Below are 56,956 nucleotides of genomic sequence, written 5' to 3'. Positions count from 1 at the left end.
TATCGTCGGCCCGGCCTATTCGGGCCCCGCCCTCGACGGCGACGCCGGACCCGATGTACTCGCCGCGGCACGTTCGGCGGCGGCCGAGTCCGCGATCAGCGGCGGCAGCCGGGTTCTCTCGACGCGTGAATGGCGCAGCGCCGCAGGCATTGTCGGCAATCTCCTGGCCCCGCTGGCGGTCGGCGCCGGTCTGGTGTGGGTGGCTCATCCGTCGGGTGTTCAAGCAGAGCGCGCGGTCACCGAACGCGCCGGGATCGTCCTGTCCTGACCCGCGTGCCGCCGCGATGAGGCACAGTGGTGCCATGCAACTCCCCGCCGTCCTCGCTCGCATGAACAAGGTCGTCAGCAATCCCATCCAGCGTCGGTGGGCCCCGCATCTGGCCCCCTGGGCGATGGTGGAGCACACCGGCCGATCCTCTGGGCGCCGCTACTCGACGCCGGTCCTGGCGTGGGTCGAGGACGACACCCTGGCCATCGTCCTCACCTACGGCCGCGACACCGATTGGGTACGCAACGTCGCGGCCGCAGGCCAGTGCCGGATCACGCGCCGTAACAAGCACTTCCGACTCGTCCGTCCCCGCATCGTCCCGGCCGACTCACCTGATGTGGCCCGGGGGGCCCGGCCGTTCGCGAAGCCGTTCGACTGGGTGCTCATCGGCACCCTGGAGCCGTCATGAGCAGCCGAGACGGCGCCACCGACGACACCCTGTCGGACTTCACCGTCCGCGACGAGACGTACCTCGGGGCCACCCGCCGCGTGTATCGCAAGGGCAGCGGTCCCGCGGTGATCATCATCGCCGAGATGCCCGGGATCTCCCCGGCGGTGGCCGATTTCGCCCGCCGCATCGTCGACATCGGCGCCACCGCGGTGATGCCGTCGCCCTACGGCGTCGACGGCCGTGACCCCTCGCCTGCCGCACGCGGAACCCTGCGCTCCACAGCCGAAATGCTCGGCACCATCGCCCGCGCATGCGTCAGCCGCGAGTTCACGATCCTGGCGACCGGCAAGACCTCGCCCGTGGTCAACTGGCTGCGCGCCCTGGCCGCCGACGAACACCGACGGTGCGGCGGCGTGGGGGTCGGCGCGATCGGCATGTGCTTCACCGGCGGATTCGCCCTCGGCATGGCCACCGACGAGCGGTTGCTCGCCCCGATACTGGCCCAGCCGTCGCTGCCGGCCGCCATCTCCCCCGGCCGGGCCCGGGCCATCGATGTCTCGCCCGCCGACCTGTCGACGGTGGCAGCGCGCTGCGCGGCCGGGCTCGAGGTCATGGGCGTGCGCTTCGAGGGCGATCGGATGTCCCCACCGGCACGCTTCGAGAACCTGCGGCGCCTTCTGGGCGATGCCTTCACCGCGATCGAACTACCGGACTCGGCGGCCAACCCCGATTCGCCGATGCCGACCCCACCGCACGCGGCTCTGACGGTCGATCTCATCGACGAGCCAGGGCAACCCACCCGGGACGCACTCGATCAGGTGCTGGGTTTCCTGACGCGCCGATTACAACTCGACCCGCCCGGCCCACACCGTCACGAGAACTGACCCGACCTCGAAGAACTCAATCGCCCAACAGCTTCTGACGCAGCGCGGCATCCTTGTCGAGCACCATCTGCTCGAGGCCGGCCTGGAAATCCGCCATCCGCGAACGCAGCGACGGGTCGGCTGCGCCGAGGATGCGCACCGCGAGCAGGCCCGCGTTGCGAGCGCCGCCGATCGAGACGGTCGCCACCGGGACACCCGCAGGCATCTGCACGATGGAGAGCAGCGAGTCGAGTCCGTCGAGGTGACGGAGCGCAACCGGCACACCGACCACCGGCAGCGGTGTCGACGCGGCGACCATTCCGGGCAGGTGCGCGGCTCCGCCGGCACCGGCGATGATGACCTCGATCCCGGCCTCGGCGGCACCGGTGGCGTAGTCGAGCATGCGCTGCGGGGTGCGGTGCGCCGAGACCACCCCGACCTCGAACGGCACGTCGAATTCGGCCAGCGCCTCGGCCGCGAGTTGCATTGTGGGCCAATCGGAATCGCTGCCCATGATCAATCCGACCCGAGCGTGGCGAGCCGTCTGGGCCCCGGCCACCTCGGTTCCGTTGTCGGTCGACTCGCTCATCAGTGCCCTTCCCATCCGTCGGTCCACACCGCGTGTGACATCCAGTGCGCCGCACGTTCGGCGCGCTCACGCACCGCGGCGAGCTGTTCGCCGTGTGCCCCGACGATATTCACATGCCCGATCTTGCGGTCGACGCGCTCCCCCTTGCCGTAGAGGTGCACCTTCGCGGCCGGTATCCGTCCCATCAGGTGGTGCAGGCGCTCGTCCATCGACATCTGCGGCGCCGACGGCGCGCCGAGGATGTTGGCCATCACCGTCAGCGGTGCGCTCGGCGCGGTGTCACCGAGCGGATAGTCGAGCACCGCGCGCAGGTGCTGCTCGAACTGTGAGGTGACCGCGCCATCCATCGTCCAATGGCCGCTGTTGTGCGGACGCATGGCCAGTTCGTTGACGAGGAGCTCACCGTCGGTGGTCTCGAACAATTCCATCGCCATCACCCCGACGACGCCGAGCTCGTCGGCCAGCCGCAACGCCATCTCCTGCGCCCGCACGGCGAGCTCGGCACCGAGGTCGGGTGCCGGTGCGAGCACCACGGCACACTGCCCGTTGCGCTGGATGGTCTCCACCACCGGCCACGCGCCGCCCTGCCCGAACGGTGACCGGGCGATCATCGCCGACAGCTCCCGTCGCATGGGCACCTTCTGTTCGGCGAGCAGTTCGATGCCTGCGTCGAACTGCGCGTCGAAGACGGCCAGCGCGGCGGCGCGGTCGTCGAGGATCCACACCCCGCGGCCGTCATAGCCGCCGCGGACGGCCTTGAGGACGATCGCCCAGCCATGCCGGTCACCGAATTCGATGAGCCGGCCACGCGCGAGTCCCAGATCGCCCGCCAACTCGACGAAGTCGGGTACCGGCAGTCCCGACTGCTTCAGTCGCACCCGCATCGCCTGCTTGTCCTGAGCGAAGCGCAGGGCCGCCGACGGCGGCAACACCGAAATCCCTTCGGCCTCCAGCATCTGCAGATGGTGCAGGGGCACGCCCTCGTGGTCGAAAGTCAGTGCCACCGCACCCTGCGCGGCGCGACGCAGATCGGCGATGTCGTCGTGCGAACCGATGATCACGTCCGGACTCACCTGCGCGGCGGGTTCATCCGGTCCGGCGGCGAGCACCCGAAGGCATTGGCCGAGGGCGATCGACGCCTGATGGGTCATCCGGGCCAGCTGGCCACCGCCGATCATCGTGACCGTCGGCATACGCCCCGCACCGGCAGCCGATCGTGGCTCCGAGGGCGCGGGCGGGGTCGTCTGCGCGCCCGGAAATGCGGGCGCGTCACCGTCAGAAGAGCTCACGCGGTACATCGTGGCATGCCGGGCATGTCGGACGCATGACCGACCGGGGTGATGTCAGCGTGCCCGGCGGGTCCTAGACTCGTGTCTTGTGCCATTCATCGATGAGATGGTCGCCCGTCTGCCGGAGTCGGTTCGCCGGCTCCTGATGCGGCACCACGAACTCATCAAATTCGCCATCGTCGGCGGCACGACGTTCCTTTTCGACATGGCGATCTTCTATCCGCTGGCACTCACCGTGCTCGAATCCAAGCCCGTGGTGGCCAAGATCATCTCGGGTGTCCTGGCCACGATCCTGAGTTACATCCTGAATCGCGAGTGGGCGTTCAAGAATCGCGGCGGCCGGGAACGCACCCATGAGGCCCTGCTCTTCTTCGCCATCAGTGGTATCGGCGTTCTCGTACAGGCCGCCCCGCTGTTCGTCGCCAACAATCTGTTTTCTCTGCGCAGCAACCTCGACGTCACCGACCAGGTGATCGTCGACTTCGTCCTCAACTATCTGATCGGCAACTTTCTGCAGATGGCGTTTCGCTTCTGGGCACTGCGGAAATTCGCATTCCCGGAGGAGAAGCTGCGTGGCGGCGACGCCGGATCGACAGATCTGCATCCCAGTGCCGAGGAACTCAACGATGAGGAACTCGGTCACGCCTGAGGCCCGGATCCGGTCCGGGCCGGCCGGGTTCGGACCGGCGCGACGGAGCTTCCGAGCGCCCGGCGGACCCGCTTTCTTCTGACGCCGCCGAGCCGTCGGGCTCCGGCGCCACCGAGGGCACCACGATCGAGAACACGGCCGGGCGCCGGTTCGCCAGTTCGAGACGTCCACCGTCGGCCTCGACCAAGGCGCGCGCGAGCGAGAGGCCGACCCCGTTACCCGCCGGGCCGGCGCCGCTGCCCGCGGAGAATCCGCGGCGGAAGATCGATTGCGCGATGTCGTCGGCGACACCGGGCCCCTCGTCGGCGATCGTGATACGCACCATGTCGCCGGTGAGCTCGCCGACGTCGATCCGGCAGCGTCCGGCGCCGTGCTGCAGTGCGTTGTCGACCAGCACGCTGACCGCCTCGCGCAGCCGACCCGGCTGCGCACTCAGCGCGCTCACCTCGCCGGCGAAGGACACCGTCACCTCGCGGCCCTGCGCGTCGAAGGCATTCTCGAAGTCACCGACGAGCCGCGTCAGCAGTTCGGTGACGTCGACTGCCTGCAGCGGGGCCGGATCGTCCCGCGAGGCCGCCACCATCTCATCGAGTTCGTCGGACAGCCGCTCGACCTGATCGAGGGCGGCCTCGGCCTCGGTCACCACGGCCGGGTCGTCGTGCAATGCCAGTTCGTCCAGGCGCAACTGGATCGCGGTGAGCCGGCTGCGGAGCTGATGGGAGACGTCACCGACGATCTCGCCCTCACGTTCGAGGCGCAACGCGATCTCGGTGTTCGCGTTGCCGAGCGCCCGGGACACCCGGTCGAGTTCGAAGATCCCGTAGGTCTTCCATGCCGAACGGAAGTCGCCGCGCGCCATCGCCGACGCGCGGTCGGCGAGGTCGATCACCGGGTCGGCGATGCGTCCGGCGGTGACCGCCGCGACCACCGTCCCGGCCACCAGGGACGAAGCGACGACGATCGTCACGATGCCCACCGCGGCCAACTGGTCGTTGCGTACGTCGCTGCGCGGGATCTCGAGCACCAGCGACCCGGCGTCGCCGAGGCCGATCGAGTCCGACATCGTCGCGCCGTCGATCTGCGCGCCGACCGCACGCGTCGCCGACCGACCGTCGGATGCCGCGTATGTGAGGACCAGTCGGCCCTCGTCCGGTATCAGCGCCGCCAGCGGCGGCGAATCGAGCAGCGCCGGGTCGAGCGTCGCGTCTCGCCCGTCCTCGGTCCGGATGAGTTGATCGGAGATCGACTTGAGCCGGCTGTCGAGCGTTTGGTGTGCGTTGTCGGCAACCCACCACCAGGCGATCACCGAAAGCGGGATACCCAGCGCTGCTCCGACCGCCAGCAACATGGCGATCATGGTGTACAGAATGCGTCGGCGCATCGGGGCCAGCTCGCCTTACGGGTCGAAACGGAAGCCGACGCCGCGGACGGTGACGATGTGGCGGGAGCGGTCGTGCCGATCGTCACCGATCTTGCGCCGCAGCCACGAGACGTGCATGTCGAGGGTCTTCGACGACCGCAGGTCCGCCGATCCCCACACCTCGGTCAGGATCTCGTCGCGCCCGATGACCTCACCGGCACGCTCCATCAGGAACCGCAGCAGATCGAACTCGCGGTTGGCCAGCACCAGCTCGGTACCGCCGAGCGTGACCCGCCGCGCCCGGGCATCCAGGCGCAGGTCCCCACCCTCGAGCACGACGTCGTCGGGGCTCTGCCGGCGACGCAGCAGCGCCCGCACCCGGGCCAGCAGCTCGGCCAGCCGGAACGGTTTGCCGACGTAGTCGTCGGCACCGGCGTCGAGGCCGACCACGAAATCCACCTCGTCGGTACGCGCGGTGAGCATCAGCACGGCCAGTTCGGGCTGATGGACCCGCACCCGCCGGCAGACCTCGAGACCGTCGATCTCGGGCAGACCGAGGTCGAGGATGAGCAGTTCGAACCCGCCGTCGGCGACGCGCGCGAGGGCCTGTGTCCCGGTGCCCACGACCTCACACCCGTAACCCTCGCGGGTCAGGGCCCGGGCGAGTGGTTCGGCGATGGCGGTGTCGTCCTCGGCCAGCAACACGACGGTCATCGGTGTCTCCCCCACCTTCCGGGGCCGGCCTCCGCTCGGGAAACGTCGCGGTCCGGGTCGTTCTCGTGGCGATCCTCGAAGTCGCCACGCTCGACGCTCTCGGTCACGTCGAGCACCTCGTGGTAGAGCAGCGCATGCACCCGTTCCACCTGCGGGACGTCATCGAAGGCCAGCGGCTCGTCGGACGCCGACTCGATGAGCAGCGTGCCCGTCCGCAGCAACCGATCGATGGGTCCATGCCGGAACTCGACGGTGTTGATGCGGCGAATCGGGATATCGATGCCCGATCGGGTGAGGATGCCGTTGCGGAAGATCACCCGGCGGTCGGTCAGCACGAAGTGCGTGGTCTGCCACGAGATGAGAGGCCGCGCGAAGAACCAGACCGCCGCGGCCGCCCACAGCACGGCGACGACGACGTAGCCGGCCAACGCGCCTGCTCCGGTCAGCGACGACCCGTCGACCAGGCCCGCGAGCAGTCCGGCGACCGCGGTGGCGAGGACGAACAGGATGAACGGGGCGAGCAGACACTTCCAATGCGGATGCCGGTGCAGTACGACCCGCTCACCCGGTGCGAGGTTCTCCCGCGGGTAGGCCATGCGTGCCAGCATAGGCCGCGCGGCCGCCCGGACCCCGGCAGACGCCGACTGCGTGAATCTCCGTGGCCCGGCTCGGCCACCGGTCGATCTCGGTAGGATGACCCCGACCACACAAGACCGACCGACCGCACAAGACCGACCGACCGCACAAGACCCGACCACACGGTGCCCCACGGCGCCGCAGGTTCAGGAGCCTCCCATGAGCTATCGCGATCCCCGGGATCCCCGCGATCCCCGCACGGCCAAGTACGAGCCCGGATACGACGCGCCCGAGTCACGCGCCTACAGCCAACAGGAGCCGGCCTACCGCGGTGCGCCGGACCCGACCGCGTACCCCCAACCGCAGTACTCGCAAGCCGGCGGACACCCGCAGCCCGCCCCGGCGCCTCGCAAGCGCATCGGGCCCGACATCCATGTCGGGATGTACGTCGGCGGCATCGTGATGACCGGTGTGGTCACCGGGCTCGCCGCCTGGCTGGTCGCGTGGATCATCCGGGCGATCGTCGACCGCGTGAACGCGGCGGGCAAGTTCGGTGTGTGGAATCCGGTCGCCCAGGACGAATACTGGTTCGCCGTGGTCGGATTCCTCGCCGCCCTGGCCGCCGGCGCCCTCTGGTACGTGCTGCAGATCATCACGCCGTCGCCCGATCAGTTCTTCCGCTGGATCGTCGGCCTGCTGATCGCCGCGGCGGTCATCATCCCGCTGGTGCTCTCGGCACAGTTCTCGGTCGGCCTCGGCACTGCGGTGATGCACCTGGTGATCGGGCTGCCGATCTTTTCACTGGTACCGGCGATGGGCCACAAGTGCCGCACCGGCACCCGCTGAACCTCCATCCGCTCAACCTCAGGCCGCTCAACCTCGATCCGCGAGCGGCCGAAGATGCACGACGTCTCCGGCTGCGGCCGGAAAGCGTTGTCCCCCATCCTGTTCGATGACGATGCGGCCATCGTCGTCGATGTCGACGGCCTGCCCGATGATCTCGGTGTCGCCCGGCAGGATCAGGCGAACGCGCCGGCCCAGGGTGTCGCAGTGCTCCCGGTAGGCGGCGGCGATCGTGTCGAGGTGATCGGGCCAGCCCTGCTCGGACAACGCGCGCAGGTATTCGATCGCCAGGGCGGCCAGATCCGGCGCGGCCAGTGGTTCACCGCCCTCGATGCGCAGGCTCGTCGCCGTGGGCACCGGTAACTCGTCGGTCCTCAGGTTGGTGTTGATGCCGGTCCCCACGATGACGATGCCCCCGCCGGGCGCGGACACGTACTCGGCGAGGATGCCGGCGATCTTGCGTTCGGCGATCAGGACGTCGTTGGGCCATTTGAGCGCCGGGCGCACCCCGGTGTGCCGGTACACCGCGGTCGCGGTCGCCAGCCCGGTCGCCAGCGACAACCAGCCGAGCTTCGCGGCGCTCTCGCCCACCGGCAGCACCGCCGAGAGGGCCAGCTGGGCACCCGGGGGCGCCGACCAGATCCGCGAACGGCGCCCGCGACCCGCGGTCTGATCGGTGGTGATGCGCACCGTGCCCACGATGTCGGGGTCCTCGGCACGTGCGGCGAGGTCGGCATTGGTCGATCCGGTGGAGTCCACCACCTCCACATGCCGCCAGATGGTGCCGGCCAGTTCGGCCCCGCGGGCCTCGATCGCCTCCCGCAGACCAGAAATCGGATTCGTCGGGACCGGGTGTGTCGCATCGGGGGTCATGACCAGTGAGCCTACGACTGCGGCCGCGATCACCGCGGACAGATCACCGCGGGTCGCCGACCGATCACTCGGAAACATGAGGTCTTCTCACTTTGGGCCGGTTGACGTGGCTCACATCGGTCTCGCTAGCATCGAGGTTCATGACCACTGCTTCGTCCGAGTCCGGCGCCGCGCCAGACATCCACACCACGGCCGGAAAACTCGCCGATCTGCGTCAACGCCTCGATGAAACCCAGCACCCGGTGGGCGAGGCCGCAGTGGAGAAGATCCACTCGAAGGGCAAACTGACCGCCCGCGAACGCATCACCCATCTGCTCGACGAGGGCTCGTTCGTCGAACTCGACGCACTGGCCCGCCACCGCAGCACCAATTTCGGGTTGGCCGAGCGCCGCCCGCTCGGCGACGGCGTCGTCACCGGTTACGGCACCATCGACGGTCGCGAGATCTGCGTCTTCTCCCAGGACGCCACCGTGTTCGGTGGCAGCCTCGGCGAGGTGTACGGCGAGAAGATCGTCAAGGTGATGGACCTGGCGATCAAGACCGGGCGACCGCTGGTCGGCATCAACGAGGGGGCCGGCGCACGCATCCAGGAGGGTGTGGTCTCCCTCGGTCTCTACGGCGAGATCTTTCACCGCAACGTCCGCGCCTCGGGTGTCATCCCGCAGATCTCTCTGATCATGGGCGCCGCGGCCGGCGGCCACGTCTACTCCCCCGCCCTCACCGACTTTGTCGTGATGGTCGACGGAACCAGCCAGATGTTCGTCACCGGACCCGATGTCATCAAGACCGTCACCGGCGAGGACGTCACCATGGAGGATCTCGGCGGTGCCACCACGCACATGACCAAATCCGGTGTGGCCCACTACGTTGCCTCCGACGAGGAGGACGCCCTCGACTACGTCAAGGACTTGCTGGGCTACCTGCCCAGCAACAACCGCGCCGAGGCGCCGCGCCTGCCCGTGGCAGCGCCGGTCACCGGTTCCATCGCCGACAGCCTCACCGACGAGGACCTCGAACTCGACACGCTGATCCCGGATTCGCCGAATCAGCCCTACGACATGCACGAGGTCATCCGCCGGATTCTCGACGACGACGAGTTCCTCGAGGTCCAGGCGGAACGGGCGACCAACATCATCGTCGGGTTCGGCCGGGTCGACGGACGCAGCGTCGGAATCGTCGCCAATCAGCCGACACAGTTCGCCGGCTGCCTCGACATCAACGCCTCGGAGAAGGCCGCGCGCTTCGTGCGCACCTGCGACGCCTTCAACATCCCGATCGTCACCCTCGTCGACGTACCGGGCTTTCTGCCGGGCACCGATCAGGAGTTCAACGGCATCATCCGCCGCGGCGCGAAGCTGCTCTACGCCTACGGCGAGGCCACCGTCGGCAAGATCACGATCATCACCCGCAAGGCCTACGGCGGCGCCTACGACGTCATGGGGTCCAAGCACATGGGCGCCGACGTCAACCTCGCATGGCCGACCGCGCAGATCGCGGTGATGGGCGCGTCAGGTGCGGTCGGATTCGTCTACCGCAGCCGCTTGAAGGACGCCGAGGCAAGCGGCGAGGACGTCGCCGCGCTGCGCCTGGAGCTGCAGCAGGAATACGAGGACACGTTGGTGAACCCGTATGTGGCGGCCGAGCGCGGCTACGTCGACGCCGTCATCCCGCCTAGTCACACCCGCGGCCAGATCGCCACCGCACTGCGGCTGCTCGAGCGCAAGATGGTCACGATGCCGCCCAAGAAGCACGGGAACATCCCGCTGTGAGCGGCGCGGAGAACCCGGTGAAGCCCTTCCTCACCGTGGTCAGCGGCAACCCGACCGACGAGGAGGTCGCCGCGCTGGTCGCCGTCCTTGCGACGGCATCATCGGCGAGCGCCGGCGACGGCGATCCGGCACTGCGCGACCACTGGGGCAGCCCGGTCGATCGGCTGCGTCCGCAATGGGGCGGGCCGGGCTCCTTCACCAATTTGCGATACTGACGCAGGTGAGCCCCTCCACCGCACGCCACTGCGAGGTCGTCCTCGGGTCGGCTTCGGCGGCCCGGCTATCGGTGCTGCGGCACGGTGGGCTGAACCCGCGTGTGCTTGTCTCCGACGTCGACGAGGACGCTCTCCTCGACGATCTGACCGGGGCTCCCCCGGCCGACGTCGTCGCGCGCCTCGCGATGGCCAAGGCCGATGCGGTGGTCGCCACCCTGCTGTCCGAGCGCGTCGAGGCACAGGCGGAGTCGCCACCGGACACGGTGATCTTGGCGTGCGATTCGATGCTGCTCTTCCGTGGTTCGCTCAGCGGCAAGCCGCACACCCCCGAGGTCGCGGTCGCGCAGTGGCGCGAGGTCCGCGGCCACTCGGCGCAATTGCTCACCGGCCATCGCCTGGTGCTCGTCAAAGGCCTCGAGGTCGTCGGCTCCGCCAGTGAGACATCCTCGGCGACAATCGATTTCGCCGACCTCGACGACGCCGAGATCGAGTCGTACGTCGCCACCGGCGAACCGTTGGAAGTGGCGGGCGGCTTCACCCTCGACGGGCTCGGCGGCTGGTTCGTCGACGCCGTCGACGGCGATCCCTCCTCGGTGATCGGCATCGGATTGCCCACCGTCCGCCGGTTGCTGCGCCAGGTCGGGATCGGGGTCGCCGACCTGTGGGCCGGCACCGGCGCCGCGCACTAGCGAGCGCCGACGCGATCACCGAGGGCCGGCGCGATCACCCCACGGTCCACGGGCCTAGGAGCCGAAGACCTCCGGCCAGTACTTGCTCAGGCACCCGATCGGCTGTCCCTGGCCCTGGCCCTGGGTCAGCGAGTGACCGAAGAAGCCGAGTGTGATCGCCGAGATCCGCTGGGTCGAGGTGCCGTGCCCCTGTCCGGGTTCGGGGTCGCCGATCTTCTGGATCAGCGCCACCGCCTGCACGATGTCCTTGACGGACAGCTCATCGCGCCGCAACACCGTCGCCGCCCAGTTCCCCGCGAGGCAGTCGGCGATGAGTTCGGCGTTCTCCCCGGTCGGCTCACTCGTGGCCGGCAGGTGACCCGCCTGCAGGATGCGGTCGACGACGGCATGTCCGTACTCGTGTGCAACGACGGTAGCCGCGGTGAACTCACCCTGGAACCCGCTGATCGAATCCAGCGGCCCGGCGACCAGGAACGTACCGGTCCAGATCCCGACGAAGGCATCGACCGGCAGGATCACCGAGCCCTCGACCCGCTGACCGGCTCCGTCGCGGCCCTTGTCCAGGCCACAGAAGAACGCGTTGGGGGTGTCGGAGGCGACCACGATCGGACCGTCGGAGTCCTTGCACGCGGAGTGGAATGATCGACCGTCTTCGACGAGCACGCGTCCCGGTTCGGGATTGCCCCATCCCAGCTTCTCGAACCACGGCCCCCAGGTGCCGTCCAGATCGTCGAGCACCGAGCTGAGATAGCCGGACACCTTCTGGGGTGCGTTCGCCTTGGTGATGTGGCCTGCCATCAGTTGCGACGTCGGCACCGGCAGGCTCGGGCAGGAGTTCTCGGTACACCGGCCGGGCACCGCCCCGGTCGCCGTCGGCGACGAACTCGGCACGGTCGACGAGGGGGTGCGCCCGGAGGGCTGCGTACCGGAGGTCGCAATACCCGGTGTCGGCGAGGACGAGGTGTCGGTGCCCGACGAACACGCGGCGAGGAACAACATCGCGGACGCGACGACGAGCACTGTCACCGCACGCATTCCATGGCGGGTGGGCCGCACCCCGGGTCCGATCATGCGAGGAACTTAGCAACATCGGAGCCCGATACGCCCCAACAGGTCATCACCTGAATGACCCGCCTTGTGCACGCGCGGCGCACGCTGACTGGGTAGGCTTTCACCGGGAGCCTCGCGGGTTCTCGCCGATGTGTCTGCACGGACGCACCCACCGGATCGTCACCCTGAGAGGGGTTCTTCAGTTGAGCGTCGAGACCGACCCGAACCCAAAGTTCGCCGGCTATGCCCATCCCGAACGGCTCGTCAGCACGCAATGGCTGTCGGCGCATCTCGGTGCCAACGGACTCAAGATCGTCGAGAGTGACGAGGACGTCCTCCTCTACGACATCGGGCACATCCCGACCGCGCAGAAAATCGACTGGCATCTGCATCTCAACGATCCGGTGACCCGCGACTACATCAACGGTGAGCAGTTCGCAGAACTGATGCGCAGCAAGGGAATCGAGCGCGACGACACCGTCGTCATCTATGGGGACAAGAGCAACTGGTGGGCTGCGTACGCCATGTGGGTGTTCACCCTGTTCGGGCATGCGGACGTCCGGCTGCTCGACGGCGGCCGCGATGCATGGATGTCGGAGGATCGCGACACCTCCTTCGACGTGCCCGAGTACCCACGGTCGGACTATCCGGTCGTCGAGCGCGACGACTCCCGCATTCGCGCATTCGCCGCCGAGATCCGCGGCGCGCTGGGCACCGAGCCGCTCATCGACGTCCGGTCGCCGCAGGAGTACACCGGCGAACGCACCCACATGCCCGACTACCCACAGGAGGGGGCGCTGCGCGGCGGACACATCCCCACCGCCCGCTCCATTCCGTGGGCCAAGGCCGCGGCATCGGACGGCCGCTTCCGCAGCCGCGCCGAACTCGACGAGATCTACGGCGACCTCGACCCGCACACCGCGACGATCGCGTACTGCCGCATCGGCGAGCGTTCGAGCCACACCTGGTTCGTCCTGACGTATCTGCTGGGGTTCGATCGGGTCCGCAACTACGACGGCTCCTGGACCGAGTGGGGTAACGCGGTACGGGCCCCGATCTCGGTCGGCGACGAGCCGGGCGATCCCCCTCCCGGCTCATGAGTCTGCCCCGCGCACTCGCCGAGATCGTCGACGACTTTGCGGCGCTTGGTGATTCGGACAAGATCACGCTGCTTCTCGAGTTCGCCGGGGAGCTGCCGGAGTTGCCCGCCGAGCTGGTCACCGAGGCCATGGAACCGGTGCCGGAGTGTCAGTCCCCGGTGTTCCTGTCGGTCGATGCCGTCGATCCCGCCGCGGTGCAGCTCTATTTCAGCGCGCCGCGGGAGGCGCCGACCACCCGCGGATTCGCGTCGATCCTGCACCAGGGTCTCGACGGGGCGCCGGCGCAGACGATCCTCGATGTGCCCGGCGACTTCTACCACGATCTCGGCCTCGACAAGGCCGTGAGCCCACTACGGCTACGCGGTATGGCCGGCATGCTCGGACGCATCAAGGCGCAGGTTCGTCGTCAGACGGGTACGGCCGGCTCGCCCGGATGAAGTTCATCCAGATCCTCGAAGAGCCGGTCGAACCGGGCGGCCTCGTCGAGTGGACGCCGTATGTGCCGGGCGGACTGGGGAGTTGGGACCGCGACTCGCGGTTGACCTCCCACAATCACGAACAACACCTACGTTCGGCGTTCGACTATCGCATCCGTACCCGCCGCGAAGGCGGCCGCGAATCGTGGCTGGGCCTGGAGATCCAGTTCGACGAGCCGCTCTCGATCCCGGCGCTACGCGCCACGTTGCGGCTCTGGATCGACCGTCATGAGGTGCTGCGCAGCCATGTCGTCATCAAGCACGACGGGCTCGCCCGCCTCACCACCGCACCGGGCACCGTGAAGCTGCGGATGGGCCGGATCGGTTGGTACAACGAGTCCGGGCCGCTCGTCGAGCAGATCGCCGGCTACTTCGATCGGGCGACCGCCCCACTGCACTGGCCGGCGTACGTGTTCGCCACCGTCGGCCGGGAGTCATCGTTCACGCTGCTCTTCGCGGCCGATCATTCGCTCGTCGACGGCTACTCGCTGATCATGGCGCAGCACGAACTCACGGCGATCTACCGCGCCGCACGTGACCACACCGAGCTCGCGCTGCCCGAGGTCGGCAGTTACGTCGATTTCAGTGCCGCCGAGCGCCGGCAGGCCGACCAGACCGGTGCCGATCATCCAGCGGTCGGCACCTGGCGAGATTTCCTGCAGGCCGGACCCGGCGACATGCCGACGGCATTGGCCACTCCGGCCGCGGCCGACACCACGCCGGCGGCCACCGCTGGTGATGTCGGCGAGGTACCGGCCCCCCAGCAGTCGGTGTCGGGGCTGATCGCCGACGACGCCACCGCCAACCGCTTCACCGCGGTGTGCTCGGAGGCGGGCGGTTCGCTGACGGCGGGCGTGCTCGCGGCGTTCGCGATCGTGCACCACCGCATCACCGGCGATCCCGAGTTCCGGTGTGTCCTGCCGAGACACACCCGCAACGAGGCACGGTGGCTGACAGCGCTGGGCTGGTTCGTCGCGCTCGCGCCGTTCCGGCTCGACATGACCGCGTCGCCGACCTTCGATCAGACCGTTGCCCGCGCGACCGCCGAACTCAAACGCTCCCGGCAGGGCGCATCGCTGGCATTCCTGCGGGTCGCCGAGTTGATCGGTTACCGCGGGGAGCCGCGATTCGTGATCTCCTTCATCGATACCCGCTACGCGCCCGGGGCCGCCGAGGCCGATGCCGGCCACGCCACCGTGTTGCGCAGTCACTCCTACTCGCCCGACGAGGTCCTCATCTGGATCAACCGCACTCCGTCGGGCCTGCGGTACTCCGCGCGGTTCCCACCGACGCCGCAGGTCACCGCGGTGACCGAACCACAGCCGAGCAGTATCGGGTCCGATCCGCTCGATGCGGCCGGCCCGGTCCCCCGATTGCTGCACGCGCTCGCCGAGCTGGTACACGAGCTGGCGAACGACAGCACATTCAACTCGCAGATGTGACGGGCGCCTCCACCGAGCGATTGATCGGTGGGTTAGGGTGAAGCCCGGAACCACGCCTGCCGGGCGGTCTCCGGTCCCCTCACAGCAGCTGTGGATGAGGACGGACCTAGACTCCACAAACGTACGCGTCGTCGCCCGCGAGACCATTGAGGCGGTCGGCAGGTTAGACCCTCGGTGGCCCACACGGTCGCCGACGAACACCGTGTGTGCTGCGTCCCGCGTCGCGGCGCACCTCGATGTATGGCCCAGGAGAACAACAGTGCCCAGTATCAGCAAGGTCCTCATCGCCAACCGCGGCGAGATCGCGGTACGCGTCATCCGTGCCGCCCGCGACGCCGGACTTCCCAGCGTCGCCGTGTACGCCGAGCCCGACGCCGACGCACTGTTCGTGAAACTCGCCGATGAGGCCTTCGCGCTCGGTGGTCAGACCTCTGCCGAGTCGTACCTGGTATTCGACAAGATCCTCGACGCCGCCGCCCGCTCCGGCGCCGACGCCATCCACCCCGGCTATGGCTTCCTCTCGGAGAACGCCGACTTCGCCCAGGCCGTCCTCGATGCCGGGCTGATCTGGATCGGTCCGTCCCCGCAGTCGATCCGCGACCTCGGCGACAAGGTCACCGCCCGCCACATCGCGCTCAAGGCCGACGCCCCGATGGCCCCCGGCACCAAGGACCCGGCCAAGAACGCCGACGAGGTCGTCGCCTTCGCCCAGGAGTACGGCGTGCCGGTCGCGATCAAGGCCGCCTTCGGCGGTGGCGGACGCGGCATGAAGGTCGCCTACACCATCGAGGAGATCCCCCACCTGTTCGAGTCGGCCACCCGTGAGGCCGTCGCTGCCTTCGGCCGCGGCGAGTGCTTCGTCGAGCGCTATCTCGACAAGGCCCGCCACGTCGAGGCCCAGGTGATCGCCGACCAGCACGGCAACGTCGTGGTCGCAGGCACCCGCGACTGCTCGCTGCAGCGCCGCTTCCAGAAACTCGTCGAGGAGGCTCCCGCACCGTTTTTGACCGACGAGCAGCGTGAACGCATCCACAGCTCGGCCAAGGCCATCTGCCGTGAGGCCGGCTACTACGGCGCGGGCACCGTGGAGTTCCTCGTCGGCCACGACGGCCTGGTCTCGTTCCTCGAGGTCAACACCCGACTGCAGGTGGAGCACCCGGTCACCGAGGAGACCGCGGGCATCGACCTCGTACGTGCACAGTTCCGCATCGCCAACGGCGAGAAGCTGGAGTTCTCCGAAGATCCCGTGCCGCGTGGGCACGCCTTCGAGTTCCGCATCAACGGCGAGGATCCGGGCCGCAACTTCCTGCCCGCGCCCGGCCCGATCACCAAGTACCACGAGCCCTCCGGACCGGGTGTGCGCGTGGATTCCGGCGTGGTCGAGGGCGATGTGATCGGTGGACAGTTCGATTCCATGCTGGCCAAGCTCATCGTCGTCGGCGAGAACCGTGAGCAGGCGTTGGAGCGCGCCCGCCGGGCCCTGGCCGAATACGAGGTCGAGGGTCTCGCGACGGTCCTGCCGTTCCACCGCCACGTCGTGTCCAACCCGGCGTTCATCGGCCACCAGGGCGAGGACGGCGTCGAGACCTTCGACATCTACACCAAGTGGATCGAGACCGATTGGGACAACCCGATCGAGCCGTATACCGGTGGCCGGCCGATCGAGGACGATGACGCCGTACCGCGCCAGAAGGTGGTCGTGGAGGTCGGTGGACGCCGCGTCGAGGTGGCGCTGCCCGGCGACCTCGCACTCGGCGGTGGCGGCTCGTCCAACGGCGTGATCCGCCGCAAGCCCAAGGCCCGCTCCCGCAAGAAGGGCGGTGGCGCTGCCGCCTCCGGCGATGCGGTCGCCGCCCCGATGCAGGGCACCGTGGTCAAGGTCGCCGTGGAGGAGGGCCAGGCTGTCACCGCCGGTGAGCTCGTGGTCGTACTCGAGGCGATGAAGATGGAGAATCCCGTCACCGCCCACAAGGACGGCGTGGTCACCGGCCTGAGCATCGAAGCCGGCGCGGCCGTCACCCAGGGCACCGTGCTGCTCGAACTCAAGTAGCCCGGCCGACCGCAGCAGGATGCAACCTGTCGAGATCAACGCCGGGACGTGGTACCTGCGCGGCCTGCGCGCCGACGACCGGATCACCGACGTCCCGGCGTTGTCCGAACTCGGGGTCGCCGACCCCGCCGGTTATGTCGCCGCCACCGACCGGGCCTGGCTGGCGGAGTCGGCGTTCACCTGGGCGGTGTGTGAACCGACGACCGGCGAACTGCTGGCCGTCATCGGGCTCGTACCCGAGGACGGTGCCGCCACACCCGTCGGCCGCCACCGGCCCGGCCATCACGACGCGATCGCGGCGGCCGTTGGCCCGGTGACCCGGTTCGCTTGTGGCGCTCTGGATCTCGATGTGGCCGCAGAGCTGGTGGATGCGCTGCCGACCATTGAGGTCGACTGAGCCGTCCGCCTCGCCGTGCTACGGCTCGTCCCGGTCGAGGCCCGAGGCGAGGTCGCCGCATTCGACGGACTCGACGATGCCCGCATGTGCCCGCAGGTACGGCGCCGCACCGACATCGCCGTCGAGCCGGGCCCGCACGCCCGCGAAGTGATCGCGGCCGAGGTAGACCGGATGACCCGGCCGGCCACCGTAGACCGCACGCACGATTCGGCCCGGATCGCGCGCGGCAGTAGCCACGATTCGCGCAATCACCGCTTCGCCGACATCCGGCATGTCAACAACATGTAAAACCACACCGGCCGGGTCGTGGCCGACCGGCGGACTGTCGAGCACCGCACGCACGCTTGCCGAAAGGCCCACGGCCCAGTCGGCGACGACGATCGCCGTCGCCCCGGCCGGCGGCTCGACGATCGCCGCGCCCATCGCGACCAGCACCTCGTCACAGCCACCCACGCGCAGCGCGTCGACCGCCCGGTGTAGCCAGAGCCCTTGTTCGGCAAGGATTTTCGGCATCCCGAATCGGGTGCCCGCACCAGCGGCCAACACCGCACCCACCACCATCACGCCCGCCTTTCACCCCGCACCGGCACGTGCCGCCGGGTGGTCGCCGCACCATGCACCGAGGACGACCGATCCGCGCCCGAAATCGGCTTTACATCTCCGAAATATACGATCACTCGCCTCGCCTCTTTGCTCATGTGGGTCCACTATTTACCTGCTGCGAGCGGGCGGCGGAAAACCACCGCCGAATCGCAGCCTCACGAACACCATCGCAGGAGGATGACGATGTCCACGGATTCGGTTCCGGCCACCGCCGGGCCACGCAGACGCAAGCGCACACACCCGGTCGATCAGGTTCCGCCGTTCGGCCGGCTCGTCACCCTCGGCTTCCAGCACGTCGTCGCCTTCTACGCCGGCGCGGTGCTCGTTCCCCTGCTGATCGCCAATGCCATCGGGCTCGATGACAAGGCGCTCACGATGCTCATCACCGCCGACCTGTTCACCTGCGGCATCGCCTCGTTGTTGCAGTCGGTGGGTATCTGGAAGATCGGTGTCCGGCTGCCCCTGCTGCAGGGCATCACCTTCGCCACCCTCGCCCCGGTCATCAAGGTCGCCAACGACCACGGTGGCGGGCGCGTGGGTCTGCTCACGGTCTACGGCGCGGTCATCTCCGCGGGCGTGTTCACCTTCCTGATCGCCCCGTTCTTCGCGAAGCTGATCCGGTTCTTCCCGCCGGTGGTCACCGGCACCGTCATCACGATCATCGGCATCAGCCTCATCCCGGTCGGCGCCGGCGACGCCGTGACCGATCCGAACAGCGCGACCAGCGCACACGACGCCGGAAACGGCCGGTGGGTCGTCTACTGCATCTGCACCATCGCCCTGATCGTGTTGATGCAGCGGTTCTTCCGGGGTTTCTGGGCGACCATCTCGATCCTGCTCGGACTCGGCGTCATGACCTTCATCGCATGGTGTTTCGGTGACGCACACTTCGACCGGGTCGCCGAGGCGAGCTGGGTGGGCTTCACCCCGCCGTTCGCCTTCGGTTGGCCGCGTTTCGATCTGATCGCCATCGTCTCGCTCATCGTGGTGCTCCTGGTGACCGCGGTGGAGTCGACGGGTTCGGTCTTCGCCACCGGCGAGATCGTCGGCAAGCGAATCCGCAAGGAGGACATCGCCGCAACCATCCGCGCCGACGGCATCGCGACCGTCATCGGCGGTGGGTTCAACTCGTTCCCGTACACCGCCTTCTCCGAGAACGTCGGTCTGGTCCGCATGACCGGCGTCAAGAGCCGCTTCGTCGTGGCCTGTGCCGGCGTGATCATGATCATCCTGGGTGTGCTGCCCAAGACCGCCAACATCGTCGGGTCGATCCCCTCGCCCGTCCTCGGCGGCGCCGCGCTCATCATGTTCGCCACGGTGGCGATCGTCGGCATCCAGACCCTGACCACCGTCGACTTCACCGACCACCGCAATCTGTCCATCGCGGCGACCTCGATCGCCGTGGCGCTCTATGTCCAGTTCTCGCAATCGTCGGCACCGACCACCATCCTGGACAAGGGCGCCGAGGTGAAGGTTCCCCAGTTGCCCGGCGTCGACATGGCGGTCCCCGGCATTCTGCAGATCCCGTTCTCCACGGGTATCACCATGGGGGCGATCACCGCGATCCTGATGAACATCCTGTTCTTCCACATCGGCAGCAAGGGACCGGCGGTCGCCGGCGGCGGTTCGATCACACTCGACGAGGTCAACACGATGGGCAAGGAGGAATTCCGAGCCACCTTCGGCGAGGTCGTGCAGGGCGTGGACTGGATACTCGACCGGGCGTGGGAACAACGGCCGTTCGCCGATGTCCACGACCTCCGTAGCGCTTTCCAGGAAGCCATGCTGACCGGCAGCGACACCGAGCAGCTCGACCTCATTCAGGCATTCCCCGATCTCGGCGCCGAGGACGAGGAGACCGGCGAGCTGCGGGCCATCGACCACAAGGGGCTGTCGCATCTGGAGGAGACCGAGCACGAGAACGTGGTGAATCTGGCTGCCGCCTACCGCGAGCACTTCGGCTTCCCGTTGGTGATCTGTGCACGCGAGACCGAACGCTACGATCGCGTGCTGCGCAGCGGGTGGGCGCGCATGGACAATTCGGAGTCGTCCGAGAAGTCGTTCGCGCTCATCGAGATCGCCAAGATCGTCAACTACCGTTTCGACGATCTCGTCGCCGATGCCAACCCACTGACGTCGGTTCGATTCGGCCGTCAGCCGGAACTCTCCTAGGCTGTCAGGGGTGCGACGAGTCGACTGGCGCGGATTGCCCAGCTTCAACGAACTGACCGAACGGCAGGCCATCAGCACCCTCTACGAGTGCTGCAGCTCATCCATCTGGGCGCTGCGCGTGTCAGGCGCACGGCCCTTCTCCGATGATGAGGCCCTGCTCTCCTACGCCGACCTCATCCTGGCCGAACTCACCGAGGACGACCTCGACGAGGCCCTGTCGGGCCATCCCCGCATCGGCGACCGGGCCGACAATGCCTCCTCACAACGCGAGCAGTCCGGGGTGGCCGGCGCCGATCCCGGGGTCCTGGCAGAACTGCGCGAACTCAACAGGGCCTACGACGAGCGGTTCGGGCACGTCTATCTCGTATTCGCCAACGGACGGCCCGCCGACGAGTTGCTGGCGATCCTCAAAGAACGCATCCGCAACGATCCCGAGACCGAGCGCCGCGTCATGCGGATGGAGCTGGGCAAGATCAACCGAAGCCGGCTGGAGCGGATGCTCACCCCGGCCGTCGAGTATGTTGACGACTGACCCCGCCGCCTCGGCAAGAAGGAGCCAGATTCCGATGACCGGCTTGTCCACCCATGTGCTCGATGCAGTGTCGGGCGCGCCCGCGGTGGGGGTGAATGTCTCGCTACAGGATGCCGCCGGTGGCGAATTGGCCACCGGCACCACCGATTCCGACGGGCGCATCGGACAGGTGAACACCGAGGCACTGGTCCCTGGCATCTACCACCTGGTGTTCGACACCGGGAACTGGTTCGACGACAACGATATCGGGGCGTTCTATCCAGAGGTCGACATCTGCTTCACGGTCGACGATCCGCAGCGCCACTTCCATGTGCCCCTGCTGCTGAGTCCCTACTCCTACTCCACCTATCGGGGCAGCTGACCGGGCTCGCGCGACCACTCACCGGCCGCTGCACGCGCATACCGGCCCGCGCTCAGATGAGTCCGCGCAGGTCCATCGCCCCGCCCCGAAGAAACGTCACGAGCTCATGATTGGCGGGCGAGACGCGTCCGGCGAGGCCCTGGACGACGAGACCGCCGACGACGTGGGTTCCCTTGCCGCGGATGGGAACCGCCAGCGCGGCGCGGCCGATCCGGGATTCCTCGTCCTCGAAGGACAATTCGCTGACCACAATCCCGTGCAGCTCCTCACGCAGTGCGTGCCGATCGCACAGCGTACGTCCGGTGAGTGAGCGCAACGGAGCATCGTCGGCGAGCGCGGGCGCGTAGGCGAGCTGCAGTTTGCCGATCGCATGGGCGTGCCGATTGCGGGCGATCGTGGATACCGGCACCATCTCGTGGTCGGGATCGGGATCGACGATCCGCAGCGCGGCATCGCGGAAACTCGCCAGATACAGGCCGTGCCGAGTGCGTCCGCGCATCTCCTCGAGGACGTCGCCGGCCGAGGTCTGCGGACTCTGTACCGCGGCACCGGCGAGTTCGGCAGTCCGCCGACCCAGCGCAAATCCGGACAGATCCGGTGTTCGCACCAGATATCCGTCGGCGACCAGAAGATTCAGTATCCGGTACGTGGTCGCGGCCGGGATCCGCACGTGACGCGAGATCGTGCGGGCAGCGACACCGGGCCCGAGCGATGCCACGGCCTCCAGGATGGCGAACGCGTTCTGGACCGACTTCGGCTGCCGTCCGCCGAAGCCGGAATCGACGGTCACGGGTCGCTGCGACATCGCCTCACCACAACCGGGAGCCGGTGGCCACGAGTACCGGGCGGCCCTGCTCGTCGGTGCGCAAGATGGCCGACCCGGGCAACAGGTCGGCGGTCTCGACGCTGTCGAACACGCCGATGGACGCCAGGCGGTCGGGCCGGAACCGTCGCAGTACCAGGTACCAGATGCATCCCGAGATGCCCAGCAGGAGCGACCATGCCAGGAACATGACGTTGCCGTGCCGAAGTCCGTCGATGACGGTGAAGACCGCGAACGCGGTTCCGGCGCCGATGCTCAGGACGCAGGTCGCCAGAGTTCGCGCGGTGTGTTCGCCGATACGCCGCAGGAACACCAGGGCCGCAACTGCCACCAACACGTATCCCAGGACCCAGGCAACGTCGAGCAGCACCTCGAAGTTGCTGCCCGGCTCCCCGGGGCGAAACCACACCGCCCCGATCGCGGCGGCGGCGGCAAAGGCGACAACTGCCGGGGCCGGGGTGCGGAAGCGCTGATTGACGGGCCCGAGGAAGCGTGGGACGACACCTTCGACGCTCATCGAGAACAGCAACCGCGAACCGGCCTGGATGAAGCCGAGCGTCGATGCGGCCCACGAACACCACACACCGAGATGCACCGCGACGACGATGGGCACGCCCACCCCTGACGTGGTCCCGTAGAAGTAGGCGTTGATGAGCGTGGTCGCCTGCCCGGTCATCCCGGCCCAGCCGGCGAGGATGAACAGCGCCCCGGTCAGGATGGGTGTGACCACGACGGCGCGGCTGACGGTGTGCAGTTGGCGTTCGGCCTCGGGGCCGAAGAATGCAGCCGATTCGAATCCGGCCAAACTCAACACGACCTGACAGACCATGAAGACCCCGAAACTCACCGGGGTGTCGAGATGCGGTCCGGCTGTGGGATGACCGGGCGTCAGCAGGAGCAGCACCGCGATCGTGGAGACCGTGCACAACTCGATGGCAAGAATGATGCGTGTGGCCGACCGTACGCCGCCGATCGCGACCGCCGCGCAGACGATCACCACCACCGCGCACGCGACGAACCACATCCCGGCGGGCAGATCCAGGCCCGACATCGCGGCCATGTTCACGATGTCGTGGCCTGCGTTGTTGGACACCGAGATCGTCATCACCACATACCCGGTGAGCAACGCGGCACCCGCGGTCAGTGCGATCGGTTTCGGCATGCCGTGTGCGATGAAGCTGTAGAGCGATCCCGAGGCCGCCAACCGCATGGTGAACTGCCGGACGCACAACGCGACGAGCGTCATCACCGCGGTTGCGGCGAGAATCGCCACCAGCCCTGTCGGTCCCGCGTTCGCGCCCGACATCGCCTGCGCGATGAACACCATGCCGGTGGCCGGCGCCATCGTCGACATCGATTGTCCGATGAGATCGGACTGCGTGAGTTGCCGACGGCCCAGCGCAGACAGTGGAGAACGCACTGTCTGCGCGGGCGCCCCGGCGAAACGGGCGCGCACCAACGCGGACTGCAGCGCATTCACGTGCATGTCAGAACCTCCGATCTCGGAACTCTCGGTGATGTCGACGAGTTGAACGTCGGGAACGATAGGACAGCACTGTTGCGGCGGTATTACGCGTGTGAACACCCGGCGAATACCAAATGAGAATGCGACCCCAAAACGCGAATTGCCGTGGGGCGCAATCGTGGTCGCGGTCACACCCCCAGCACCTGAAAGCTCGTTGACCTGGCCGTACTTGTTCTCCGACCCCACCGATCACAGCGCGCTCACGCGTAACCGGCGCGACCCGTCGGTGACTTGATCACGCGTCAGGCTTCTTCTCGGCGGCCGCGAAAGGTCACCGAATCCACGGTTACGCAATCCGGGATTACGAATCCGGGATTGTGAAATTCGATAGTCGCGGAAATTCGAGAGGAGAACAAGTGATGGTCTTGGCAGTTGTCGCGGGGGTGGTCGGAATGATCCTGCTCGTCGCCGGCGTCCCGAAGCTCACCGACACCGATCGCGTGATCCGGGCGGTACGCGGGTACCAGATCCTTCCCGATGCCGAGGCGCGGCTCGTCGGGCGCACCCTTCCGTGGGTCGAGCTCGTACTCGGTGCAGCCCTGATCGTCGGCGTCGTGCCGGAGATCGCCGGGGCCGCCGCGGCGGCACTGTTCGCGGTCTTCACTGTCGGGCTGGTGATCAATCTGGCGCGGGGGCGCCGCGATCTCGACTGTGGATGCTTCGCCTTTTCCCATGGTGCAGAGGAGGTTCCGCACATCGGATGGGGTCATGCGTTACGCGCTGGCACGTTCGCCGCGCTGTCGGTGGTGAGCATGTGGGCGCCCGCCGCGCCGGCCGCCGACCGGTTCGCCGGCGCAGCGATCGGTGTGCTGGTGGTCGCGCTCGTCACCGTCGTGCTGTATGCGCGGACGGTCATGACCTTCGGCCGCCGTGGCGTCGACACCTATCTGACCAACGCGGCGATCGCCTCGCGGGCCGCAGCCCGCGCAAGCCGTTACTGAGTCCCGCGCCAGTCGCCACCGAGTACTGAATCGACAATCGAAAGGAGCCACACGATGACGACATTCCTGGTCACCATGGTGGTCATACTGTTTCTCGCCGCGATCGCCACAATGCTCGTGATCCTCGGCCTGGCAAGAGAAGTGGGGCGTATCCAGGTCCGTCTCGGCCCGCTGGGAGCGCGAATGATGGACACCGGCCCCAAGATCGATCAGGCGGGACCATCGTTTCGTGGTCTGACCGATCACCTCGGGCGGTTGGTCAGCGTCGGCGGGCATCGGTCGCGCCCGCAGCTCTTGCTGTTCACCGCCCCCACGTGCACCACGTGCAAGTCACTCCTTCCCGGAGTGAAGGCGATGGCCAAGGGCGAGGGTGAGGGCCTCGACATCGTCATCATCTCCGACGGCACACCCGAAGAGCATGCCGCGTTCCTCTCCGGCACCCGCATCGGTGAGGAGCTGAGTTATGTCGACGGCCGCGACGTGGGTATCGCCTACCAGGTCGGCACCACGCCGTTCGGTGTGATCCTCGACGAGCACGGCAAGATCCGCGCCAAGGGACTGTGCAATCACATGGCGCAGGTCGAGAGCCTCCTCAACGCACTCGAGACCAACACGCCGACGCTGCAACATCTACACCGTCAGGCCGCGGCCCACGCCCCCCAGGACGGAACGCCGGGCAACGCGTTGTCGGCCTGACCGCGCCCCCCCATTCCCAGTACATCGACAAGGAGAAGAGAGCCCATGACCGACCACGACGACGGCCACGAAACGAGCGAACAGCGGTTCCCCGTGGACGAGGAAACCGTTGCCGCCCAGGCACAGTGGATGTCCGGTGACGGCGGCAGCCTCACGAGCCGCGCGGGACGCAAACTGTCCGAGCGGGTTTCACGCCGATCGATGATCTCCAAGATCGGTCGTTGGACGCTCGGTGCGTCGGGTGTTGCGGTGATCGGATCGCTGCCGGTCTCGCGCGCGGCCGCCGACCCGCAGCCCGCGAGCGGCCCGGAGCCGCTGGTTCCCGAGTACAACGGGTCCAATCCCGCCGAATGCGAGTACTGGCGGTGGTGCAACATGGATGGCACCCCCTGTGCGGCCTGTGAGGGCGGTGGCGTCTCCACCTGCGCCCCCGGGTCCAAGCCCGGCGCCGAATTCTGGGTGGGTTGCTGCACCAATCCGAAGGACAAGAAGACCTACCTCATCGCGTATTACGACTGCTGTGGGGCGCCGGGGTGCGCGAACGCGTTCTGTGGTGAGCCCGACATGCAGGCGATCATGTACAACCCGGTGGCCGGCAGCTACGACCAGGAGATCATCTGGTGCGTCTCCGAGGAATCGCAGTCATATACGTGCACGATGGCGCCGGTCGTCGGCGTCGACTGCCAGACGCGTCCGGCAGTCCGCCCGAAGGTGGGTGCCGGGTCGTGAATGATCGACATATGGCACTGCGTCGAGTGTCGTTCGCCGTGATCCCCGCGGTCGCCACCCTGCTCACCCTGTCGGCGTGCTCGTCGGACAACTCCGATTCGGGCTCCGGTGAGCCCAGTCTGCCCTCGCAGTCGTATTCGGCTCCCGACTCGAACACGGCGCGCGGAACGCAGGACGAACCGATTCCCAGCCAGATTCCCGAGGGCCTGCACGTCGGCGAGATCGCGCCGATCGGCGCCGAGGAGATGGTGATGCAGTCGGGTTCGTTCGGCCAATTGGAGGTGCCGGTCGAGGTGTACGACCCGGCGACCGGCAAGAAGACCGCGCACATCGTGGTGGGACAGGGCATCTGGGATCCGGTCATCCACGCCTTCGTCGGGAAGACCCCGCATGATCCTGCGGTCCTCGCCGCCGAGGTGTGGCGGCCGCGCGGCTCTCGGGGCGCGGCCCAGTTCACGGTGAGCACCTATTCCGGGAATCTGCTCACGCCCAAAGAGGTTGCGCTGCCCAGCGTTGCGCGTGCCCATTCCCGGACCGGCTCGCATGCGGTCACCTCTGACGGCCGGTACTTCGTCACGTGGGATGACGCCCTGTTCGGCATCCGGGTGGTCGACCTGCACAGCGGCAAGCAGAGCGGCACCCTGAAGCTGCCGGCGTGCGGTCCGTTCACGTGGCTGGTCGGACATGATCTCTACAGCGTGTGCGAGCAGGACCGCAAGCTGCTGCAGGTGCACATCGGCGACGACGGTGTGCCGAAAGAGGTCGGGCGACAAAAGGTTCTGCCTGCCGACTTCGTCAGTGCCCGGGAGTCGACCTTCGCCGCCGACGCCAAGAAGGCACTGCTGGTCGGCGCCAATGGTGACGTCTACGTCTTCGACTTCTCCCACGGCCTGCCCACCACCGAGGTCCGGCCGATCGGCAACGCCGGCGATCCGTCGGGACGTTTCGACACCAGCGCGATCAGCCGTGACGGCAGCCGGATCGCCATCAGTTACACCGATACCCCGATTCATCCGCAGTCGGTCCGGGGTGGCGACGTCACCAAGGTCGTCCTGTTCGATGCGGCGAATTTGCACCCGATCAAGACGATCACGCTCGATCAGGCCGGCCTGAAGTCGTTCGGCGGATTCGCCTTCAACGAGAACGGCAAGAAGATCTATCTGCTCGGGGGCGAACCGGAGACCGATGGTGAGACGCCACAGAAGCTCGTCGGCTTCTCTTCCACTGATGGGGCGCAGACCAGTTCGGTGACGCTGGACGGCAAACCCGACAAACTGAAAGGGCTGTTCGCCCCGGAGATCATCGGATGACGAGTTCGACCGCACTTTCCATGGGCCGTCGCCGATTCCTGAAGCTCGCCGCTTCGGGGATCGGCGCGGCCGGGGTCGCAACCTTCGCGTCGACGGCGTGTTCGTCCTCGGACGCGTCGTCGGGCGAGCAGGCACCCCAGAACTTCATCATGCCGACCGACCCGGAGATCGCCGCCACCGACGCACGACGACACACGACGGGGCGCACCACCGCGGTGTCGCTCACCGCGGCAGCGGCGGCATTCGATCTCGGTGGCCGGATCGCACAGTCCTGGGGTTACGGACCCACGCCGGTGGCCCCGGAGATCCGGGCCGGGGCCGGCGATCAGATCGCGGCACACGTGCACAGCACCATCGCCGAACCCACGAGCATCCACTGGCACGGCATCCGCATCCGCAACGACATGGACGGGGTGCCGCCGGTGACGCAGCAGGCGATTGCCCCCGGCGGCACCTTCGATTACCGGTTCATCGCGCCCGATCCCGGAACCTACTGGTACCACTCCCATTCGGGTCTGCAGGCCGACCGCGGACTGTTCGGACCGCTGATCATCGAGGACCCGCGCGACACCAGCGGGGTCGACACCGACGTCGCGCTCGTGCTCGACGACTGGCTCGACGGACTGGGTACCACACCGGACGCCGTCATGTCGGCCCTCAACCCGAACCTGCACGGCGGCATGGGCGGAATGGACATGGGTGGGGGTTCGGGCACGATGAGCATGGCGCCCATGACCTCTGCGCCCATGACCTCTGCGCCGATGACCTCTGCGCCGATGCAACCTGGCGCCGAAGGTACTGCGCAGCAGCTGATCTCACAAGGACACGGATCGTCGGCCGTCCTCGGCGGGATGACCCAGCACATCGCCTATCCCCTGCATCTGATCAATGGCCGACCGCCGAACGATCCAGCCGTGGTCGAAGCCCGCGCCGGATCGCGAATCCGCTTGCGGGTGATCAACGCCGCCGCCGAGACACCCTACCGGTTCGCCGTCGCCGGGCACCGGATGACGATCGTGGCCGTCGACGGCTACGACGTGGTCCCCGCCGAGACCGACGCGATCCTGATCGGGATGGCGCAGCGATACGACGTGATCCTCACCCTGCGTTCCGGTTCCTGGCCGGTGATGGCCGCCGTCGAGGGCCGGTCCGGGTACGGCGCCATGGTGCTCAAGAGCAACGACGCGTTGCCGGTCCCGCCGCCTGCGGGAAACGGGCGGATCGCGGAACTCGACCGGCAACTGGTGACCGAGGATCTCCTCCGGCCCGCCGACAAGGTCCGATTGCCGCAGCGTCATCCCGACCGCGACTACCACGTCGATCTCCTCCAGGCCGGCGATCGCTACGTGTGGGCGATGGCCGGGCCCGACATCGGCAAGCTCGTCATGAAACCCGGTGAACGGGTGCGTATCACGATGAACAACAAGTCGACGATGTGGCATCCCATGCACACCCACGGCCACACCTTCGCGATCGGGGCCTACGGCGGACTGCGCCGAGACACCGTGATCGTCAAGCCCGGAAAGTCACTCTCAGTGGAGTTTGACGCCGACAACCCCGGCAAGTGGATGTTCCACTGCCACAATGCCTACCACTTCGAGGCTGGTATGACCGCCAACCTCATGTATGTCAGATGAGAGGGACATCAATGAAGAAAGCCATCCTCGCCTGCGGCGCAATGCTGCTGATCCCCTTCGGACTTGCCGCCTGTGGCAGCGACGACTCATCCGGTTCGTCGCCCGCGGCGGTCGTCGATGTCAAGAACATGGCCTTCACCGAGAAGTCGGTGACGATCAAGCCCGGCCAGACGGTCGAGTGGAAGTTCGACGACGGCGGCATGCCACACAACGTGGCATCGGACACCGGGCTGTTCAAGAGCGACCTGCTGACCTCCGGTACCTACGACCACACCTTCGACAAGCCCGGAAAGTACCCGTATCACTGCGATCCGCACCCGGACATGACCGGGGTGGTGATCGTTGCGGGGTGACGATTCCGCCACCGGGGCGCATCGGGTGGGGGCGTTCCGGGCGGCGGCCTTCGGTGTGGTCGCGCTCGGGGCGATCCTGAGCCTCGGCGCGTGCTCCCACCCGCCGCCGAAACCCGACGCCTTCGTCACCGTCGACAACCTTCGCTTCGCGCCGATGGAAGTGCACATCCCCGTCGGCGGAACCGTCGAATGGGACTTCACCGACGGCGTATTGCTTCACCAGGTCTACGCCGACGGCATCTTCGACAGTGGAGTCCACGGCTCGGGGTCCTACCGGCACACCTTCACCAGCAGAGGAGACATCGACTATCACTGCCAGATCCACCCCGACATGACCGGCATCATCCACGTGGGCTGAGCGACGGTCATATCAACACGAAAGTTCAATCATCACAAGGAGAAGACATGGTAACGATGATCGATCATGCTCCGCTGGAGCATGACGAACCACGGCTCCGGCCGGAGTTGGCCACCTCGATGGGCCTGCCCGGGCGTATGGCCCTCGGCCTGGGTGCGGTGACCGTTGGCGCGACGGTGGGATTGGCGGCCGCGCCCTCCGCGTCGTCGGCGCTGACGGGTGCGGTGATCGCGTCGGGTGTACTGACGGCGCTGGCGGCCAACTGGTCCACATGCGGGATGTCGGTGGCCGGTGTCGTCGTCGCGCCGAAGCAGCCCGGCCGCAAGGGGTCGTCGACGCCGCTGCGCCGACTCGGTTGGCACGCACTGGGGTCGGTGGCCACCGGATCGGTGACCGGAGCCGCAATCGGGGCACTGGGCGGACTCGCGCTGGGCTGGCTCAGCGCACCGGTGGCGCTGGGGATCTGGGCGGTCCTGGCCCTGGCGTACGGTCTGCACGAGCAGGGCGTGCTGCCGATGCCCACACCGATGCGCCGCCGGCAGCTGCCCCGCCACCTGCGTCGTCGGATGGAACCCTGGAAGGTGTCGTTGGTGTTCGGCGCGATCATCGGGCCGGGATTCCTGATCTTCATCCGGTCGAGTGCGTATTACCTTCTCGCCCTTGGTGTTGCGGCAGTCGGGTCACCGGCACTCGGCGCCGCGCTGTTCGTGACGGTGTCGTTGGGTCGGTGCATGCCCAGCGCGCTGGCGATCCTGCACGTCCGTCGCGGCGGCACCATCCCGGGATTCCTGACTACGATGTGCCTGGTCGATCGTCGGGTGCAGGCGATCACCGGCGCCGTGTTGCTCGGGCTCGGTGTCTTCGGGTGTGCTGCCCTCATCTGAAACCTCTCGACGCACCGGGATGACCCGGACGCATGGCGCGGGCGCCGTATCGGAGCCCGCGCCATGCGTCGCTTCCGCCGACAGCGCTCGCCACATCGGTCAGCGCGGGTGGGTGACGATGGTCTGCCCGGTATCCCGATGCCGCCAGGTGACAGTGCGGTCGGTGTGCAGCGTCGGCCGCCAGATACCCAAATGTTTGCGTTGGTGATCCGGCCGGAACAACGGGATCAGATCAGCGGGCAGCGTCCAACCCCCGGCCAGCGGATCGGCATGATCGAACGCCACCACATGGTCGAGGTCACACGACTCCGCGGGCATGCCGCAGTACGGGAACCGAACCGCGGCACCACCGCCTCGACGGATCGGTCAGACATCGATCGCGATTCCCGGGAGTAATGTCTACCGATTGCGGGCACTGGCCTCAGCGCATTCACCATTCGCGCCGGAATACCCGGGCACGGTGCGGGGTGTCCTCGCCGGTGGGCATCCTCTATGCTCGGCGGTGCAGCTGGTTCGCCGCCCGGGATGTCATGGAGCCCCTACACCCGGCCCGGCGTCGTAAGAGGGAATCCGGTGTGAGTCCGGAACTGTCCCGCAGCGGTATGTCGGAACGACCGCCGTCATCGAGCACTGGATGTTCACATCCGGGAAGCGACGGCCACTAGGAACTGCGGCCATGGTGCCGCCCCGCCGACGAGTCCGAAGACCTGCCCGCTGTACCGGCCGCGCCGCGGTCGGTGGCTCGTCGCCTCGCGGAATGGGTGCAGGTCGAAGCGGTGTCTTGACGGGGCGCACACCACGCGCGCCCGTATCCGGGACGCTGATTCGACGCACCCGGCAAACGGCGACGGACCACTCGGAACTCGTTGCAGGAGTGCATCACTCATGTCCGTCAGCACCACCCGGTCCAGCACATCCCCGTTCACCGCCACCGTTCTCGGCACCGCACGGATCGGCCCGAACCGGGAGCTCAAACGTACCGTCGAGGCCTATTGGGGCGGGCGCATCGACGCCACCGAGCTCGAACATGTCGCCGCCGGACTACGGCGTGCCACATGGGATCAGCTCGCCGCGACCGGCGTCGACTCGGTTCCGGTGAACACCTTCTCCCTCTACGACCAGATGCTCGACACAGCGATCCTGCTGGGCGCGCTGCCGCATCGCTTCGATGCCGTCACCGACCCCCTCGATCGGTACTTCGCCGCCGCGCGCGGCACCGAGCAGATCGCTCCGCTGGAGATGACCAAGTGGTTCGACACCAACTATCACTACCTGGTGCCGGAGATCGGTCCCGAGACCAGGTTCTCGCTACATTCGGAGAAGATCCTGGCCGAGGTGGCGCAGGCCCGCGAGGCCGGTATCGAGCCCCGCCCGGTCGTGATCGGCCCGATCACCTTTCTGGCCCTGTCGAAGTCGGTGGCGGACACCGATTCTCCGTCGGTTCCCCTCGACCACCTCGACGAACTGCTGCCGTGCTACCTGGAACTGCTCGCGACGCTCGCCGATGCGGGAGTCCGATGGGTACAGATCGACGAGCCGGCACTGGTCACCGACCTCGCACCAGATCTCGCAGAGTTGGCAGGTTCGGTGTATTCGACTCTCGCCCAGGCGTCTTCGCGGCCGGCAATTCTGGTCGCCACCTACTTCGGCGATGCCGGCGGCGCGCTACGCGAGTTGGCGACCACCGGGATCGAGGGTGTCGCGGTCGATCTTGTCGCGGGCGGCATCGAGTCCGTCGTAGGAGTTCCGGAGCTGGCCCGCATGCACGTCGTCGCGGGCGTGGTCGACGGCCGCAACATCTGGCGCACCGACCTCGACAAGGCCCTGGCCACGCTCGGCACGCTACTGGGATCTGTTGGCTCGCTGGCAGTGTCGACGTCATGCTCGACGCTGCACATCCCGTACTCACTGGACGGCGAGACCGGTCTCGACGCCACCCTGCGCGGGTGGCTGGCGTTTGCCGATGACAAGTTTCGAGAAGTGGTGGTGCTCGCAAAGGCGCTGCACACCGGTCGCGAGGCGCAGAAGGACGCCTTCGACGCGTGTGCGGCGGCACTGGCCACCCGGGCCGACGACCCGCGACTGTCCAACCCGTCGGTCCGCAGCCGGCTGGCCGCGATCACCGACGCCGATGCCACCCGCGGTGACGCCGCCATCCGACGCGACGCGCAGGCGCAACGACTCGGCCTACCGGCGCTGCCGACTACGACGATCGGCTCGTACCCGCAGACCTCGGCCATCCGGTTGGCGCGCGCGGCACTGCGGGCCGGCGACATCGACCAGGACACCTACGTGCAGCGGATGCACGAGGAGATCCGGGACGTGGTGGCCCTGCAGGAGCAGATCGGACTGGACGTGCTGGTACACGGCGAACCCGAACGCAACGACATGGTGCAGTACTTCGCCGAGCAACTCGACGGGTTCGCGGCGACGGCGAACGGCTGGGTGCAGTCCTACGGCACCCGCTGTGTGCGCCCGCCGATCCTGTTCGGCGACGTGTCGCGGCCGGCACCGATGACCGTCGACTGGATCGCCTACGCGCAGTCGCTCACCGAGAAGCCGGTCAAGGGCATGCTCACCGGACCGGTCACCATCCTCGCGTGGTCCTTCGTCCGCGACGATCAGCCGCTGCCGGACTCGGCCGATCAGATCGCGCTCGCGATCCGCGACGAGACGATCGATCTGGAACGCAGCGGGATCGGCATCATCCAGGTCGACGAGCCGGCGCTGCGTGAATTGCTCCCGTTGCGCGACGCCGACAAACCCGCCTACCTCGACTGGGCGGTGCGCGCCTTCCGGCTGGCGACCTCCGGGGTCGCCGACCACACGCAGGTCCACACCCATCTGTGCTATTCGGAGTTCGGTGAGGTGATCGGAGCGATCGCCGACCTCGAGGCCGACGTCACCTCGATCGAGGCGGCCCGCTCACATATGGAAATCCTCGGCGACCTCGACGCGGCCGGCTTCACGAACGCCGTCGGCCCGGGTGTCTACGACATCCACTCGCCGCGTGTGCCCGAGACCACCGAGATCGAGCACGCACTTGCCGAGGCAGTCAGTACTGTTGCCTCGCAACGGCTCTGGGTCAATCCGGACTGCGGCTTGAAGACGCGCACCACCGTGGAGGTACAGCAGGCGTTGACCAATATGGTCGCCGCGACCCGCGCCATTCGGGCCCAGATCGGTTAGGGGCCAGATCGGCTAGGAGCCGGGGAATCCGGGCGGCGCGCCCGGATCCTCCCGGCGAGCTGCGAGGTGAACTCGCGCGCGTAGTCCAGTTGGCGGGCGAGCTCACCACAGGCCTTTTCGGCCCGCAGGTGGAAGCCGGTGATCGTGTCGAGGGCAGATGCCCGGTCCGCGTCGGTACCACCGGCGTCGGCGAGTATGTCCTGGGCGGCGAGCAATGCCCGCATGTCGTCGAGAGTGAAGCCGAGTGGCTTCATCCGGCGGATCACCAGCAGCCGCTCGACGTCGGCCTCGGTGTAGAGCCGGAACCCGCCGGCCGAACGGGCCGACGGGATGACGAGCCCCACCTCGTCGTAGTGGCGGATCGTCTTGATGGAGAGTTCGGTGGCCGCGGCCACCTCGCCGATCTGCAGATGACGGTCACCGTCCTGCGCCGCGGCACCGTCATCGGTCACGTCGTCCCCCACGATGTCATCGCCTTGTTCACTCCTTGCCGGTGAGGTGCCCACTGAGCTGTTCGAGCCTACGGGCACTGCTGTCGTTCAGTCCGACGATGGTGGCGCTCTTGCCCTTCTCTCGGTATTTGGTGGTGATCGCGTCGAGCGCGGCCACGCTGGAGGCGTCCCAGATGTGGGAGTCACTCATGTCGATGATCACCTGAGGCGGGTCGTCCACGTAGTCGAATTGATAGACCAGATCATTGCTGGAAGCGAAGAACAATTCCCCCTTGACCGCGTACACCCGCGTGTCGGGGTCGGGGTGGGCGACCTCGACGACCTCGGTGAGGTGCGCGACCCGGCGGGCGAAGAGCATCATCGCGATGACCACCCCGACGATGACGCCGTACGCGAGATTGTGGGTGGCGACCGTCACCGCGACGGTGGCGAGCATCACCGCCGTTTCGCTTTTCGGCATGCGCCGCAACGTCTTCGGATTGATGCTGTGCCAGTCCATGGTGCCGACAGACACCATGATCATCACCGCGGCCAGAGCTCCCATCGGGATCAGGGCGACGATGTCCCTGAGTCCGACGACGAGGATCAGCAGGAACACACCGGCAAGGAACGTGGAGATCCGGGTGCGCGCCCCGGACGCCTTGACGTTGATCATGGTCTGCCCGATCATCGCGCAGCCACCCATGCCACCGAAGAAGCCGGTGACGACGTTCGCGATGCCCTGCCCCATCGCCTCGCGTGACTTGTTGGAATGGGTGTCGGTCAGATCGTCGACGAATTTCGCCGTCATCATCGATTCGAGAAGACCGACCAGCGCCATCGTGAACGCATAGGGGGCGATCACCGACAGGGTGTGCCAGGTCCACGGTATGTCGGGCAGACCCAGCGACGGCAGACTGTCGGGCAGCTTGCCCTCGTCCCCGACGTCGGGAACCGACCAGCCGACGGCCAGGGTCACCGCGGTGAGCAACACGATCGCCACCAGCGGGGCCGGGATCACGGTGGTCAGCCGCGGCAGCCCGACGATGATGACGATGCCGGCCACCACCATCGGATAGACCAGCCAGGGCACCCCGATGAGGTTGGGCAACTGGGCGGTGAAGATGAGGATGGCCAACGCGTTGACGAATCCCACCATGACGCTGCGCGGCACGAACCGCATCAGTTTCGCGATCCCGAGTCCGCCGAGTATCACCTGGAAGACGCCGGCCAGGACGACCGTGGCGATCAGGTAGTCGAGACCGTGACTCTTCACCAGCGGCGCCACCACCAGGGCCACCGCACCGGTCGCCGCGGAGATCATCGCCGGACGCCCGCCGACGATCGAGATCGTCACGGCCATGGTGAACGAGGCGAACAGTCCCACTCGCGGGTCCACCCCGGCGATGACCGAGAACGAGATCGCCTCGGGGATCAGGGCGAGCGCGACCACCAGCCCACCCAGCACTTCGATACGCAGCCGACGCGGCGAGCGAAGCGCCGCCCACACCGACTGTTCCCGGGCGGGTGAGACCGTCGGGGGTGCTGTCATCTTCAGGGCTCCGTTTCCGGCGCACCGCAGTTCTCGACGATGGGAGAGCCGACCTGGGCGCGCACAACCCGCAAGACTCTACCCTCCCGTAAGGGTAGAGTCCTAAGCGGCCGGAGCGGGCGCCGTCATCCGATCTCGATGAGCAGATCGCCGGGCGCGACGGTCGTGACCGGGCCGACGGCGACGCGGGTGACCTTGCCGCCGACCGGAGCGGTGATGGTGGCCTCCATCTTCATCGCCTCGATGGTGCCGATCGCCGCCCCTGCGGCCACCTCGTCGCCCACGCGCACCGAGGTAGACACCACCCCGGCAAAGGGGGCGCCGACCGACCCGGGGTGGGCACGGTCGGCCTTCTCCGCCGCTGCCACCGTGGAGTCGATCGACCGGTCGCGCACCGCGATCGGCCGGAGCTGCCCGTTGATGACGCACATGACGGTACGCATGCCGCGTTCGTCGGCCTCACTGATCGCTTCTAGTCCGATGAGCAGGACCACGCCGGGCTCGAGTTCGACGCGGTGTTCCTCGCCGTAGCGCAGTCCGTAGAAGAACTGGTTCGCCGACAGCCGCGACGTGTCGCCGTAGAGTTCCTGATGCTCGGCGAACTCCTTGGTCGGGCCGGGAAACAGCAACCGGCTGAGCGTCTTCTGCCGCGAACGGCCCGCGACGTCGAGCGCGTCGGAATCCGGTGCGGACAGCTCCACCACCGGCGCGGCGGGTCGTCGCCCTTCGAGTGCCTTGCTGCGCAAGGGTTCCGGCCAGCCGCCGGCCGGCTCGCCCAGCTCGCCGCGCAGGAATCCGATGACCGAATCCGGGACGTCGTAGGCCGCTGGATCGTCGGCGAAATCGCTGGGCTCGATGCCCTGCCCCACCAGCGACAGCGCCAGGTCGCCGACGACCTTTGACGAGGGCGTGACCTTGATCAGCCGGCCCAGCATTCGATCGGCGGCGCCGTAGGCTTCCTCGACGGCCTCGAATCGGTTCCCCAATCCGAGCGCGATGGCCTGCTGCCGCAAGTTCGACAGTTGTCCGCCCGGGATCTCGTGGGAGTAGACGCGTCCGGTCGGCCCCGGAATGCCGGACTCGAACGGCGCGTAGACTTTTCGGATCGCTTCCCAGTACGGCTCGAGGTCGCACACCGCACCCAGATCCAGCCCGGTGTCATGTTCGGAGTGCGCGAATGCGGCCACGATTGCCGACAACGGCGGCTGACTCGTGGTCCCGGCCAGTGCCGCCGACGCCCCGTCGACCGCGTCGGCACCGGCCGCCACCGCGGCCAGATACGTCGCGAGCTGCCCACCCGGCGTGTCGTGGGTGTGCACATGGATCGGCAGATCGAATTCCCGGCGCAGCGCGGTGACCAGCTTCGTCGCCGCCGGCGCACGCAGCAGGCCTGCCATGTCCTTGATGGCCAGGATGTGCGCGCCCGCCTCGACGATCTGCTCGGCCAGGCGCAGATAGTAGTCGAGGGTGTAGAGATCCTCGGCCGGGTTCGCCAGATCACCGGTGTAGCTCATCGCCACCTCGGCGACCGCAGTCCCCGTATCGCGGACCGCGTCGATCGCCGGGCGCATCTGCTCGATGTTGTTGAGCGCGTCGAAGATCCGGAAGATGTCGATTCCGACGTCGGTGGCCTCGGCGACGAACGCGGTGGTCACCCTCGTCGGATACGGCGTGTAGCCGACGGTGTTCGCGCCGCGCAGCAGCATCTGCAGGCAGATGTTGGGCATCGCCGCACGCAGCTGGGCGAGGCGGTCCCACGGATCTTCCTTCAAGAACCGCAGTGCCACATCGTAAGTCGCCCCGCCCCAGCACTCCACGCTGAGCAATTGCGGGGTCAGGGCGGCCACATGCGGGGCCACCGCGAGCAGCGCCGATGTCCGCAGCCGGGTCGCCAACAACGACTGGTGCGCATCACGGAAAGTGGTGTCGGTGATGCCGAGGACGGGCGAACCACGCAGCGCCCGAGCGAATCCCGTCGGTCCGAGCTCGACGAGTCGTTGCTTCGATCCCGACGGCGGCGACGCCAGCGCCGCACGCTCGACGGTGGGCAGTTTGTCACGCGGATAGACCGTGGAGGGCCGCTCGCCGTGCGGCTTGTTCACCGTCACGTCGGCGAGGTATTCCAGGATCCGGGTACCGCGATCGGCCGAACCACGCGAGGTCAGCAACCATGGCCGCTCCTCGATGAACGATGTCGTCACCCGCCCCGCCCGGAAGTCCGGGTCGTCGAGCACCGCTTGCAGGAACGGAATATTCGTCGCCACCCCGCGAATCCGGAACTCTGCCAAGGCACGCCGGGCGCGGCGCACCGCGGTCGCGAAATCGCTGCCCCGGCAAGTGAGTTTGACCAGCATCGAGTCGAAGTGTCCCGACACCTCGCCACCGAGGTTGGCGCCGCCGTCCAGTCGGATACCCGCACCGCCGGGACTGCGGTAGGCGGTGATGCGGCCCACGTCGGGGCGGAACCCCGCCGTCGGGTCCTCGGTGGTGATGCGGCACTGCATCGCCGCCCCGCGGATCACGAGGTCGTCCTGACGCAGACCGATGTCCTCGAGGGACTCACCCGACGCCACCCGCAACTGCGCGCCCACCAGGTCCACGTCGGTGATCTCCTCGGTCACCGTGTGCTCCACCTGAATTCGCGGATTCATCTCGATGAACACGTGCCGGCCGGCCTCGTCGACGAGGAATTCGACGGTCCCGGCACACGAGTAGTCGATGTGCCGGGCGAAGGCCACCGCGTCGGCGCAGATCTTCTCGCGCAGAGCGGGATCCAGGTTCGGCGCCGGCGCCAGTTCGACGACCTTCTGATGCCGGCGCTGCACACTGCAATCGCGCTCGAACAGATGGATGACGTTGCCGTGCGTATCGGCGAGGATCTGTACCTCGATGTGGCGGGGGTTGACCACCGCCTGCTCCAGGAAGACCGTCGCGTCCCCGAACGCCGACTCCGCCTCCCGTGATGCCGCACCGATCGCCTCGCGCAGATCGGCCGGCTCCTCGACCCGACGCATACCACGACCACCGCCGCCGGCCACCGCCTTGACGAAGACCGGGAATGCCATGTCCGCCGACGCCGCGACGAGCTCGTCGACGTCCGCCGACGGCGCCGAGGACGCCAGCACCGGCAGTCCCGCTGCCCGCGCCGCCGCGATCGCCTGCGCCTTGTTGCCGGTCAGGTCCAGCACGTCGGCCCGCGGACCGACGAAGGTGATCCCCGCCGCGTCACACACCCGCGCCAACTCCGGATTCTCCGACAGGAATCCGTAGCCCGGATAGACGGCGTCGGCACCACACCGCACCGCCGCGCCGACCACCTCGTCCACCGACAGATACGCGCGCACCGGGTGACCGGGCACCCCGATCTGATACGACTCGTCGGCCTTGAGCCGGTGAAGCGAATTGCGATCCTCATACGGGAAGACCGCGACCGTCCGGGCGCCGAGTTCATACGCCGCGCGAAAGGCCCGGATCGCGATCTCGCCGCGGTTGGCCACCAACACCTTGTCGAACATGTTCCGTTCCTGTCCTCGGCAGTGCACAAGCCCCCGACGGGACCTTACGCAACGAGGCGCCACCGGCGTACCGCGGTGCCGACGCCGGATCGATCAGCGACGACGAAATATCGCCGTAACGCGATCGTCGTAGCGTGTTCGCGTGTCCCAGACCCTGATCGAGAACGCGCACGTCATCACCGTCGATGCCGCGCGCCGCGAGTTGCCGTCGGCGTCGGTGCGCATCGACGACGGTGTCATCACGGAGGTGTCGACGGATCCGCTCACCGATGTGGGGTCCGAGGTGGTCCGGGTCGACGGCCGCGGCTGCGTCCTCACGCCCGGCCTCGTGAACACCCACCATCACCTCTATCAATGGATCACCCGCGGCCTCGCCGCCGACCACACCCTGTTCGAGTGGCTGACCACGCTGTACCCGATCTGGGCGGGCATCGACGAGCAGGCCGTGCACACTGCGGCGCTCGGTGGGGTGGGCCAGCTGGCGATGTCGGGCTGCACCACCACGACCGATCACCACTATGTCTTCCCGCGCGAGGGCGGTGATCTGCTCGGCGCCGAGATCGCCGCGGTCGCCTCGCTCGGCCTGCGCTTCCACCCGACCCGCGGATCGATGGATCTCTCGGAGAAGGACGGTGGCCTACCGCCCGATTCGGTCGTGCAGACCATCGACGAGATCCTCACGGCCAGCGCCGACGCCGTAGACCGCTGGCATGATCCGTCGCCGTCGTCGATGCTGCGGATCGCGCTGGCGCCGTGCTCACCGTTCTCGGTGACCACCGACCTACTGCGTGAATCGGCGTCCCTGGCACGCGACCTCGGGGTGCGGATGCACACGCATCTCGCCGAATCGCCGGATGAGAACACCTATTGCGACGAGCACTTCGGCGCCACCCCGCTGCAGTACATGGAGTCGGTCGGCTGGGTCGGCGACGATGTGTGGTTCGCGCACGGCGTCGAGTTCGGCGACGACGACATCGCCCGACTCGCTGCCACCGGCACCGGCGTCGCGCACTGCCCCACCTCCAATGCCCGGCTGGGCAACCGCATCTGCCGCACCCGGGATCTCGTCGCGGCGGGTGTGCCGGTCGGTCTCGGCGTCGACGGGGCGGCGTCGAACGAGTCGGCGCGACTGCTCGAGGAGGCACATCAGGCGGTGCTGATGGCCCGCGCGCGTGGTGGCCCGACCGCGCTGACCACCCGCACCGCGCTCGAACTGGGCACCCTCGGTGGCGCGCGAGTTCTCGGTCGCGACAACGAGATCGGATCGATCGAGACCGGCAAACTCGCCGACCTGGTGCTGTGGGACCTGACGGGCCTCGCGCACGCCGGCATCGACGACCCGGTCGCCGCACTCGTCCTCGGCGCGATCCCGCCGATCCGGGGATCATGGGTGGGTGGGCGTCGCATCGTCGCCGACGACGAGCTACGGACCGCCGACCTCGACGCCGTCGCCGCCGACTGTGCCACCGAGCATCGCCGACTGCTGGACAAGGCCGGATAGGAGTCGCCATGGATCTCAACACCATCGCCGGGTATCGCCACGCCCGGACCCGGGACGACCTCGCGTTGGCGCCCGGCGAGCGGATCGTGGCCGGCGGCACCTGGTTCTTCAGCGAACCGCAGGTCGACGCCACCCGCGTTGTCGACATCACCGAAATGGGCTGGCCCGACGTCGAAGAGCTGCCGGACGGCGGGCTGCGGATTGCCGCCACCTGCCCGATCGCCACCCTCGCCGCGCTTCCCGCGCATCCTGGCCGGCACGCCCTGCCATTGTTCTTTCAGTGCGCCACAGCGTTGTTGGCGTCGTTCAAGATCTGGAACGTGGCCACCGTCGGCGGCAACATCTGCCGCTCGTTCGCCGCCGGCTCGATGGTCTCCTTGGCCGTGGCGCTCGACGGTGACGCCCTGGTGTGGCGCCCGGATGGCACCGACCGACGGTTGCCGGTGGCCGAGCTGGTCACCGGCAACGGCACCAACACCCTCGAACCAGGAGAAGTGCTGCGCGCCGTCGACATCCCCGCGCACGCATTGCGCGCCCACACCGCCTACCGCAAGATCGCCCTGGCCGAGCTCGGCCGGTCCGGCGCGGTCGTCACCGGACGCCGCGACGACGACGGCGCCACGGTGTTCGGTATCACCGCCGCCACCGGTTGGCCCACCGTCCTGCGCTATCCCGCAGTACCCGAAGCCGACCGCCTGCATTCCGATGTCACCTCCGCCGCAGGCTATTACACCGATCCGATGGGATCGGCGGACTGGCGTCGCGGAGTCAGTGCCGTACTCGCCGAAGAGATCCGCGGCGAATTGATCGACCACGCCCGATCCGGTCGATGAGAGGAGCCATGATGCGATTCGAGATCAACGGCGAGCCCGTCGACGCCGCACCCCGCCCCGGTCAGTGTCTGCGCACCCTGCTGCGCGACCACGGACACTTCGAGGTGAAGAAGGGATGCGATGCCGGCGACTGCGGTGCCTGTTCGGTGCTCGTCGACGGCACGCCCGTGCACTCGTGCATCTATCCGGCCCAACGCGCCCAGGGTGCGTCGGTGACCACCGCGGCCGGGCTCGGGACACCCGGTGATCTGCATCCCATGCAACAGTCCTTTGTCGACAACTTCGGCTTCCAGTGCGGGTTCTGCACGGCCGGGATGGTCGTCACCGCATCGACGCTCGGCGCCGAGGACCTCGACGACCTGCCGCGGCGGATGAAAGGGAACCTGTGCCGCTGCACCGGATATCGCGCGATCGACGCGGCGATCCGCGACGGCGTCGCCCGAAAAGAGTGCGCCGATGCCGGTTCCGATGCCTGCGCGGGCAGCTGCGCCCGCCCGCCATCGGTCAACGGGGTGGGCGAATCGGTCAATCCCATTGCCGCACAACGCGTGGTGAGCGGCACCGAGCCCTACACCTTCGACATCGACATACCCGGCACGCAGTTCCTCCGCGTCCTGGGATCGCCGCATCCGCATGCCCGGATCACCTCGATCGACTCCACCGCCGCGGCCGCGGTACCCGGGGTGACGCTGATCCTCACCCATGAGAACGTCACCACCCGAAGGTTTTCCACCGGTCGCCACGAATCACGGTCGGACGACCCGGACGACACCCTGATCCTCGATCCGGTGGTCCGCTTCGTCGGTCAGCGGGTGGCCGCTGTCGTGGCCGAGACCGCCTCGGCCGCGGAGGAGGCGTGCCGGCTCATCGTGGTCACCTATGACCCGTTGCCCGCGGTGTTCGATCCGGCGGAGGCTCGGCGCCCCGGCGCCGCGCTCGTGCATCCCGATCGCACCCCGGACGACCGTGTGGCCGATGCCGGCCGCAATGTGGTGGCCGCGTTCCATGATGGATTCGGTGGCGACATCGTTGCCGCCCTCGAGAATTCGTCGGTGACCGTCTCCGGCACTTGGCACACCGGACGGGTCGCGCACGCCCAGCTCGAGACCCACGGCACGCTCGGTTGGCTCGACGACGAGGGCCGCCTCGTGCTGCGCACCAGCACGCAAGTCCCTTTTCTCGTGCGCGACGAGCTGGCCCTGCTCCTCGAACTGCCACCCGAGCGCATCCGCGTGCATGCGGCCCGGGTCGGTGGCGGCTTCGGCGGCAAACAGGAAATGCTCACCGAGGATCTCGTCGCGGTCGCGGTCCTGCGCACCGGCCGTCCGGTCGCCTATGAGATGACGCGCACCGACGAGATGACGCGGACCACCTACCGCCACCCGTTCACGGTGTCGGTCGATCTCGGGGCCGAGGCCGACGGACGGCTCACCGCGATGAAGATCGATGTCCTCTCCGACACCGGTGCGTACGGCAATCACGCGATCGGCGTGATGTTCCACGGCTGCGCCGAATCGGTGTCGGTGTACAACTGCCCGGTCAAGCGGATCGACGCCGAGGTCGTCTACACCAACAACCCGCCGTCGGGCGCTTTCCGCGGGTACGGACTGGGCCAGGTCATCTTCGCCATCGAGAGCGCAATGGATGAATTGGCTCTCGAACTGGGACTCGACCCGTTCGAGCTCCGGCGCCGTAACGCCGTCACCGAGGGCGACCCACTGCTCATCGCCCATCCCGAACCCGAAGAAGACCTGGTGTACGGCAGTTACGGGCTCGACCAGTGTCTCGACCTCGCCCAGGCTGCGCTGGCCCGGGGCAACGGCGCCGCCGTACCAGCGGGACCGCAGTGGCGCGTCGGCGAGGGTATGGCGCTCGCCGCGATCGCCACCATGGCCCCGCGCGGGCATCACTCCACGGCCACCGTCTCCGTCGACGCCGACGGCACCTATCACATCGGCTCCGGCACAACCGAATTCGGCAACGGCACCACCACCGTCCACGCTCAGATCGTGGCGAGCACGATGTCGACCGACCTGAGTCGGGTGTCGTTGCGTCACGGCGACACCGACGCCGCGCCCTACGACACCGGCGCGTTCGCGTCCGCCGGGATCACCGTCGCGGGCAAGGCCGTCTACGGCGCAGCACTCGCGTTGCGCGAGATGCTCGTGGGCGCCGCCGCCGAGGTGTCGGGCGCCACACCCGACGAGATACGTCTCGGTGCCGACGGGGCGCTCGTCGGCGACACCATGATCGGCTTCGAGGAGCTGATCGACGCCGTCGACGCCGAGAAGCGGGTGACGGGACCGTCCGGCCCGCGCGCCATCGGCACCGGCGTCGAACGCGGTGACCTGCGCTCGATTGCGTTCAACGTCCAGGCCTTTCGGGTCGCGGTGAACGTGGATACCGGCGCGGTGACGATCCTGCAGTCCGTGCATGCCGCCGACGCCGGCACGGTCATGAATCCGCAGCAGTGCCTCGGCCAGGTGGAAGGCGGTGTCGCACAGGCGATCGGCGCATCGCTCTACGAGGAGATCATGCTCGACGGCAAAGGTGTGCCGCTGACGCCGGTCCTGCGGACCTATCGGGTCCCGCAGATGGCCGACATTGCCGTCACCGAGGTGATGTTCGCCGACACCTCTGACGACCTCGGGCCGTACGGCGCCAAGTCGATGAGCGAGTCGCCGTACAACCCCGTGGCGCCCGCGCTCGCCAACGCCATCCGCCGGGCGATCGGTATCCGTCCGTACGAGACGCCGATGTCGCGAGACCGGATCTGGAGGATGACGAACACCTAGTTTTCGGGTGTCCTAACTTTATTCTTCGCCCCGCTTGATCAGCGCTCGTGGGTGTGCCACCCTGAGCGGATGAGCCAGGTGGACACGCCCACCTCCGGGCCGGATCGCCCAGGTCCGGGCGACTCGGGTCCGGGCGACTCGGGTTCGGGCGACTCGGAGTCAGCGCGTGAGCAGATCCGAGGGCGCCGACTGCGTTCGCTACGCCACCTCGCGCTTCTCGGGCCGGCTTTCGTTGCCGCCATCGCCTACGTCGACCCGGGCAATGTGGCCGCGAACATCACCGCCGGGGCGCGCTACGGATTCTTGTTGGTCTGGGTTCTCGTCGTTGCGAACCTCATCGCCATGCTGATCCAGTATCAGTCGGCCAAACTCGGCATCGTCACCGGCCGCAGCCTGCCAGGGCTTCTCGGTGAGCGCCTGGGCCGGCGCGCCCGCCGGTCGTATTGGGTCCAGGCGGAGGTGGTGGCCATCGCCACCGACCTGGCCGAGGTCCTCGGCGGTGCCATCGCCCTGCAATTGTTGTTCGGGCTACCACTCGTGCTCGGGGGCATCATCGTCGGCGTCATCTCGACACTCATGCTGACGCTGCAGAATCCGCGGCGGCAACGCACCTTCGAGTCGGTGATCCTGGCCATGCTGGCGATCATCGTGGTGGGCTTCCTCGCCGGACTCGTGGTGAACCCGCCCCCGGTCGGCGACGTGCTCGGCGGCCTGATCCCCCGGCTCCACGGTCCCGAGACCGTGCTGCTCGCCGCGTCTATGCTCGGTGCGACGGTGATGCCCCATGCGATCTACGTGCATTCGGCACTGGTCGTCGACCGCCACGGCATCGCGAAGACACCCGAACGACGCAAGAAGCTGGTGCGCGCCACCCGCTGGGACGTCGTCGTCGCCCTGATGATCGCCGGCGCGGTCAACATCGCGCTGCTGCTGCTGGCCGCGCAGAACCTGCGCGGTAAGGAGGGCACCGACACCATCGAGGGCGCCTACCGGGCGGTCGCCGACACGATGGGGCCGGGCATGGCGACCGCTTTCGCGATCGGGCTGCTCGCCAGCGGCCTGGCCTCCACCTCGGTCGGTTCCTCGGCCGGCGCCGTGATCATGGCCGGCCTGCTGCACAAGCGGATTCCGTTGCTCGTCCGCCGGCTCGTCACCCTGATCCCTGCCCTGGTCGTTCTCGCAGTCGGCGTCGACCCGACATGGGCGCTGGTGCTGTCGCAGGTTTTGCTTAGCTTCGGCATCCCCTTCGCGATCATCCCACTGGGGCGCCTCACCGCCGACCGTTCGATCATGGGCGAATTTGCCGACGGGATTCTGTTGCGGATCGTGGCGACCGTCGCGTCGGCGGTGATCGTGCTGCTCAACCTGGCGTTGATCGTCCTGGTGATCACCGGCGGATGAGCAGGTTCATCAGTGGACGACCACGTCGGCCGGTCGCCCGCCCCAGAAGCCCTCGTGGACGGCCTGCGCGCCGGCCAACGGCATCGGTCCCCGTACCGTGACCGCACGCTGCCCGTGATCGAATACCGATCGGCACGGGAGCGACATCGTCGGGTTCTCCGGGTCGGTCCCCGTCATCGCCAGCAGTTCGGTTTCCGACAGCGCAAAGACGACAGCACCGATTCCGGCCCAGTAGATCGCGCCGCTGCACATGGCACACGGTTCGGTACTCGTGTACAGGGTCGCCGAGGCCAGTTCAGCGGAGTCGACCAGCGCGGCCGCACGCCGGACCACGTTGGTCTCGGCATGCCCGGTCGGGTCGCGGTCGGTCACCACCGTGTTCTCGGCCGCGGCCAACTCTGTCCCGTCGGCGGACACGATGATCGCCCCGAACGGATGGTTGCCGTGTGCGCGTGATGCCGCCGCCACCTCGATCGCGCGAAGGAGAAATCGTTCGTCGTCGGATGTCACTGCAACAACCCCTTGGCCACATGCGTCACCTGGATCTCGTTGCTGCCGGCGTAGATCATCAGCGACTTCGCGTCGCGCGCAAGCTGTTCGACGCGGTATTCGGCCATGTAGCCGTTGCCGCCGAAGAGCTGCACGGCCTCCATCGCGACGTCGGTGGCGGCCTTCGACGAGTAGAGCTTCATCGCCGACGCCTCCGCGAGACTCAGTGGCTTGCCCGCGGCGGTGCGTTCGATCGCGTTGAACAGCATGTTCTGCACGTTGATCCGCGCGATCTCCATCTCGGCCAGCTTGAGCTGGATGAGCTGGAAACGTCCGATCTCCTGGCCCCACAGGGTGCGGCTCTTCGCGTATTCGACACTGCGGCGCAGACATTCGTTGATGATGCCCATCGACAATGCCGCGATCCCGATGCGTTCGGCGGTGAATCCGGATTTGGCGCCCTCGGACCCGCGGGAATCCGATCCGGTGTCCTCGGTCTCGCCCAGCAGCCGGTCGCGCCCGAGGCGCACGTTGTCGAAGAACAGTTCACCGGTGGGCGAGCTCATCATGCCCATCTTCGCGAACGCCTTGCCCTGCGTCAGACCGGGCATGCCCTTGTCGAGGACGAAGGAAAGCACCTTGCGCTCGCGCATCGGCGTGCCGGAGCCGTCGTCGAGTTTGGCGAATACCACGAGGGTGTCGGCGTATGGGCCGTTGGTGATGAAGGTCTTCTGTCCGTTGAGGAGGTAATCGTCGCCGTCGCGTCGGACGGTGGTCTTCATGCCGCCGAGCGCATCGGATCCCGAGTCGGGCTCGGTGATCGCCCAGGCCCCGACCTTTTCCATGGTGACCAGTTCGGGTAGCCACCGCTTCTTCTGCGCGAGAGTGCCTTTGCTTCGGATGGCCGACGCCGTCAGGCCCATGCTGACGCCCAGCGACCCGACGAGCCCCAGGCAGACGCCGGCGAGTTCGATGTTGACGATCATGAACATCGAGCCCGTCATACCGGCGCCGCCGCCCCCCGAATGTTTCTCGCCGGCGGCCTCGGCGGCGAGCTCCTTCTCGAGGGAATCCTTGGCCATGGCGTCGACACCGAAGGTGGACAACAGCTTTCGGGTGATGTCATACGGTGGGAGTTGACCGGTCTCGAGTTCGTCGAGGTGTGGGCGGATCTCCTTGTCGATGAACGCCCGCAACGCATCGCGCACCATCAGATCTTCCTCGGACCATTCGAACATCGACCCTCCACCTTCCCGCGCCGACTCGGCGCCGACTAGAACACGTTTCAGTCCTACTGTGTCAGGCACCACCGGTGGTGTCCAGGAAAGGAGAGGTTCCTCCTCACCCGGTCGCGCGCGGCAGGCGATACACCGTCGCCGGCGCCACCTCGATGCCGAAGAAGGACGCCGCGTCGCCGGCCAGCAGGGCTTGCGCGACCGGCATCGCCACGACGACACAGCTCGCGGCTCGGGCATCGGCGGTTTCGGCAAACGTCCTGTGCCACAGCGTTATCCGCTCGACGAAGGCGGCGATGCTCTCACCCCCGTGCGGGCACGACGCCGGATCGCCGAACCAGACCGCGAGGTCGTCGGGGTCCACCTCGTCCGGCGCGTGGCCCGCCCAGCGCCCGACGTCGAGGGTGCGCAGCGAATCATCGACCCGGACGTCAGGGCCCAGCAGTTCGGCGGACTGACGGGTCGCGGCCTCGGGCCCGGCCACGATCGGGCGGGCACCGACCTCGATTGCCAGTGCCGCAACACGCCGGCGGCCCGCCTCGTCCAGGGATGCGTCACCGCCGAATCGGAGGGCCTTGTTGGGCCCGGTCCGGCCGGCGGTGACGACGAGCAGATCCACCTGGGTCAGCGGCGGGTCTCGACGAGCACGGCGTTCTCCGACCGGGAGCCCGACCGGCCCAGCCATCCGAGCACCGCGGCGAACACGGTGGTCAGGACCGTCCACAAGATCACCTGGTTGGCGATGACGTAGACCCGGAAGTCACCGATCACCGCGGCGGGGAAGCCGGGGAACACGATCCGGTCACCATCGGTGAGCGGCTCGGGTACCTCATGGAATTGCGGTAACAGGATGATGGCGACGGTGATCACGACGAGATAGCCGATCGCCGCGAGTACCGCCGACGTCAGCCCGCCCAGACGGGGTCGCAGCCACAGCGCGAACACCACCGCGGCGATCATCGCGACCACCGAGACGACGGTGATCGTCAGATACGTACCCGAGCGGGCACCGATGGTGTCGGCGTCGCCGACGGCCGGCGGGTTGGCCGGGTAGGCGAAGAACGGCACGGCGAACGCAGCGACGAAGCCGAGGACACCGAGTGCGACGGCGACCCATCGTCCATCGGTATCGGGGTGGTGACGAGCCAAATACGTCCACAGGATGGTGAACGCGACGGCGAAGAACGCGCCCATGCAGAGCGCGAACACGATCGTGCCGACGCCGGCGCCGATGTTCTCCTGAACCGAGCGGGTGAACACCTCACCGTGTTCGTGCCCGCCTGCCCCGCCGTGGGCGGCCATGAGGTGTTCTTCGGCGTGTGAGCGGCCCTCTTCGTAGTCGATCGCCTTGGTGGTCTGCGGCTCGATGAACAGCCGGGCGAAGATGAACGCGACGATTCCGGCGATCAGACCCGAGAGCAGGCCTGCGCCGATGAACTTCTTTTCCATGTGCGGTTATGTCCTCTGATTGCGTGCGTTGGCTGTGGTGATGCGGTGACAGCCGTGCTCAGTGGCAGGGGAAACCGAGGAAGTGCCGTGCGTCGTGCACGAATTCGTGAACATGGGTGTCCGAGCCGAACACCGAGACGGCGCCCTGGTCATATCCGAGGAAGTAGTAGGCCAGCCCGGCGAGCACCACGGTGGCGGTCAGCCAGAGCGCAGCCGAGGCGACGGAGAGATCGGGAACGGCGAGGGAAAGACCCTTGCCCTGGGGTCGGGTGCCCTGGCGGGTTGTTGCGACCATCGGTATCGGTCCAATCTGGGATGACGCGTCCCATCGATTTTGCGGTGACGACGCTGCGCGGTGTCCTGACTCGCCGCATCGATGTGCGGCTCACAGTGGCGCGACCGTTCCGGTATCTCACCGGATTCCCCGAGCAACGTCCGTCTGACCATATACCGGACAACTCGCCCGGCCAACAGTGTCGTACCGCTGGTGGATGATGGAGGATGTGCCTGCTGTCGAGGATGTGCTGTCGCGTTTCACCGCCCCCACGCGGCGGTGGTTCAGCGGCGCCTTTGCCGCGCCGACGGCCGCGCAGGTCGGGGCGTGGTCCTCGATCGCCGACGGCAATCACACCCTGGTCATCGCCCCCACCGGATCGGGCAAGACGCTGTCGGCCTTCCTGTGGGCACTCGATCGGCTCGCCGCGCGCCCCGAGCGTCCGCGCAACACCACCCGCGTCGTCTACATCTCGCCGCTCAAGGCGCTCGCCGTCGACGTCGAGCGCAACCTGCGTGCGCCGCTGACCGGCATCACCCGGGCCGCGCAGGAGCTCGGTGACACCGATCCCGCGGTCCGCGAGGGGCTCGAGCGTGGGATCACCGTCGGGCTGCGGTCCGGCGACACTCCCGCGGCCGCCCGGCGCAGCCTGGTGCGGACCCCGCCGGACATCCTCATCACCACCCCGGAATCGCTGTATCTGATGCTGACCTCGTCGGCACGGGAGACGCTGACCGGCGTCGAGGCGGTCATCGTCGACGAAGTACATGCGGTTGCGGGCACCAAACGCGGCACCCATCTCGCACTGTCGTTGGAGCGCCTCGACCGACTCCTGGAGAAACCGGCCCAGCGGATCGGGCTCTCCGCGACGGTGCGCCCGCCCGAACGGGTCGCGCAATTCCTCGCCGGCTCGGCACCGTGCACCGTCGTCCACCCACCCGCGACCAAGACCTTCGATCTGCGCGTCGACGTGCCGGTCGAGGACATGGCCAACATCCCGCCGCCGCCGGACGCGCCGGGCTCCGAGGAACTCGACGACGCGTTCTCGCCGACCGCCGGCTCGCTGTGGCCCTACGTCGAGTCGTCGATCGTCGACCTCGTCGAGGCCAACCGCACGACCATCGTCTTCGCGAACTCGCGGCGCCTGGCCGAACGGCTGACCGCCCGCCTCAACGAGATCGCCGACGCCCGTTCCGGGCCCGCCGACCGGCCAGCGGAGCCGGCGGTCAACGCGCGGGTCGCCGGTGGGGCGCCGGCACTCGTGATGGCCAGCGGCGCGTCATCGGGGGCGTCGCCGGTCCTGGCCCGCGCCCATCACGGGTCGGTGAGCAAGGAGCAGCGCGCGCAGATCGAGGACGACCTCAAGACCGGCCGCCTGCGCTGTGTGGTGGCCACCAGCTCGCTCGAGCTCGGCATCGACATGGGGGCGGTGGATCTGGTCGTGCAGGTCGAGGCCCCGCCGTCGGTGGCCAGCGGACTGCAGCGGATCGGGCGCGCCGGACATCAGGTCGGCGAGATCAGCCAGGGTGTGCTCTTCCCCAAGCACCGCACCGACCTCATCCACTGCACGGTCGCGGTATCACGGATGCGTGCCGGCGAGATCGAAGAACTGGCGATTCCGGCGAACCCGCTCGACGTGCTCGCCCAGCAGACGATCGCCGCAGCCTCCATCGACGAACTCGATGTCGACGAATGGTTCGACGCCGTCCGCCGCAGCGCCCCCTACCGCGAATTGGGCCGGCAGGTGTACGAGGCCACCCTCGATCTCATCTCGGGGCGGTTCCCGTCCGACGAGTTCGCCGAATTGCGGCCGCGTGTCAACTGGGATCGGGACCGCAACGTGTTGGTCGGCCGACGCGGTGCACAACGCCTTGCCGTCACCTCCGGTGGCACGATCCCCGATCGCGGCCTGTTCGGCGTGTTCATGGTCGGATCGGCGGAGGGGGCAAAACAGACCCGGGTGGGCGAACTCGACGAGGAGATGGTCTACGAGTCGCGGGTCGGCGACGTCTTCGCTCTCGGCGCCACGAGTTGGCGGATCGAGGACATCACCCACGATCGGGTGCTCGTCAGCCCGGCGTTCGGGCAGCCCGGACGGCTACCGTTCTGGATCGGTGATGCAGCCGGCCGGCCGGCCGAACTCGGCGCGGCCATCGGCGCCTTTATCGGTGAGATCGCCGACCGGCCCGAATTGGACCGGCGTGCAGACGAACTCGGTCTGACCGACTACGCCCGGGAGAACCTGGGTGCGCTGATCGCCGAACAACGTGACGCCACCACCCATCTGCCGACCGACCGCACCCTGGTGGTCGAGCGGTTCCGTGACGAACTGGGCGACTGGCGCCTGATCCTGCACTCCGCCTATGGTTTACGCGTACATGCGCCGTGGGCGTCGGCGATCTCGGCACGGCTCAAGAACTCGCTGGGCCTCGACGGCGCGGTCACCGCCTCCGACGACGGGATCATCGTCCGCCTCCCCGACACCGACGACACCCCGCCGGGTGCTGCGGTGTTCACCATCGACCCCGACGACGTCGAACAGCTCGTCACCGACGCGCTGGCCGAGTCGTCGATGTTCGCCTCCCGGTTCCGCGAATGCGCCGCACGCGCGCTGTTGCTGCCGCGCCGCGACCCCGGCCGCCGCGCGCCGCTGTGGCAACAACGTCAGCGCAGTGCCCAATTGCTCGCCGTCGCTTCGCAATTCCCGGACTTCCCGATCGTCCTGGAGGCCGTACGCGAGTGCCTGCAGGACGTGTACGACCTGCCCGCCCTGATCGATTTGCTCCGGCGCGTGTCGACGCGGCGCGTCCGGATGGTCGAGGTCGAGACCGAGTCGCCGTCCCCGTTCGCCGCGTCGTTGCTGTTCGGCTACGTCGGTGCGTTCATGTACAACGACGACGCACCCATCGCCGAGCGCCGCGCGGCGGCCCTCTCCCTCGACACCGCGCTGTTGGCACAGCTTCTCGGTCGTGTCGATCTGCGCGAGCTCCTCGATCCGGCCGTCATCGCCGAGGTGACCAACCGGTTGCAGCGCCTCGATCCCGGCCGGCAGGCCCGCGACGGGCAAGACGTCGTCGACCTGCTGCGCTGGCTCGGGCCGCTCACCACCGAGGAGGTGGCCGCCCGCTATCGCGGTGCGGATGCGGACCCGGTCGCCGGCGAGACATCCTCGGTCGAGGTGGCGGCCCTGCTGGCCGGGTTACACCGTGATGGCGCGATCATCTCGGTGAGTCACCGCGGGCGCCCACTGTGGGCCGCGATCGAGGACACCGCCCGGCTCCGCGACGCACTCGGTGTGCCCACACCACTCGGGGTGCCTGCCGCCTTCCTCGAGGAGGTCCCCGACCCGGTTGGCGATCTCGTCCACCGCTATGCCCGCACCCACGGTCCGTTCACCGTCGACGAGGCCGCCGCCGCCCTGGGTCTGGGCGCCGCGGTCGTCCGCGACACCCTGGTGCGGATGGCCGGTGACCGCAAGGTCGTCGAGGGGGATTTCCTGCCCGAGCTCATCGGGGCGCAATGGTGTCACAGCGATGTCCTCGGCCAGATCCGGCGCGGTTCGCTGGCCGCGAGTCGCGCGGAGATCGCACCGGTCGACGACGTCACCCTCTCGCGCTTCTTGTGCGCGTGGCAGCACGTCTCGCCGCCGGCCGAGGGGCGCCGCGGCCACGACGACCGGCTCTCGGGTGTCGACGGCGTCTCCATCGTCATCGATCAGCTTGCCGGGCTGCCCATTCCGGCATCGGCATGGGAGTCGCTGATCCTGCCGGCACGCGTCACCGACTACCGACCCGCCATGCTCGACGAACTGTTGTCGGCCGGTGAGGTCGTGTGGTCGGGGTCCGGGCGCATCGGTGGCGCCGACGGCTGGATACGCCTATGTCCGGCCGACCTGGCCGACGTCGTCCTGCCCGAACCCGACGAGATCGACATGACCGATCTGCACCGCAGACTCCTCGATCTGTTCAGCACCGCAGGGGGCCTGCGCTTCTCGCAGTTCATCGGAGACCTCGGCCCGAGCGATGCACCCCCGGGGACATCGGCGACACCCCCGGCGACCGCCGAGGTCCACAGCGCGTTGTGGGATCTGGTGTGGGCGGGCCGGTTGTCCAATGACTCCTTCACCCCGGTCCGCGCGATGCTCACCCCGCGACAATCCGGCGGCTCGCGGTCGGCGCCCGCACATCGATCCCGTGGCCGGGCACCGCGCCTGCGCGCATCCCGGCTGAGTACCCGCCATCTCATGTCGGCGACGCCGACGGTCACCACCCCGCCCACCGCCGGCGGACGCTGGTTCGCGATGCCTCGGCGGGGCGCCGACCCGACGGCAACCACCCAGGTCCTGTGCGACCAACTCCTCACCCGCTACGGCGTCGTGACGCGCGGCGCGGTGGTCGCCGAGGGGGTGACCGGCGGATTCTCGCGGATCTACAAGGCGCTCACCGTCTTCGAGGACAGCGGATATGTTCGCCGCGGCTATTACGTCGACGGTCTCGGCGGAGCGCAGTTCGCGGCGCCCGCGACCGTCGACGAGTTGCGCCGACACACCCTCGACGATCGCTCGGGCCCGGCCCCGACGGCGATCGTGCTCGCCGCCACCGATCCGGCCAACGCATACGGAGCGGCCCTGTCGTGGCCCGAGCGCGGCGACGGCGGGCACCGGCCGGGCCGCAAACCGGGCGCGCTGATCGTCCTCGTCGACGGAGCACCGGCGATCTACGTCGAGCGTGGCGGCAAGACCGTGCTCACCTTCAGCGACTCCGAGACCGTATTAAGCTGTGCGGCCAGGGCTTTGGCCGCCACCGTGCACGACGGCCGGGTGTCCCGTCTGGCGATCGACCAGGTCGACGGCGTCGAGTCACTACGTTCCGACCTGGCCCCCGCACTCGTCGACGCAGGCTTCTCCACGACACCGCGCGGGCTCCGGCTCCGCTACGGCCAGCATGCCCGAAGGTGACACCGTCTATCGCGCCGCCGCCGGTCTGCGCCGCGCACTCGACGGAAAGGTACTGACGCTCACCGACTTCCGGGTACCGCAGCTGGCGACCACGGATCTCGCCGGTGGCGTCGTCACCGCAGTCCGGTCGCGCGGCAAGCACCTGCTGATCGATATCACGCGCGACGACCTCGCATCTCCGGTGAGCATTCACTCCCACCTCCAGATGGAAGGCCGGTGGGACGTGCATCAACTCGGCGCGCAGTGGCGCCGGCCGACCCACGAAGCTCGTGTTGTTCTACGCACCGAAGATTCGGAGGCGGTGGGCTTTTCGCTCGGCACACTCGAGCTGCTCACCGATCCCGACGCCGAGCTCGCCTACCTCGGACCCGACCTGCTGGGCGACGACTGGGATGCCGCCGAAGCCACACGACGCATCGAGGCGCAGCCCGATACGCCGATCGGGGTCGCGCTGCTCGATCAACGCCTCATGGCCGGTGTCGGCAACGAATACCGCAGCGAACTATGCTTCGTCCGTGGAGTGCTTCCGGGACGTCCCGTCGCCGCCGTCGACGTGGCGGCGATGGTCGACCTTGCTCACCGCATGTTGTGGGCCAATCGGATGCGGGTGGCACGCACCACCACCGGCGTCACCGGCCACGCTGCGCGGCTCTACGTGTATGGCAGGCGCGGCCGTCCATGCCGCCGGTGCGGCACCCTGATCCTGCGCGGCTCCCTCGGACCACCCGGCGCGGACCGGGTCATCTACTGGTGCCCGAACTGCCAGTCGTAGTCCTCGGTCCTCACGCCTGCACTGCCAGTGGAAACGTCACTCCGGTGAGCTCCTCCGACACGGCCCACAATCGCTGCGCAACGGCCCGATCATGGGACGCCGAACTCGAGGAGACCTGTTTCGGATGGCCACGCACCTCCCCCAGACCGCCGGGACCGTAGTACTGGCCGCCGACAACGCCCGGATCGGTGGCCGCACGCACGGTGGGCAGCGCGCCCATCGCAGGTGTCTGGGTCAACATCGGCGCAAGCCATGAGACCGGAACTCGAAGCGCCGCAGGAGTGTTGCGAATGAGTTCGGTGTTCGATACGCCGGGATGAGCGGCGACGGCAATCGTTGTGCCGTGCGGTGCGAGTCTGCGCTGGAGCTCGTAGGTGAACATGAGGTTCGCCAGTTTGGCCTGGCCGTAGGCTCCCACCCGGCTGTACGAGCTCTCCCATTGCAGATCGTCGAAGTGGATGGCCGCCCGGATGCGATGACCCGTGCTGCTGACCGTGACCACGCGGGAACCGGGTACGGGCAGCAGGTGGTCGAGCAACAGACCGGTGAGGGCGAAGTGGCCGAGATGGTTGGTGCCGAACTGCATCTCGAACCCGTTGGCGGTGGTTTGCTTCGGGGTGTACATCACCCCCGCGTTGTTGATCAGTAGATCGATCCGCGGGTGGGCTGCGCGCAGATCCGCGGCCGCGGACCTGATCGAGTCCAGTGAGGCCAGATCAAGCGACTGGACGACGACGTCGCCGTCGATACGCGCCGCCGCCCGCGCACCCTTCTCGACGTCACGGACGGCGAGGACCACCGTCGCCCCACGCCCGGCGAGCATCCGGGCGGTCTCGAAACCCAGTCCGGTGTTCGCACCGGTCACGATCGCCACCCGGCGGTGTTGGTCGGGGATGTCTTGCTCGTTCCAGTTGCCATTCATCGCCACTCCTAAAGAACCGTTGGTCTGTTATACCTTTGTAAGAGACCAGCGGTCTGCTGTCAAGAGACCGCCGGTCCGCTAGCCTTGCGGGGTGACATTTCAGCGGGCGCGAAGCGAGCAGCAGCGAGAGGTCCGTCGGCGGGCGGTGCTTGACACCGCTGCGGCCATGCTGGAGGAGATGCCCGTGGCCCAGCTGAGCCTCAACGAGCTCAGCCGTCGGGTGGGTCTGGCCAAGTCGAATGTCTTGCGGTACTTCGAGTCCCGCGAGGCGGTGCTCCTCGAGCTGCTCGACGATTTCCTGGGCGACTGGCTGACCGAGTTGGCCGAGGAACTCGCCGCGAACGTCGCGCCAGATGCCGCAACCGAGGTCCGGGCGCGCCGGTTGGCCGAGATCGTCGGTCGCTCACTTGCCCGACGGCCGGTCCTGTGCGATCTCTTCGGCGCGCAGGGAGGGGTGCTGGAACACAACGTTTCCGTCGAGGTCGTCAAGCGGCACAAGCGATCCTCGCTCGCGAGGCTCGTCGACATGAGCGAGTTGGTTCGCCGCCACCTGCCCGAGCTCGGCGACGACGCACAACTGTTCTGCCTGATGAGTCTCGTCACCGCGGGGGCGCTGTCGCCCTACGTTCCCCCACCGCCCAGCCTGCTCGCGGCTTACGCTGACGAGCCCGAGCTCGGCGTTCTGCATGTAGACCTGGGAGACGCCTTGCAGACAGCCTGCGTTTCGGCGCTCCTGGGTGTACTCCCGCGCGCTTGAGCCGCAGGCATCGAGCACGCGCCCACTACCACACGCCACCGACAAGAATCGGCCGACTCGAACCGTGCGAATGCTGTTGTGCACAAACAGTATTCGTCTTCTGAGGCCTTGCGCTCAGCGGATTTCCATGTAGAGTGGACCCATCGCAACGATCGCCAGGGGAGGGCACATGATCGACGACACCACCACCAGCTCTACAAGCTCAAACAGTTCCACCGCCCGCATCATCGATGCCGAAGCACTGTTCGCCGGCATCGTCGAGCAACTCAGCGACATCCATCTCGACCCAGACCTCACCGGCCCACAAGCATTCGCGGCGATGAAACAAATACTGCTCGCCCACAACCTCCTCGAGCA

The 56,956-nt window shown here is 67.9% G+C and carries 52 protein-coding genes, 1 pseudogene and 2 riboswitches (1 of these 55 cut by a window edge); of the genes and pseudogenes, 33 read left to right on the top strand and 20 right to left on the bottom strand.

Going from position 1 to position 56,956, the window contains the following annotated elements; all coding sequences use genetic code 11:
- The 3 genes in view from ACPXB3_RS13590 to ACPXB3_RS13580 are tightly spaced (at most 34 nt apart) and all read left to right on the top strand, a layout consistent with a single transcriptional unit that may run on beyond the window.
- A protein-coding gene (locus ACPXB3_RS13590; RefSeq protein WP_425705489.1) for a TIGR03089 family protein crosses the window boundary here: on the top strand, window positions 1–268 show its end. 452 nt of this gene lie to the left of the window's left edge; only the last 268 of its 720 coding nucleotides appear in the window; its start codon lies beyond the left edge, outside the window; its stop codon occupies window positions 266–268.
- A 34-nt stretch (window positions 269–302) separates the two neighbouring features.
- Window positions 303–677, top strand: coding sequence for a nitroreductase family deazaflavin-dependent oxidoreductase (locus ACPXB3_RS13585; RefSeq protein WP_425705488.1), 375 nt, complete (start codon window positions 303–305; stop codon window positions 675–677).
- On the top strand, window positions 674–1,543 hold the full coding sequence (locus tag ACPXB3_RS13580; protein ID WP_425705487.1) for a dienelactone hydrolase family protein: 870 nt from the start codon (window positions 674–676) through the stop codon (window positions 1,541–1,543). Before ACPXB3_RS13585 ends, ACPXB3_RS13580 begins: the two co-directional genes overlap by 4 nt.
- A gap of 16 nt (window positions 1,544–1,559) precedes the next feature.
- On the opposite strand, the gene purE is transcribed toward ACPXB3_RS13580, so the two are convergent.
- Together purE and ACPXB3_RS13570 are read right to left on the bottom strand one after the other, a co-directional pair.
- Window positions 1,560–2,111 (bottom strand): 5-(carboxyamino)imidazole ribonucleotide mutase, encoded by a 552-nt coding sequence (gene purE / locus ACPXB3_RS13575; protein WP_425727914.1) that lies wholly within the window; start codon window positions 2,109–2,111, stop codon window positions 1,560–1,562.
- Complete coding sequence (locus ACPXB3_RS13570; protein ID WP_425727912.1) at window positions 2,111–3,409, bottom strand: 5-(carboxyamino)imidazole ribonucleotide synthase; 1,299 nt, start codon at window positions 3,407–3,409, stop codon at window positions 2,111–2,113. The genes purE and ACPXB3_RS13570 overlap by 1 nt, the downstream gene beginning before the upstream one ends.
- 79 nt (window positions 3,410–3,488) lie before the next feature.
- Between ACPXB3_RS13570 and ACPXB3_RS13565 the strand changes: the two genes are divergently transcribed.
- The gene (locus ACPXB3_RS13565) at window positions 3,489–4,049 is read left to right on the top strand and encodes a GtrA family protein (protein WP_425705484.1); all 561 of its coding nucleotides are present in this window, start codon (window positions 3,489–3,491) and stop codon (window positions 4,047–4,049) included.
- Here ACPXB3_RS13565 and ACPXB3_RS13560 read toward each other — a convergent pair.
- From ACPXB3_RS13560 to ACPXB3_RS13550, 3 genes are read right to left on the bottom strand one after another with little or no spacing between them, the layout of a single operon-like run.
- Window positions 4,021–5,430, bottom strand: a complete 1,410-nt coding sequence (locus ACPXB3_RS13560) for a sensor histidine kinase (RefSeq protein WP_425705483.1) — start codon at window positions 5,428–5,430, stop codon at window positions 4,021–4,023. The two genes, ACPXB3_RS13565 and ACPXB3_RS13560, sit on opposite strands and share 29 nt — an antisense overlap.
- A gap of 15 nt (window positions 5,431–5,445) precedes the next feature.
- Entirely contained in the window at window positions 5,446–6,123 is a 678-nt protein-coding gene (locus ACPXB3_RS13555; RefSeq protein ID WP_425705482.1) for a response regulator transcription factor, read from the bottom strand.
- The gene (locus ACPXB3_RS13550; protein WP_425705481.1) at window positions 6,120–6,719 is read right to left on the bottom strand and encodes a PH domain-containing protein; all 600 of its coding nucleotides are present in this window, start codon (window positions 6,717–6,719) and stop codon (window positions 6,120–6,122) included. The genes ACPXB3_RS13555 and ACPXB3_RS13550 overlap by 4 nt, the downstream gene beginning before the upstream one ends.
- Before the next feature lie 199 nt (window positions 6,720–6,918).
- Between ACPXB3_RS13550 and ACPXB3_RS13545 the strand changes: the two genes are divergently transcribed.
- On the top strand, window positions 6,919–7,545 hold the full coding sequence (locus ACPXB3_RS13545; RefSeq protein ID WP_425727910.1) for a hypothetical protein: 627 nt from the start codon (window positions 6,919–6,921) through the stop codon (window positions 7,543–7,545).
- 27 nt (window positions 7,546–7,572) lie between these two features.
- Here the strand turns inward: ACPXB3_RS13545 and ACPXB3_RS13540 are convergent, their stop codons facing one another.
- Window positions 7,573–8,415 carry a biotin--[acetyl-CoA-carboxylase] ligase gene (locus ACPXB3_RS13540; RefSeq protein WP_425705479.1) on the bottom strand — a complete coding sequence of 281 codons (843 nt, stop codon included), beginning with the start codon at window positions 8,413–8,415 and terminating at the stop codon, window positions 7,573–7,575.
- A gap of 140 nt (window positions 8,416–8,555) precedes the next feature.
- On the opposite strand from ACPXB3_RS13540, the gene ACPXB3_RS13535 reads away from it, so the two are divergent.
- The 3 genes from ACPXB3_RS13535 to ACPXB3_RS13525 are packed head-to-tail and all read left to right on the top strand — an operon-like array spanning window position 8,556 to window position 11,088.
- Window positions 8,556–10,184, top strand: a complete 1,629-nt coding sequence (locus ACPXB3_RS13535) for an acyl-CoA carboxylase subunit beta (RefSeq protein WP_425727908.1) — start codon at window positions 8,556–8,558, stop codon at window positions 10,182–10,184.
- Entirely contained in the window at window positions 10,181–10,399 is a 219-nt protein-coding gene (locus ACPXB3_RS13530) for an acyl-CoA carboxylase subunit epsilon (protein ID WP_425705477.1), read from the top strand. Before ACPXB3_RS13535 ends, ACPXB3_RS13530 begins: the two co-directional genes overlap by 4 nt.
- Window positions 10,400–10,404: 5 nt before the next feature.
- Window positions 10,405–11,088 (top strand): Maf family protein, encoded by a 684-nt coding sequence (locus ACPXB3_RS13525; protein WP_425705476.1) that lies wholly within the window; start codon window positions 10,405–10,407, stop codon window positions 11,086–11,088.
- A gap of 54 nt (window positions 11,089–11,142) precedes the next feature.
- On the opposite strand, the gene ACPXB3_RS13520 is transcribed toward ACPXB3_RS13525, so the two are convergent.
- Window positions 11,143–12,159, bottom strand: a complete 1,017-nt coding sequence (locus ACPXB3_RS13520; RefSeq protein ID WP_425705475.1) for a neutral zinc metallopeptidase — start codon at window positions 12,157–12,159, stop codon at window positions 11,143–11,145.
- A 182-nt stretch (window positions 12,160–12,341) separates the two neighbouring features.
- Between ACPXB3_RS13520 and ACPXB3_RS13515 the strand changes: the two genes are divergently transcribed.
- The 5 genes from ACPXB3_RS13515 to ACPXB3_RS13495 all read left to right on the top strand — a co-directional run bounded on the left by ACPXB3_RS13515 (window position 12,342) and on the right by ACPXB3_RS13495 (window position 17,603).
- Window positions 12,342–13,238 (top strand): sulfurtransferase, encoded by an 897-nt coding sequence (locus ACPXB3_RS13515; RefSeq protein ID WP_425705474.1) that lies wholly within the window; start codon window positions 12,342–12,344, stop codon window positions 13,236–13,238.
- Window positions 13,235–13,675, top strand: a complete 441-nt coding sequence (locus ACPXB3_RS13510; protein WP_425705473.1) for a SufE family protein — start codon at window positions 13,235–13,237, stop codon at window positions 13,673–13,675. The genes ACPXB3_RS13515 and ACPXB3_RS13510 overlap by 4 nt, the downstream gene beginning before the upstream one ends.
- On the top strand, window positions 13,672–15,156 hold the full coding sequence (locus tag ACPXB3_RS13505) for a condensation domain-containing protein (RefSeq protein WP_425705472.1): 1,485 nt from the start codon (window positions 13,672–13,674) through the stop codon (window positions 15,154–15,156). The genes ACPXB3_RS13510 and ACPXB3_RS13505 overlap by 4 nt, the downstream gene beginning before the upstream one ends.
- 259 nt (window positions 15,157–15,415) lie before the next feature.
- Complete coding sequence (locus ACPXB3_RS13500; protein ID WP_425705471.1) at window positions 15,416–17,206, top strand: acetyl/propionyl/methylcrotonyl-CoA carboxylase subunit alpha; 1,791 nt, start codon at window positions 15,416–15,418, stop codon at window positions 17,204–17,206.
- Window positions 17,207–17,225: 19 nt separating this feature from the next.
- Window positions 17,226–17,603, top strand: coding sequence for a hypothetical protein (locus ACPXB3_RS13495; protein WP_425705470.1), 378 nt, complete (start codon window positions 17,226–17,228; stop codon window positions 17,601–17,603).
- Window positions 17,604–17,621: 18 nt separating this feature from the next.
- On the opposite strand, the gene ACPXB3_RS13490 is transcribed toward ACPXB3_RS13495, so the two are convergent.
- The gene (locus tag ACPXB3_RS13490) at window positions 17,622–18,164 is read right to left on the bottom strand and encodes a nucleotidyltransferase family protein (protein ID WP_425727906.1); all 543 of its coding nucleotides are present in this window, start codon (window positions 18,162–18,164) and stop codon (window positions 17,622–17,624) included.
- A gap of 225 nt (window positions 18,165–18,389) precedes the next feature.
- On the opposite strand from ACPXB3_RS13490, the gene ACPXB3_RS13485 reads away from it, so the two are divergent.
- From ACPXB3_RS13485 to uraH, 3 genes are read left to right on the top strand one after another with little or no spacing between them, the layout of a single operon-like run.
- A complete protein-coding gene (locus ACPXB3_RS13485; protein WP_425705468.1) occupies window positions 18,390–20,378 on the top strand; it encodes a solute carrier family 23 protein in 1,989 nt (662 codons plus the stop codon).
- A gap of 10 nt (window positions 20,379–20,388) precedes the next feature.
- Window positions 20,389–20,910, top strand: a complete 522-nt coding sequence (uraD, locus tag ACPXB3_RS13480) for a 2-oxo-4-hydroxy-4-carboxy-5-ureidoimidazoline decarboxylase (protein WP_425727904.1) — start codon at window positions 20,389–20,391, stop codon at window positions 20,908–20,910.
- 34 nt (window positions 20,911–20,944) lie between these two features.
- Entirely contained in the window at window positions 20,945–21,271 is a 327-nt protein-coding gene (gene uraH, locus ACPXB3_RS13475) for a hydroxyisourate hydrolase (RefSeq protein WP_425705466.1), read from the top strand.
- Window positions 21,272–21,323: 52 nt separating this feature from the next.
- On the opposite strand, the gene ACPXB3_RS13470 is transcribed toward uraH, so the two are convergent.
- The gene (locus ACPXB3_RS13470; RefSeq protein ID WP_425705465.1) at window positions 21,324–22,076 is read right to left on the bottom strand and encodes an IclR family transcriptional regulator; all 753 of its coding nucleotides are present in this window, start codon (window positions 22,074–22,076) and stop codon (window positions 21,324–21,326) included.
- Between the two features lie 4 nt (window positions 22,077–22,080).
- Entirely contained in the window at window positions 22,081–23,580 is a 1,500-nt protein-coding gene (locus ACPXB3_RS13465; RefSeq protein WP_425705464.1) for an APC family permease, read from the bottom strand.
- A 398-nt stretch (window positions 23,581–23,978) separates the two neighbouring features.
- Between ACPXB3_RS13465 and ACPXB3_RS13460 the strand changes: the two genes are divergently transcribed.
- Genes ACPXB3_RS13460 through ACPXB3_RS13425 form a run of 8 tightly spaced genes read left to right on the top strand, consistent with a single transcriptional unit; the run spans window position 23,979 to window position 30,527 of the window.
- The gene (locus ACPXB3_RS13460; RefSeq protein WP_425705463.1) at window positions 23,979–24,560 is read left to right on the top strand and encodes a MauE/DoxX family redox-associated membrane protein; all 582 of its coding nucleotides are present in this window, start codon (window positions 23,979–23,981) and stop codon (window positions 24,558–24,560) included.
- Window positions 24,561–24,614: 54 nt separating this feature from the next.
- Complete coding sequence (locus tag ACPXB3_RS13455) at window positions 24,615–25,256, top strand: redoxin domain-containing protein (protein ID WP_425705462.1); 642 nt, start codon at window positions 24,615–24,617, stop codon at window positions 25,254–25,256.
- 45 nt (window positions 25,257–25,301) lie between these two features.
- Window positions 25,302–25,985, top strand: coding sequence for a methylamine dehydrogenase light chain (locus tag ACPXB3_RS13450; RefSeq protein WP_425727902.1), 684 nt, complete (start codon window positions 25,302–25,304; stop codon window positions 25,983–25,985).
- Between the two features lie 11 nt (window positions 25,986–25,996).
- Complete coding sequence (locus ACPXB3_RS13445) at window positions 25,997–27,295, top strand: hypothetical protein (protein WP_425727900.1); 1,299 nt, start codon at window positions 25,997–25,999, stop codon at window positions 27,293–27,295.
- Window positions 27,292–28,932, top strand: coding sequence for a multicopper oxidase family protein (locus ACPXB3_RS13440; protein ID WP_425705459.1), 1,641 nt, complete (start codon window positions 27,292–27,294; stop codon window positions 28,930–28,932). Before ACPXB3_RS13445 ends, ACPXB3_RS13440 begins: the two co-directional genes overlap by 4 nt.
- An 11-nt stretch (window positions 28,933–28,943) precedes the next feature.
- Window positions 28,944–29,285, top strand: a complete 342-nt coding sequence (locus ACPXB3_RS13435; RefSeq protein ID WP_425705458.1) for a cupredoxin domain-containing protein — start codon at window positions 28,944–28,946, stop codon at window positions 29,283–29,285.
- Window positions 29,275–29,643 (top strand): cupredoxin domain-containing protein, encoded by a 369-nt coding sequence (locus ACPXB3_RS13430; protein ID WP_425705457.1) that lies wholly within the window; start codon window positions 29,275–29,277, stop codon window positions 29,641–29,643. The genes ACPXB3_RS13435 and ACPXB3_RS13430 overlap by 11 nt, the downstream gene beginning before the upstream one ends.
- A gap of 47 nt (window positions 29,644–29,690) precedes the next feature.
- Window positions 29,691–30,527 carry a methylamine utilization protein gene (locus tag ACPXB3_RS13425; protein ID WP_425727898.1) on the top strand — a complete coding sequence of 279 codons (837 nt, stop codon included), beginning with the start codon at window positions 29,691–29,693 and terminating at the stop codon, window positions 30,525–30,527.
- Between the two features lie 99 nt (window positions 30,528–30,626).
- Here ACPXB3_RS13425 and ACPXB3_RS13420 read toward each other — a convergent pair whose 3' ends face one another.
- Window positions 30,627–30,845, bottom strand: a complete 219-nt coding sequence (locus tag ACPXB3_RS13420) for a hypothetical protein (protein ID WP_425705455.1) — start codon at window positions 30,843–30,845, stop codon at window positions 30,627–30,629.
- Window positions 30,846–31,019: 174 nt separating this feature from the next.
- Window positions 31,020–31,256, top strand: a riboswitch (cobalamin riboswitch).
- Between the two features lie 156 nt (window positions 31,257–31,412).
- On the opposite strand from ACPXB3_RS13420, the gene metE reads away from it, so the two are divergent.
- Window positions 31,413–33,716 carry a 5-methyltetrahydropteroyltriglutamate--homocysteine S-methyltransferase gene (gene metE, locus ACPXB3_RS13415; RefSeq protein ID WP_425727896.1) on the top strand — a complete coding sequence of 768 codons (2,304 nt, stop codon included), beginning with the start codon at window positions 31,413–31,415 and terminating at the stop codon, window positions 33,714–33,716.
- Here the strand turns inward: metE and ACPXB3_RS13410 are convergent.
- The 3 genes from ACPXB3_RS13410 to ACPXB3_RS13400 form a co-directional block, all read right to left on the bottom strand.
- Window positions 33,713–34,168: a MerR family transcriptional regulator gene (locus tag ACPXB3_RS13410; protein WP_425705453.1), complete on the bottom strand. Its 456-nt coding sequence runs from the start codon at window positions 34,166–34,168 to the stop codon at window positions 33,713–33,715. The two genes, metE and ACPXB3_RS13410, sit on opposite strands and share 4 nt — an antisense overlap.
- Before the next feature lie 28 nt (window positions 34,169–34,196).
- Complete coding sequence (locus tag ACPXB3_RS13405) at window positions 34,197–35,699, bottom strand: SulP family inorganic anion transporter (RefSeq protein ID WP_425705452.1); 1,503 nt, start codon at window positions 35,697–35,699, stop codon at window positions 34,197–34,199.
- A gap of 125 nt (window positions 35,700–35,824) precedes the next feature.
- Window positions 35,825–39,214, bottom strand: a complete 3,390-nt coding sequence (locus ACPXB3_RS13400; RefSeq protein WP_425727894.1) for a pyruvate carboxylase — start codon at window positions 39,212–39,214, stop codon at window positions 35,825–35,827.
- Window positions 39,215–39,356: 142 nt separating this feature from the next.
- Between ACPXB3_RS13400 and ACPXB3_RS13395 the strand changes: the two genes are divergently transcribed.
- The 4 genes from ACPXB3_RS13395 (at window position 39,357) to ACPXB3_RS13380 (ending at window position 45,744) form a co-directional block, all read left to right on the top strand.
- Window positions 39,357–40,715, top strand: coding sequence for an 8-oxoguanine deaminase (locus tag ACPXB3_RS13395; RefSeq protein ID WP_425727892.1), 1,359 nt, complete (start codon window positions 39,357–39,359; stop codon window positions 40,713–40,715).
- A gap of 8 nt (window positions 40,716–40,723) precedes the next feature.
- Window positions 40,724–41,548 (top strand): FAD binding domain-containing protein, encoded by an 825-nt coding sequence (locus ACPXB3_RS13390; RefSeq protein WP_425705449.1) that lies wholly within the window; start codon window positions 40,724–40,726, stop codon window positions 41,546–41,548.
- A gap of 11 nt (window positions 41,549–41,559) precedes the next feature.
- The gene (locus ACPXB3_RS13385; protein WP_425727890.1) at window positions 41,560–44,343 is read left to right on the top strand and encodes a molybdopterin-dependent oxidoreductase; all 2,784 of its coding nucleotides are present in this window, start codon (window positions 41,560–41,562) and stop codon (window positions 44,341–44,343) included.
- 69 nt (window positions 44,344–44,412) lie between these two features.
- Entirely contained in the window at window positions 44,413–45,744 is a 1,332-nt protein-coding gene (locus ACPXB3_RS13380; protein ID WP_425727888.1) for an Nramp family divalent metal transporter, read from the top strand.
- Between the two features lie 9 nt (window positions 45,745–45,753).
- On the opposite strand, the gene ACPXB3_RS13375 is transcribed toward ACPXB3_RS13380, so the two are convergent.
- From ACPXB3_RS13375 to ACPXB3_RS13355, 5 genes are all read right to left on the bottom strand, one after another.
- A complete protein-coding gene (locus ACPXB3_RS13375) occupies window positions 45,754–46,254 on the bottom strand; it encodes a nucleoside deaminase (RefSeq protein ID WP_425727886.1) in 501 nt (166 codons plus the stop codon).
- Window positions 46,251–47,471 carry an acyl-CoA dehydrogenase family protein gene (locus tag ACPXB3_RS13370; protein WP_425727884.1) on the bottom strand — a complete coding sequence of 407 codons (1,221 nt, stop codon included), beginning with the start codon at window positions 47,469–47,471 and terminating at the stop codon, window positions 46,251–46,253. The genes ACPXB3_RS13375 and ACPXB3_RS13370 overlap by 4 nt, the downstream gene beginning before the upstream one ends.
- A gap of 103 nt (window positions 47,472–47,574) precedes the next feature.
- A complete protein-coding gene (locus tag ACPXB3_RS13365; RefSeq protein ID WP_425705444.1) occupies window positions 47,575–48,087 on the bottom strand; it encodes a histidine phosphatase family protein in 513 nt (170 codons plus the stop codon).
- 5 nt (window positions 48,088–48,092) lie between these two features.
- Window positions 48,093–48,917: a CbtA family protein gene (locus ACPXB3_RS13360; RefSeq protein WP_425727882.1), complete on the bottom strand. Its 825-nt coding sequence runs from the start codon at window positions 48,915–48,917 to the stop codon at window positions 48,093–48,095.
- Window positions 48,918–48,975: 58 nt separating this feature from the next.
- Complete coding sequence (locus tag ACPXB3_RS13355) at window positions 48,976–49,212, bottom strand: CbtB domain-containing protein (protein ID WP_425705442.1); 237 nt, start codon at window positions 49,210–49,212, stop codon at window positions 48,976–48,978.
- Window positions 49,213–49,271: 59 nt separating this feature from the next.
- Window positions 49,272–49,342: riboswitch (cobalamin riboswitch) on the bottom strand.
- 66 nt (window positions 49,343–49,408) lie between these two features.
- Here ACPXB3_RS13355 and ACPXB3_RS13350 point away from each other — a divergent pair.
- Window positions 49,409–54,148, top strand: coding sequence for an ATP-dependent helicase (locus ACPXB3_RS13350; protein WP_425727880.1), 4,740 nt, complete (start codon window positions 49,409–49,411; stop codon window positions 54,146–54,148).
- Window positions 54,135–54,920: a DNA-formamidopyrimidine glycosylase family protein gene (locus tag ACPXB3_RS13345; RefSeq protein WP_425727878.1), complete on the top strand. Its 786-nt coding sequence runs from the start codon at window positions 54,135–54,137 to the stop codon at window positions 54,918–54,920. The genes ACPXB3_RS13350 and ACPXB3_RS13345 overlap by 14 nt, the downstream gene beginning before the upstream one ends.
- A gap of 10 nt (window positions 54,921–54,930) precedes the next feature.
- Here ACPXB3_RS13345 and ACPXB3_RS13340 read toward each other — a convergent pair whose 3' ends face one another.
- A complete protein-coding gene (locus tag ACPXB3_RS13340) occupies window positions 54,931–55,842 on the bottom strand; it encodes an SDR family NAD(P)-dependent oxidoreductase (protein WP_425705439.1) in 912 nt (303 codons plus the stop codon).
- Window positions 55,843–55,933: 91 nt separating this feature from the next.
- Between ACPXB3_RS13340 and ACPXB3_RS13335 the strand changes: the two genes are divergently transcribed.
- Complete coding sequence (locus ACPXB3_RS13335) at window positions 55,934–56,599, top strand: TetR family transcriptional regulator (protein WP_425705438.1); 666 nt, start codon at window positions 55,934–55,936, stop codon at window positions 56,597–56,599.
- 169 nt (window positions 56,600–56,768) lie between these two features.
- Window positions 56,769–56,956, top strand: a pseudogene (locus ACPXB3_RS13330) (hypothetical protein); the annotation flags it as partial.

This window comes from Gordonia sp. DT219, from assembly GCF_049847065.1.
Taxonomy (GTDB): domain Bacteria; phylum Actinomycetota; class Actinomycetes; order Mycobacteriales; family Mycobacteriaceae; genus Gordonia.
This window is presented reverse-complemented; position numbering and strand designations above follow the sequence as displayed.

Bases quoted from the DNA above. Each gene is read 5' to 3' on its own strand.
- ACPXB3_RS13585 (WP_425705488.1), top strand. From the start codon at position 303: ATGCAACTCCCCGCCGTCCTCGCTCGCATGAACAAGGTCGTCAGCAAT.
- ACPXB3_RS13580 (WP_425705487.1), top strand. From the start codon at position 674: ATGAGCAGCCGAGACGGCGCCACCGACGACACCCTGTCGGACTTCACC.
- purE (WP_425727914.1), bottom strand. From the start codon at position 2,111: ATGAGCGAGTCGACCGACAACGGAACCGAGGTGGCCGGGGCCCAGACG.
- ACPXB3_RS13570 (WP_425727912.1), bottom strand. From the start codon at position 3,409: ATGTACCGCGTGAGCTCTTCTGACGGTGACGCGCCCGCATTTCCGGGC.
- ACPXB3_RS13560 (WP_425705483.1), bottom strand. From the start codon at position 5,430: ATGCGCCGACGCATTCTGTACACCATGATCGCCATGTTGCTGGCGGTC.
- ACPXB3_RS13555 (WP_425705482.1), bottom strand. From the start codon at position 6,123: ATGACCGTCGTGTTGCTGGCCGAGGACGACACCGCCATCGCCGAACCA.
- ACPXB3_RS13550 (WP_425705481.1), bottom strand. From the start codon at position 6,719: ATGGCCTACCCGCGGGAGAACCTCGCACCGGGTGAGCGGGTCGTACTG.
- ACPXB3_RS13545 (WP_425727910.1), top strand. From the start codon at position 6,919: ATGAGCTATCGCGATCCCCGGGATCCCCGCGATCCCCGCACGGCCAAG.
- ACPXB3_RS13540 (WP_425705479.1), bottom strand. From the start codon at position 8,415: ATGACCCCCGATGCGACACACCCGGTCCCGACGAATCCGATTTCTGGT.
- ACPXB3_RS13535 (WP_425727908.1), top strand. From the start codon at position 8,556: ATGACCACTGCTTCGTCCGAGTCCGGCGCCGCGCCAGACATCCACACC.
- ACPXB3_RS13520 (WP_425705475.1), bottom strand. From the start codon at position 12,159: ATGATCGGACCCGGGGTGCGGCCCACCCGCCATGGAATGCGTGCGGTG.
- ACPXB3_RS13510 (WP_425705473.1), top strand. From the start codon at position 13,235: ATGAGTCTGCCCCGCGCACTCGCCGAGATCGTCGACGACTTTGCGGCG.
- ACPXB3_RS13505 (WP_425705472.1), top strand. From the start codon at position 13,672: ATGAAGTTCATCCAGATCCTCGAAGAGCCGGTCGAACCGGGCGGCCTC.
- ACPXB3_RS13495 (WP_425705470.1), top strand. From the start codon at position 17,226: ATGCAACCTGTCGAGATCAACGCCGGGACGTGGTACCTGCGCGGCCTG.
- ACPXB3_RS13490 (WP_425727906.1), bottom strand. From the start codon at position 18,164: ATGGTGGTGGGTGCGGTGTTGGCCGCTGGTGCGGGCACCCGATTCGGG.
- ACPXB3_RS13485 (WP_425705468.1), top strand. From the start codon at position 18,390: ATGTCCACGGATTCGGTTCCGGCCACCGCCGGGCCACGCAGACGCAAG.
- uraH (WP_425705466.1), top strand. From the start codon at position 20,945: ATGACCGGCTTGTCCACCCATGTGCTCGATGCAGTGTCGGGCGCGCCC.
- ACPXB3_RS13470 (WP_425705465.1), bottom strand. From the start codon at position 22,076: ATGTCGCAGCGACCCGTGACCGTCGATTCCGGCTTCGGCGGACGGCAG.
- ACPXB3_RS13465 (WP_425705464.1), bottom strand. From the start codon at position 23,580: ATGCACGTGAATGCGCTGCAGTCCGCGTTGGTGCGCGCCCGTTTCGCC.
- ACPXB3_RS13460 (WP_425705463.1), top strand. From the start codon at position 23,979: ATGGTCTTGGCAGTTGTCGCGGGGGTGGTCGGAATGATCCTGCTCGTC.
- ACPXB3_RS13455 (WP_425705462.1), top strand. From the start codon at position 24,615: ATGACGACATTCCTGGTCACCATGGTGGTCATACTGTTTCTCGCCGCG.
- ACPXB3_RS13450 (WP_425727902.1), top strand. From the start codon at position 25,302: ATGACCGACCACGACGACGGCCACGAAACGAGCGAACAGCGGTTCCCC.
- ACPXB3_RS13445 (WP_425727900.1), top strand. From the start codon at position 25,997: ATGGCACTGCGTCGAGTGTCGTTCGCCGTGATCCCCGCGGTCGCCACC.
- ACPXB3_RS13440 (WP_425705459.1), top strand. From the start codon at position 27,292: ATGACGAGTTCGACCGCACTTTCCATGGGCCGTCGCCGATTCCTGAAG.
- ACPXB3_RS13435 (WP_425705458.1), top strand. From the start codon at position 28,944: ATGAAGAAAGCCATCCTCGCCTGCGGCGCAATGCTGCTGATCCCCTTC.
- ACPXB3_RS13425 (WP_425727898.1), top strand. From the start codon at position 29,691: ATGGTAACGATGATCGATCATGCTCCGCTGGAGCATGACGAACCACGG.
- ACPXB3_RS13420 (WP_425705455.1), bottom strand. From the start codon at position 30,845: ATGCCCGCGGAGTCGTGTGACCTCGACCATGTGGTGGCGTTCGATCAT.
- metE (WP_425727896.1), top strand. From the start codon at position 31,413: ATGTCCGTCAGCACCACCCGGTCCAGCACATCCCCGTTCACCGCCACC.
- ACPXB3_RS13405 (WP_425705452.1), bottom strand. From the start codon at position 35,699: ATGACAGCACCCCCGACGGTCTCACCCGCCCGGGAACAGTCGGTGTGG.
- ACPXB3_RS13400 (WP_425727894.1), bottom strand. From the start codon at position 39,214: ATGTTCGACAAGGTGTTGGTGGCCAACCGCGGCGAGATCGCGATCCGG.
- ACPXB3_RS13390 (WP_425705449.1), top strand. From the start codon at position 40,724: ATGGATCTCAACACCATCGCCGGGTATCGCCACGCCCGGACCCGGGAC.
- ACPXB3_RS13385 (WP_425727890.1), top strand. From the start codon at position 41,560: ATGCGATTCGAGATCAACGGCGAGCCCGTCGACGCCGCACCCCGCCCC.
- ACPXB3_RS13380 (WP_425727888.1), top strand. From the start codon at position 44,413: ATGAGCCAGGTGGACACGCCCACCTCCGGGCCGGATCGCCCAGGTCCG.
- ACPXB3_RS13370 (WP_425727884.1), bottom strand. From the start codon at position 47,471: ATGTTCGAATGGTCCGAGGAAGATCTGATGGTGCGCGATGCGTTGCGG.
- ACPXB3_RS13360 (WP_425727882.1), bottom strand. From the start codon at position 48,917: ATGGAAAAGAAGTTCATCGGCGCAGGCCTGCTCTCGGGTCTGATCGCC.
- ACPXB3_RS13355 (WP_425705442.1), bottom strand. From the start codon at position 49,212: ATGGTCGCAACAACCCGCCAGGGCACCCGACCCCAGGGCAAGGGTCTT.
- ACPXB3_RS13350 (WP_425727880.1), top strand. From the start codon at position 49,409: ATGATGGAGGATGTGCCTGCTGTCGAGGATGTGCTGTCGCGTTTCACC.
- ACPXB3_RS13345 (WP_425727878.1), top strand. From the start codon at position 54,135: ATGCCCGAAGGTGACACCGTCTATCGCGCCGCCGCCGGTCTGCGCCGC.
- ACPXB3_RS13340 (WP_425705439.1), bottom strand. From the start codon at position 55,842: ATGAATGGCAACTGGAACGAGCAAGACATCCCCGACCAACACCGCCGG.